The organism is Streptomyces sp. SudanB182_2057 (assembly GCF_964272715.1).
In the GTDB taxonomy this organism is placed as follows: domain Bacteria; phylum Actinomycetota; class Actinomycetes; order Streptomycetales; family Streptomycetaceae; genus Streptomyces; species Streptomyces rubradiris.
This window is the reverse complement of the sequence record NZ_OZ186798.1, coordinates 3,721,446-3,777,309: the sequence shown is the minus strand read 5'-3', so window position 1 is coordinate 3,777,309 and position 55,864 is coordinate 3,721,446. Positions and strand designations below refer to the sequence as shown.

52 protein-coding genes and 3 rRNA genes (2 of these 55 only partly in view) are annotated in these 55,864 nt (G+C 70.7%); 33 read left to right on the top strand and 22 right to left on the bottom strand.

The window, feature by feature from the left end:
- Positions 1-96: the beginning of a hypothetical protein gene (locus ACSURM_RS16330; protein ID WP_436961112.1), read on the bottom strand. Its footprint begins 678 nt before the window's first position; 96 of the gene's 774 nt are visible here — the first part of the coding sequence; it begins with the start codon at positions 94-96; its stop codon lies off the left edge, out of view.
- Between the two features lie 155 nt (positions 97-251).
- Between ACSURM_RS16330 and ACSURM_RS16325 the strand changes: the two genes are divergently transcribed.
- The 4 genes from ACSURM_RS16325 (at position 252) to ilvD (ending at position 4,825) form a co-directional block, all read left to right on the top strand.
- A complete protein-coding gene (locus tag ACSURM_RS16325) occupies positions 252-1,184 on the top strand; it encodes a Ppx/GppA phosphatase family protein (RefSeq protein ID WP_436955833.1) in 933 nt (310 codons plus the stop codon).
- A gap of 129 nt (positions 1,185-1,313) precedes the next feature.
- Positions 1,314-2,141, top strand: a complete 828-nt coding sequence (locus ACSURM_RS16320) for a sugar phosphate isomerase/epimerase family protein (protein ID WP_436955832.1) — start codon at positions 1,314-1,316, stop codon at positions 2,139-2,141.
- Complete coding sequence (locus ACSURM_RS16315; RefSeq protein WP_436955830.1) at positions 2,138-2,839, top strand: TetR family transcriptional regulator; 702 nt, start codon at positions 2,138-2,140, stop codon at positions 2,837-2,839. The genes ACSURM_RS16320 and ACSURM_RS16315 overlap by 4 nt, the downstream gene beginning before the upstream one ends.
- A 132-nt stretch (positions 2,840-2,971) precedes the next feature.
- Complete coding sequence (gene ilvD, locus ACSURM_RS16310; RefSeq protein WP_436955828.1) at positions 2,972-4,825, top strand: dihydroxy-acid dehydratase; 1,854 nt, start codon at positions 2,972-2,974, stop codon at positions 4,823-4,825.
- A 60-nt stretch (positions 4,826-4,885) separates the two neighbouring features.
- Here the strand turns inward: ilvD and ACSURM_RS16305 are convergent, their stop codons facing one another.
- On the bottom strand, positions 4,886-7,060 hold the full coding sequence (locus ACSURM_RS16305) for a serine/threonine-protein kinase (RefSeq protein ID WP_436955826.1): 2,175 nt from the start codon (positions 7,058-7,060) through the stop codon (positions 4,886-4,888).
- A gap of 158 nt (positions 7,061-7,218) precedes the next feature.
- Here ACSURM_RS16305 and ACSURM_RS16300 point away from each other — a divergent pair, with 158 nt between their 5' ends.
- The 4 genes from ACSURM_RS16300 (at position 7,219) to proC (ending at position 9,855) form a co-directional block, all read left to right on the top strand.
- Complete coding sequence (locus tag ACSURM_RS16300) at positions 7,219-7,542, top strand: SH3 domain-containing protein (protein WP_436955824.1); 324 nt, start codon at positions 7,219-7,221, stop codon at positions 7,540-7,542.
- Between the two features lie 61 nt (positions 7,543-7,603).
- The gene (locus ACSURM_RS16295; protein ID WP_436955822.1) at positions 7,604-8,128 is read left to right on the top strand and encodes an EamA/RhaT family transporter; all 525 of its coding nucleotides are present in this window, start codon (positions 7,604-7,606) and stop codon (positions 8,126-8,128) included.
- A gap of 50 nt (positions 8,129-8,178) precedes the next feature.
- Complete coding sequence (locus ACSURM_RS16290) at positions 8,179-8,976, top strand: class I SAM-dependent methyltransferase (RefSeq protein WP_436955820.1); 798 nt, start codon at positions 8,179-8,181, stop codon at positions 8,974-8,976.
- Positions 8,977-9,042: 66 nt separating this feature from the next.
- A complete protein-coding gene (gene proC / locus ACSURM_RS16285) occupies positions 9,043-9,855 on the top strand; it encodes a pyrroline-5-carboxylate reductase (RefSeq protein ID WP_436955818.1) in 813 nt (270 codons plus the stop codon).
- 54 nt (positions 9,856-9,909) lie between these two features.
- On the opposite strand, the gene trpS is transcribed toward proC, so the two are convergent.
- Positions 9,910-10,935, bottom strand: coding sequence for a tryptophan--tRNA ligase (gene trpS / locus ACSURM_RS16280; protein ID WP_436955816.1), 1,026 nt, complete (start codon positions 10,933-10,935; stop codon positions 9,910-9,912).
- A gap of 828 nt (positions 10,936-11,763) precedes the next feature.
- Between trpS and ACSURM_RS16275 the strand changes: the two genes are divergently transcribed.
- The 12 genes from ACSURM_RS16275 (at position 11,764) to ACSURM_RS16220 (ending at position 24,735) form a co-directional block, all read left to right on the top strand.
- Positions 11,764-13,290 (top strand): 16S ribosomal RNA (locus tag ACSURM_RS16275).
- Positions 13,291-13,592: 302 nt separating this feature from the next.
- Positions 13,593-16,714 (top strand): 23S ribosomal RNA (locus ACSURM_RS16270).
- 91 nt (positions 16,715-16,805) lie between these two features.
- Positions 16,806-16,922: ribosomal RNA gene (rrf, locus tag ACSURM_RS16265) — 5S ribosomal RNA — on the top strand.
- The 16S, 23S and 5S rRNA genes sit together here, the layout of an rRNA operon.
- Positions 16,923-17,010: 88 nt before the next feature.
- A complete protein-coding gene (locus ACSURM_RS16260) occupies positions 17,011-17,655 on the top strand; it encodes an HAD family hydrolase (RefSeq protein ID WP_436955814.1) in 645 nt (214 codons plus the stop codon).
- A 92-nt stretch (positions 17,656-17,747) separates the two neighbouring features.
- Positions 17,748-18,491, top strand: coding sequence for a VC0807 family protein (locus tag ACSURM_RS16255; RefSeq protein WP_436955812.1), 744 nt, complete (start codon positions 17,748-17,750; stop codon positions 18,489-18,491).
- 23 nt (positions 18,492-18,514) lie between these two features.
- Positions 18,515-19,747 (top strand): MFS transporter, encoded by a 1,233-nt coding sequence (locus ACSURM_RS16250; RefSeq protein WP_436955810.1) that lies wholly within the window; start codon positions 18,515-18,517, stop codon positions 19,745-19,747.
- On the top strand, positions 19,698-20,870 hold the full coding sequence (locus tag ACSURM_RS16245; RefSeq protein ID WP_436955809.1) for an acetoin utilization protein AcuC: 1,173 nt from the start codon (positions 19,698-19,700) through the stop codon (positions 20,868-20,870). Before ACSURM_RS16250 ends, ACSURM_RS16245 begins: the two co-directional genes overlap by 50 nt.
- Before the next feature lie 114 nt (positions 20,871-20,984).
- Positions 20,985-21,800, top strand: coding sequence for a phosphatase (locus tag ACSURM_RS16240; protein ID WP_436955807.1), 816 nt, complete (start codon positions 20,985-20,987; stop codon positions 21,798-21,800).
- A gap of 129 nt (positions 21,801-21,929) precedes the next feature.
- On the top strand, positions 21,930-22,142 hold the full coding sequence (locus tag ACSURM_RS16235) for a helix-turn-helix domain-containing protein (RefSeq protein WP_121791081.1): 213 nt from the start codon (positions 21,930-21,932) through the stop codon (positions 22,140-22,142).
- A gap of 136 nt (positions 22,143-22,278) precedes the next feature.
- On the top strand, positions 22,279-22,377 hold the full coding sequence (locus tag ACSURM_RS16230; RefSeq protein WP_003948845.1) for a 30S ribosomal protein bS22: 99 nt from the start codon (positions 22,279-22,281) through the stop codon (positions 22,375-22,377).
- Between the two features lie 228 nt (positions 22,378-22,605).
- Positions 22,606-23,667: an NAD-dependent epimerase/dehydratase family protein gene (locus ACSURM_RS16225; protein WP_436955804.1), complete on the top strand. Its 1,062-nt coding sequence runs from the start codon at positions 22,606-22,608 to the stop codon at positions 23,665-23,667.
- A 12-nt stretch (positions 23,668-23,679) separates the two neighbouring features.
- The gene (locus ACSURM_RS16220; protein WP_436955802.1) at positions 23,680-24,735 is read left to right on the top strand and encodes a lysophospholipid acyltransferase family protein; all 1,056 of its coding nucleotides are present in this window, start codon (positions 23,680-23,682) and stop codon (positions 24,733-24,735) included.
- 91 nt (positions 24,736-24,826) lie between these two features.
- Here the strand turns inward: ACSURM_RS16220 and ACSURM_RS16215 are convergent, their stop codons facing one another.
- From ACSURM_RS16215 to ACSURM_RS16205, 3 genes are all read right to left on the bottom strand, one after another.
- Entirely contained in the window at positions 24,827-26,059 is a 1,233-nt protein-coding gene (locus ACSURM_RS16215) for a DUF5667 domain-containing protein (protein WP_436955800.1), read from the bottom strand.
- A gap of 294 nt (positions 26,060-26,353) precedes the next feature.
- A complete protein-coding gene (locus ACSURM_RS16210; protein WP_189994486.1) occupies positions 26,354-27,133 on the bottom strand; it encodes an ECF subfamily RNA polymerase sigma factor, BldN family in 780 nt (259 codons plus the stop codon).
- Positions 27,134-27,441: 308 nt separating this feature from the next.
- Positions 27,442-28,356 (bottom strand): HAD family hydrolase, encoded by a 915-nt coding sequence (locus ACSURM_RS16205; protein ID WP_436955798.1) that lies wholly within the window; start codon positions 28,354-28,356, stop codon positions 27,442-27,444.
- Between the two features lie 102 nt (positions 28,357-28,458).
- On the opposite strand from ACSURM_RS16205, the gene ACSURM_RS16200 reads away from it, so the two are divergent.
- The 6 genes from ACSURM_RS16200 (at position 28,459) to hemB (ending at position 35,228) form a co-directional block, all read left to right on the top strand.
- Positions 28,459-28,731, top strand: coding sequence for a glutaredoxin family protein (locus ACSURM_RS16200; protein WP_436955797.1), 273 nt, complete (start codon positions 28,459-28,461; stop codon positions 28,729-28,731).
- A gap of 280 nt (positions 28,732-29,011) precedes the next feature.
- Positions 29,012-29,776 (top strand): redox-sensing transcriptional repressor Rex, encoded by a 765-nt coding sequence (locus tag ACSURM_RS16195; RefSeq protein ID WP_392118716.1) that lies wholly within the window; start codon positions 29,012-29,014, stop codon positions 29,774-29,776.
- A complete protein-coding gene (locus ACSURM_RS16190; RefSeq protein WP_436955795.1) occupies positions 29,773-31,458 on the top strand; it encodes a glutamyl-tRNA reductase in 1,686 nt (561 codons plus the stop codon). Before ACSURM_RS16195 ends, ACSURM_RS16190 begins: the two co-directional genes overlap by 4 nt.
- Positions 31,455-32,414 carry a hydroxymethylbilane synthase gene (gene hemC, locus ACSURM_RS16185; protein WP_436955793.1) on the top strand — a complete coding sequence of 320 codons (960 nt, stop codon included), beginning with the start codon at positions 31,455-31,457 and terminating at the stop codon, positions 32,412-32,414. Before ACSURM_RS16190 ends, hemC begins: the two co-directional genes overlap by 4 nt.
- A complete protein-coding gene (locus ACSURM_RS16180) occupies positions 32,411-34,123 on the top strand; it encodes a uroporphyrinogen-III synthase (RefSeq protein WP_436955792.1) in 1,713 nt (570 codons plus the stop codon). Before hemC ends, ACSURM_RS16180 begins: the two co-directional genes overlap by 4 nt.
- Before the next feature lie 112 nt (positions 34,124-34,235).
- The gene (gene hemB / locus ACSURM_RS16175) at positions 34,236-35,228 is read left to right on the top strand and encodes a porphobilinogen synthase (RefSeq protein WP_436955790.1); all 993 of its coding nucleotides are present in this window, start codon (positions 34,236-34,238) and stop codon (positions 35,226-35,228) included.
- 64 nt (positions 35,229-35,292) lie between these two features.
- On the opposite strand, the gene ACSURM_RS16170 is transcribed toward hemB, so the two are convergent.
- Positions 35,293-35,760: an RICIN domain-containing protein gene (locus ACSURM_RS16170; protein ID WP_436955788.1), complete on the bottom strand. Its 468-nt coding sequence runs from the start codon at positions 35,758-35,760 to the stop codon at positions 35,293-35,295.
- Between the two features lie 169 nt (positions 35,761-35,929).
- On the bottom strand, positions 35,930-36,640 hold the full coding sequence (locus tag ACSURM_RS16165; RefSeq protein ID WP_436955786.1) for a DUF4232 domain-containing protein: 711 nt from the start codon (positions 36,638-36,640) through the stop codon (positions 35,930-35,932).
- A gap of 191 nt (positions 36,641-36,831) precedes the next feature.
- Here ACSURM_RS16165 and ACSURM_RS16160 point away from each other — a divergent pair, with 191 nt between their 5' ends.
- Complete coding sequence (locus tag ACSURM_RS16160; RefSeq protein ID WP_436955785.1) at positions 36,832-38,205, top strand: helix-turn-helix domain-containing protein; 1,374 nt, start codon at positions 36,832-36,834, stop codon at positions 38,203-38,205.
- A 2-nt stretch (positions 38,206-38,207) separates the two neighbouring features.
- Here the strand turns inward: ACSURM_RS16160 and ACSURM_RS16155 are convergent, their stop codons facing one another.
- The 4 genes from ACSURM_RS16155 to ACSURM_RS16140 all read right to left on the bottom strand — a co-directional run bounded on the left by ACSURM_RS16155 (position 38,208) and on the right by ACSURM_RS16140 (position 40,991).
- A complete protein-coding gene (locus ACSURM_RS16155) occupies positions 38,208-39,032 on the bottom strand; it encodes a DUF4253 domain-containing protein (protein ID WP_436955783.1) in 825 nt (274 codons plus the stop codon).
- 663 nt (positions 39,033-39,695) lie between these two features.
- Positions 39,696-39,941: a DUF397 domain-containing protein gene (locus ACSURM_RS16150; protein WP_436955781.1), complete on the bottom strand. Its 246-nt coding sequence runs from the start codon at positions 39,939-39,941 to the stop codon at positions 39,696-39,698.
- Positions 39,942-39,963: 22 nt separating this feature from the next.
- Entirely contained in the window at positions 39,964-40,209 is a 246-nt protein-coding gene (locus ACSURM_RS16145) for a DUF397 domain-containing protein (protein WP_436955779.1), read from the bottom strand.
- Entirely contained in the window at positions 40,206-40,991 is a 786-nt protein-coding gene (locus ACSURM_RS16140) for a helix-turn-helix domain-containing protein (RefSeq protein ID WP_436955778.1), read from the bottom strand. Before ACSURM_RS16140 ends, ACSURM_RS16145 begins: the two co-directional genes overlap by 4 nt.
- 146 nt (positions 40,992-41,137) lie before the next feature.
- Here ACSURM_RS16140 and ACSURM_RS16135 point away from each other — a divergent pair, with 146 nt between their 5' ends.
- Positions 41,138-41,551, top strand: a complete 414-nt coding sequence (locus tag ACSURM_RS16135; protein ID WP_436955776.1) for an ATP-binding protein — start codon at positions 41,138-41,140, stop codon at positions 41,549-41,551.
- Positions 41,552-41,564: 13 nt separating this feature from the next.
- On the opposite strand, the gene ACSURM_RS16130 is transcribed toward ACSURM_RS16135, so the two are convergent.
- On the bottom strand, positions 41,565-41,954 hold the full coding sequence (locus ACSURM_RS16130; protein ID WP_436955774.1) for a VOC family protein: 390 nt from the start codon (positions 41,952-41,954) through the stop codon (positions 41,565-41,567).
- Positions 41,955-42,027: 73 nt separating this feature from the next.
- On the opposite strand from ACSURM_RS16130, the gene ACSURM_RS16125 reads away from it, so the two are divergent.
- Positions 42,028-42,990, top strand: coding sequence for a helix-turn-helix transcriptional regulator (locus ACSURM_RS16125; protein WP_436955772.1), 963 nt, complete (start codon positions 42,028-42,030; stop codon positions 42,988-42,990).
- A gap of 50 nt (positions 42,991-43,040) precedes the next feature.
- Here the strand turns inward: ACSURM_RS16125 and ACSURM_RS16120 are convergent, their stop codons facing one another.
- The gene (locus ACSURM_RS16120) at positions 43,041-44,015 is read right to left on the bottom strand and encodes an LLM class flavin-dependent oxidoreductase (RefSeq protein WP_436955771.1); all 975 of its coding nucleotides are present in this window, start codon (positions 44,013-44,015) and stop codon (positions 43,041-43,043) included.
- Between the two features lie 86 nt (positions 44,016-44,101).
- On the opposite strand from ACSURM_RS16120, the gene ACSURM_RS16115 reads away from it, so the two are divergent.
- A complete protein-coding gene (locus ACSURM_RS16115) occupies positions 44,102-44,881 on the top strand; it encodes a helix-turn-helix domain-containing protein (protein WP_436955770.1) in 780 nt (259 codons plus the stop codon).
- A 132-nt stretch (positions 44,882-45,013) separates the two neighbouring features.
- On the opposite strand, the gene argS is transcribed toward ACSURM_RS16115, so the two are convergent.
- Positions 45,014-46,777 carry an arginine--tRNA ligase gene (gene argS / locus ACSURM_RS16110; protein ID WP_436955769.1) on the bottom strand — a complete coding sequence of 588 codons (1,764 nt, stop codon included), beginning with the start codon at positions 46,775-46,777 and terminating at the stop codon, positions 45,014-45,016.
- Between the two features lie 126 nt (positions 46,778-46,903).
- On the opposite strand from argS, the gene lysS reads away from it, so the two are divergent.
- On the top strand, positions 46,904-48,643 hold the full coding sequence (gene lysS, locus ACSURM_RS16105; protein ID WP_436955767.1) for a lysine--tRNA ligase: 1,740 nt from the start codon (positions 46,904-46,906) through the stop codon (positions 48,641-48,643).
- Between the two features lie 174 nt (positions 48,644-48,817).
- The gene (locus ACSURM_RS16100) at positions 48,818-49,459 is read left to right on the top strand and encodes a DUF998 domain-containing protein (RefSeq protein WP_436955765.1); all 642 of its coding nucleotides are present in this window, start codon (positions 48,818-48,820) and stop codon (positions 49,457-49,459) included.
- A gap of 9 nt (positions 49,460-49,468) precedes the next feature.
- Here the strand turns inward: ACSURM_RS16100 and ACSURM_RS16095 are convergent, their stop codons facing one another.
- The 3 genes from ACSURM_RS16095 to ACSURM_RS16085 form a co-directional block, all read right to left on the bottom strand.
- Positions 49,469-50,716, bottom strand: coding sequence for a DUF2637 domain-containing protein (locus tag ACSURM_RS16095; protein WP_436955763.1), 1,248 nt, complete (start codon positions 50,714-50,716; stop codon positions 49,469-49,471).
- A 120-nt stretch (positions 50,717-50,836) separates the two neighbouring features.
- Complete coding sequence (locus ACSURM_RS16090; protein ID WP_436955761.1) at positions 50,837-51,709, bottom strand: DUF3558 family protein; 873 nt, start codon at positions 51,707-51,709, stop codon at positions 50,837-50,839.
- Positions 51,710-51,824: 115 nt separating this feature from the next.
- Positions 51,825-52,703, bottom strand: a complete 879-nt coding sequence (locus tag ACSURM_RS16085; protein ID WP_436955759.1) for a DUF3558 domain-containing protein — start codon at positions 52,701-52,703, stop codon at positions 51,825-51,827.
- A 215-nt stretch (positions 52,704-52,918) separates the two neighbouring features.
- Between ACSURM_RS16085 and ACSURM_RS16080 the strand changes: the two genes are divergently transcribed.
- Positions 52,919-54,112, top strand: a complete 1,194-nt coding sequence (locus ACSURM_RS16080; RefSeq protein WP_436955758.1) for an RtcB family protein — start codon at positions 52,919-52,921, stop codon at positions 54,110-54,112.
- On the opposite strand, the gene ACSURM_RS16075 is transcribed toward ACSURM_RS16080, so the two are convergent.
- The 4 genes in view from ACSURM_RS16075 to ACSURM_RS16060 are tightly spaced (at most 51 nt apart) and all read right to left on the bottom strand, a layout consistent with a single transcriptional unit that may run on beyond the window.
- Entirely contained in the window at positions 54,102-54,707 is a 606-nt protein-coding gene (locus ACSURM_RS16075) for a TetR/AcrR family transcriptional regulator (RefSeq protein WP_436955757.1), read from the bottom strand. The two genes, ACSURM_RS16080 and ACSURM_RS16075, sit on opposite strands and share 11 nt — an antisense overlap.
- A 32-nt stretch (positions 54,708-54,739) precedes the next feature.
- Positions 54,740-54,910, bottom strand: a complete 171-nt coding sequence (locus ACSURM_RS16070; RefSeq protein ID WP_436955755.1) for a hypothetical protein — start codon at positions 54,908-54,910, stop codon at positions 54,740-54,742.
- Positions 54,907-55,686, bottom strand: coding sequence for an SDR family NAD(P)-dependent oxidoreductase (locus tag ACSURM_RS16065; protein ID WP_436955753.1), 780 nt, complete (start codon positions 55,684-55,686; stop codon positions 54,907-54,909). The genes ACSURM_RS16070 and ACSURM_RS16065 overlap by 4 nt, the downstream gene beginning before the upstream one ends.
- A gap of 51 nt (positions 55,687-55,737) precedes the next feature.
- Positions 55,738-55,864 carry the 3' portion of a YnfA family protein gene (locus ACSURM_RS16060; protein ID WP_436955752.1) on the bottom strand. Its footprint extends 212 nt past the window's final position, so 127 of the gene's 339 nt are visible here — the last part of the coding sequence; its start codon lies beyond the right edge, outside the window — the gene reads right to left on this strand; the stop codon is at positions 55,738-55,740.

Here is a 55,864-nt window from a genome sequence, read left to right as displayed (position 1 = left end):
GACCTGCTCGTCGTCCGCCGGGTCCGGGAACTCCACCCAGGCGCGGGCGAAGTCGAGACCCTTCTCGTCGCTCACCCTCGCCTCCTCGGGAGCCATGGCGGACTCGCGCTTCCTGTCCGCCTTGTCGACCTTGCCGGTCTTGTCAGCCTTGCCGGGCTTGGCCTTTTTCGTCTTTGGCACCCGTCCAGGGTAAGTGGCCGGGGACCACCGGGGACACCGAGGACGGTCACTCTGGCAGTAGCGTTCCGTACATGAGACTCGGTGTCCTGGACGTGGGTTCGAACACGGTGCATCTGCTGGTGGTGGACGCCCACCCCGGCGCGCGCCCGCTGCCCGCGCACTCCCACAAGGTCGAACTCCGGCTCGCCCAGCTCCTCGACGACAGCGGCGCCATCGGCGACGACGGCATAGACAAGCTGATCGACGTCATACAGGACGCGCTCCAGGCCGCCGAGGACAAGGGCGTCGAGGACCTGCTGCCGTTCGCGACCTCCGCCGTCCGCGAGGCCGGCAACGCCGACGACGTCCTGGGCCGCGTGGCCGACAAGACCGGCGTACGGCTCCAGGTCCTCAGCGGCGCCGAGGAGGCCCGGCTCACCTTCCTCGCCGTACGCCGCTGGTTCGGCTGGTCCGCCGGAAAGCTGCTGGTCCTCGACATCGGCGGCGGCTCCCTGGAGATCGCCTACGGCCTGGACGAGGAGCCGGACGCGGCGGTCTCCCTGCCGCTCGGCGCCGGCCGCCTCACCGCCGGCTGGCTGCCCGGCGATCCGCCCGCCCCGGAGGACGTCCGCGCGCTGCGCCGCCACGTCCGCGCCGAGATCGCCCGCACCGTCGGCGAGTTCGCCCGCTTCGGCGCCCCCGACCACGTGGTGGCCACCTCCAAGACCTTCAAGCAGCTCGCCCGCATCGCCGGTGCCGCCCGCAGCGGCGACGGCCTCTACGTCCAGCGGGAGCTCAAACGCCAGAGCCTGGAGGCATGGGTCCCGAAACTCGCGGCCATGACCGCCGAACAGCGCGCCGCACTCCCCGGGGTGTCGGTGGGCAGGGCCGGTCAGCTGCTCGCGGGCGCCCTGGTGGCCGAGGGCGCGATGGACCTCTTCGGCGTGGAGAGACTGGAGATCTGCCCCTGGGCCTTGCGGGAGGGCGTGATCCTGCGGCGCCTCGACCACATGGGCTCCGCATAGCGCCCCCGCATCCGCTCAGCACCCGGCGTCCGCGTAAACCCATCCGCACCCGCTCCCGCCCCCAGCCGGGCAAATGGCGAACGTCACAACGGTGAACGGGCGCACAGCACCCGAGCCGCCCGACGCCGTATGGTGACGAGCGTGGCTGAACCAACGGACGTGCGCATCGCGCTCTCGACCGCCTCCGTCTACCCGGAGTCCACGGCGACGGCCTTCGAGATCGCCGCGCGCCTCGGTTACGACGGTGTCGAGGTCATGGTGTGGACCGACCCGGTGAGCCAGGACATCGAGGCGCTGCGCCGCCTGTCGGACTACCACGGCGTCCCCATCCTGGCCGTCCACGCCCCCTGCCTGCTGATCACCCAGCGGGTGTGGACCACCGACCCCTGGACGAAGCTGACGCGGGCCCGGGCCGCGGCGGAGAAGCTCGGTGCCTCCACCGTCGTCGTCCACCCGCCGTTCCGCTGGCAGCGGCAGTACGCCCGGGGCTTCGTCGAGGGCGTCTGGCGGATGGCGGACGAGACGGACGTGCGGTTCGCCGTCGAGAACATGTACCCCTGGCGCTACCGCGACCGCGAGATGCTCGCCTACGCCCCCGACTGGGACGTCACCAACAACGACTACCGGCACTTCACGATCGACCTCAGCCACACGGCGACGGCCCGCACCGACGCCCTGGAGATGGTCGACCGCATGGGGGACCGGCTCGGGCACGTCCACCTCGCCGACGGCCGGGGCTCGGCCAAGGACGAGCACCTGGTGCCCGGCCGTGGCACCCAGCCCTGCGCCGAGCTGCTGGAACGCCTGGTGCGCACCGGCTTCGACGGGCATGTGGTGATCGAGGTCAACACCCGGCGCGCGATGTCCGGCGCCGAGCGCGAGGCCGACCTCGCCGAGGCCCTGGCCTTCACCCGGACCCACCTGAGCGCGGCAGCGGTACGGGTGCCCCGCCGATGACCCCGCCCCGCCCCCCGGCCACGGGCGGCACCGCTCCCCGCCCCCCGGCGACGGCCGGCAGTGCCCCGCGTCCTCCGGGGACGGACGACGGCTCCCCCCGTCCCCCCGCCCGCCGCCGGGGCCGCCCCCCGCGCACCGAGTCCGCCGGAACCCGGGACCGTATCCTCGCCGCCGCCCGCGAGGAGTTCTCCGCGCGCGGGTACGAGAAGACGTCCGTACGCGGCATCGCCAAGGCCGCCGGGGTGGACTCCGCGCTGGTGCACCACTACTTCGGCACCAAGGAGCAGGTCTTCGAGGCGGCGATCGAAGTCGCCTTCGCCCCCGCGCTCGCCGCGCCCGACGCCATCGCCGAGGGCCCGGCGGACGAGGTCGGCGAGCGGCTGACCCGGTTCGTGCTCGGCGTCTGGGAGGACCCCGCCACCCGGGCCCCGCTGCTCGCGGTCGTGCGCTCGGCCGTCGACAACGACACGGCCGCCGCCGTCCTGCGCCGCCTGGTCGCCGCCCAGCTGATGCGCCGCATCGCCGCCCGGCTGGAGTTGCCGGACGCGGAGCTGCGCGCCGAACTGGCCGCCGCCCAGCTGGTGGGCTGTGCCATGCTGCGCTACGTGATCAGGCTCGAGCCGCTGGCGTCGGCCGACCTGGAGCAGATCATCGCCCGCGTCGCACCCGTCGTACAGACCCATCTGACGGCGCCGTGAGGAGTGGGGCGGCAGAGTCGCCCGGCGCCTTTGGTGAAACAGGTGTCCCGGGATTCGGACACCTCGTCCCGCCAGCTGGATGAGCGGCGTACGCTCGACAGAAGGCACACCCGTCTGAAGGAGCGAGCGACGATGCCCGAGCTGAGGTCCCGCACAGTCACCCACGGTCGCAACATGGCGGGCGCCCGCGCCCTTATGCGCGCCTCCGGTGTACCCGGTGCGGACATCGGCCGGAAGCCGATCATCGCCGTGGCGAACTCCTTCACCGAGTTCGTGCCCGGCCACACCCACCTCCAGCCGGTCGGCCGGATCGTCAGCGAGGCGATCAAGGAGGCCGGCGGCATCCCGCGCGAGTTCAACACGATCGCGGTCGACGACGGCATCGCCATGGGCCACGGCGGCATGCTGTACTCCCTGCCGTCCCGCGACCTGATCGCGGACTCGGTCGAGTACATGGTCGAGGCCCACTGCGCCGACGCCCTGGTCTGCATCTCCAACTGCGACAAGATCACGCCGGGCATGCTGATGGCGGCCCTGCGCCTGAACATCCCGACGGTGTTCGTCTCCGGCGGCCCCATGGAGTCCGGCCGCGCCACCCTGGTCGACGGCACGGTCCGCACGCTCGACCTGGTCGACGCGATCTCCGACGCCGTCAACGACAAGATCTCCGACGAGGACATCCTCCGCATCGAGGAGAACGCCTGCCCGACCTGCGGCAGCTGTTCCGGCATGTTCACCGCCAACTCGATGAACTGCCTGACCGAGGCCATCGGCCTGTCCCTGCCGGGCAACGGCTCGGTCCTCGCCACCCACACCGCCCGCCGCGCCCTGTACGAGAACGCGGCCCGCACGGTCATGGACCTCACCCGCCGCTACTACGAGCAGGACGACGACACCGTCCTGCCCCGCAACATCGCCACCTTCCAGGCCTTCGAGAACGCCATGGCCCTGGACATCGCGATGGGCGGCTCCACCAACACGATCCTGCACCTGCTGGCCGCCGCCCAGGAGGCGGGCGTCCCGTTCGGCCTGGACGAGATCGACGCCGTCTCCCGCCGCGTGCCCTGCCTGGCGAAGGTCGCCCCGAACGTCGCCAAGGACCGCACGTACTACATGGAGGACGTGCACCGCGCCGGCGGCATCCCGGCCCTGCTGGGCGAGCTGCACCGGGCCGGCCTGCTCAACGAGGACGTGCACGCCGTGCACAGCCCCTCCCTGGCCGACTGGCTGAAGACCTGGGACGTCCGCGGCGGCTCGCCCTCGCCCGAGGCGGTCGAGCTGTGGCACGCGGCGCCCGGCTGCGTCCGCTCCGCCGAGGCCTTCTCCCAGTCCGAGCGCTGGGAGGCCCTCGACGAGGACGCGGAGAACGGCTGCATCCGCTCCGCCGAGCACGCGTACTCCCAGGACGGCGGCCTGGCCGTGCTGCGCGGCAACCTCGCGGTCGACGGCTGCGTGGTGAAGACGGCCGGCGTGGACGAGTCGATCTGGACCTTCGAGGGCCCGGCGGTCGTCTGCGAGTCCCAGGAGGAGGCCGTCCAGCGGATCCTCACCCAGGAGGTCAAGGACGGCGACGTCGTCGTCATCCGCTACGAGGGCCCCAAGGGCGGCCCCGGCATGCAGGAGATGCTGTACCCGACCTCGTACCTGAAGGGCCGCGGCCTGGGCAAGACCTGCGCCCTGGTCACCGACGGCCGCTTCTCCGGCGGCACCTCGGGCCTGTCCATCGGCCACGCCTCCCCCGAGGCGGCCTCCGGCGGCACCATCGCCCTGGTCCGGGACGGCGACCGCATCCGCATCGACATCCCGAACCGCACCATCGAGCTGCTGGTCGACGACGCCGAACTGGCCCGCCGCGAGCAGGCCCTGAACGGCGTCTACGCCCCGAGGAACCGCGACCGCAAGGTCTCCGCCGCCCTGCGCGCCTACGCCGCGATGGCCACGAGCGCCGACAAGGGCGCGGTGCGCGACGTGTCCCGCCTGGGCTGACCGCTCACCGACAAGGGCCGCCTCCACCGGGAGGCGGCCCTTTCGCCGTCGGTCACGGCCTCACCAAGCCCCCGGCGCGCGGCCGTCCACGGCGAACACCGTGCCGTCCGGCGCGGTCGCGCAGACCAGGGTGCCCACGGGCACCGGAGCGGGCGGTGTGCTCATGACCCGCGCCGAGCCGGCACCCAGCCGCGCGGGCGTCTGCCCCACCAGCCGCCCCTTCGCCGCGTCCACGGCGAGCAGCCGGCCGTCGCCCGAGGTCAGGTACACCCGACCGTCCCGCGCGACCGGCAGCGAACCACGGCTCACCGACGTCTCCAGATGCCACAGCCGCCTGCCCGCCGCCACGTCCACGGCGTCCAGGGAACCGCCGGTGGCCAGCACGTAGACGACGTCCCCGCGCACGGTGGCGTGCGCGCCGTCGAGCACGGCGGGCAGCGCGACCCGCCGGGTCGCGCCGGTGCCGGGGGTGTAGCGGACGACCTCCCGGGCGCCGTAGCCGCTGTCCATCGCCAGGAAGAACACCGACCCGTCGGCCGCCCGCGCGGCGACCGGCTTGAGCCAGCCGCGCAGCCGTACGTCCCACCGCACCCGGCCGCTCGCCGGATCCACGGCGGTCACCCGGGTGTGCCCGCCGTCGGCGGATGTACGGGTCGCGTAGGCCGCGGAGCCGCCGGGGAACGCGGCGAAGGACGGCGCGCCTTGCCCGGGCACGGCCCCGTGCCAGCGGGTACGGCCGGTCGCGCCGTCCACGCCGGTGACCGTGCCGTCGGCACCGGTGAGCAGCGCCGTGTCACCGGCGTACCGCACCGTCGTGCCCGCGGGCAGCCGGCGCCGCCACACCTCCTCGCCCGTGGCCGGGTCGAGCCCGGCGAGCCGGGAGCCGCCGTCGGTGTACGGCTGCACCAGGCCGCCCGAGACGACCGGCGGACCGCTCGTGGTCCGGGTGTCCACCGCCCGCCGCCACAGCGGCCGGCCGTCGGCGGCGCCGAGCGCGTAGACGACGCCCGGCCGCGCGCAGAACAGCTTCCCGGCGTCGTACGAGCACTGCGGCATGCCCTCGCCGCCGACCGCGGGCCGGGCCGTCCAGCCACCGGAAGCCGCCGTCAGGGCCGGCGCGCCCGGGGGAGCCTGATCGTTTCGCCCGGTCACCCACACCGCCGCGAGCCCTCCGGCCAGCGCCAGCCCGAGCACCCCGGCCAGCGCCGCCGTCCGCCCCCGGCCGAGCCGCCACCCCGGGCGCCGCCCGGCACCGGCGGCCACCGGCTCCGACGCGGGCCGCGCGACCGCCCGGCCGCGTCCCGGGCGCCACACCCGGCGCCGCCCGGCCGACGGGGAGTCGGTCGCCGTTGCGGAGGCGTCCCCACCGGTCCGCTGTGCCGGTATGAACGCCTGGGTGTCGTACGAGGCCGCCACCGAGCGCAGCTCCCGCATCAGCTCGTCCGGCGTGGGCCGGTCCTCGGGCTCCTTGGCCAGGCACCGCCGCACCAGCGACGCGAGCCCCAGCGGCACGCCGGTCAGATCGGGCTCGTCGTGGACGACCTGGTAGGCGACGACGTAGGGACTGTCGGAGTCGAACGGGCCGCGCCCGGTGGCCGCGTGCACGATCACCGACCCCAGCGCGAAGACATCGGCGGCCGGGCCCACCTCACGGGGCCGCCGGAACTGCTCCGGCGCCATGAACGGCGGGGTGCCGATCAGCTTGCCCGTCTCGGTGCGCAGCTCGCTGTCCTTGGGCCGGGAGATCCCGAAGTCGATGACCTTCGGCCCGTCCTCGGCGAGCAGCACGTTGCCGGGCTTCAGATCCCGGTGCACCACCCCGACCCGGTGGATGTCACGCAGCGCCTCGGCCAGCCCCGCCATCAGCCGGCGCACCTGCTCCGGAGCCATGGGGCCGTTCCGTTTCACGTGTTCCGAGAGGGTCGGCCCGGGGATGTACAGGGTGGCCATCCAGGGCCGCTCGGCCTCCGGATCGGCATCGACGACGGACGCGGTGAAGGCGCCGCTGACCCGGCGGGCGGCGGCCACCTCCTGCCGGAAACGGCCCCTGAACTCGGGATCCCGGGCGAACTCCGCGTGCACGACCTTCACCGCGAGCCGCATCCCCGAGGTGCTGCGGGCCAGGTGGACGACCCCCATGCCGCCGGAGCCCAGACGGGACTCCAGCCGGTAGTGGCCGGCGTATTCCGGAAGTTCCGCTTCCGCGTCCGCTCCGGCGTTGCGCTGTGGCGCCATGGACCACCCCCGTGCTGTTCGTCCGCGCGCGCGACGCACGGAGCCTAATCGATGACTCGTACGGGACTAAGGCGGCTTGCTAGCGTCTGGCCCGAGTCGCGCACACGTTTCGCGCCGGCTCTCACCGAGTTCGCGAATGACGGGGGAGGACCACTTTCATGTCTGTCGACACACAAGAGGCCGGGAGCGTGGACGAGGGCCGGGACGGCCTGACCACACAGGCCGCCGCGGCCGTCCGTACCTACGCCGTCGCCCCGGGCGTCCGGCTGAACGTCCGCAGCGGTCCCGGCACCCAGTACAACCTGGTCCGCGTGCTGCCGGTGGGCGTCCGCCTGCCGATCTACTGCCAGACCCCCGGCACCACGGTCTCCGGCCCCTACGGCACGACCAACATCTGGGACCTCATCGACAACGGCGAGTACGTCTCCGACGCCTACGTCCACACCGGCAGCGACGGCTACGTCGCCCCCCGCTGCGGCTGACGGCGCGCACCGGGCCGGGCCCCGGCCGGGATCCGTCCACGGCCGGGGCGATAATCGTCCCGTGAGCGACGAAACCGGCACCCCGGACAGCGCGGCGGGCCCCACCGGCGACACGGAGCGCGGCGACGGCCCCCGCCCCGAGCCCCTGCGCTTCTTCGGCACCTCCTGGGTCGGCCACGACCACGGCTACGCGGCCCGCCGCGTCGGCGTCGCCGTCGGCTCCCTCGCCGCCGCGGCCGCCTCCTGCCTGGTGCTCCGCCTCGCCTACCAGGGCATCCGGATCGCCGACACCGGCCCCTTCGTGACCGTCCTCGTCATCGTGATGTTCGCGATCTGCAGCGCCTTCGCCTTCCGCAACACCTGGGAGGGCTTCGGCAAGCGGCACGACCCGCAGCGCCAGGCCTCCCTGCGCGGACTCCTCACCATCGGCTTCGTCGGCTCCCTCCTCGCCTACTTCGTCCGCTCCCTCGTCGAGGCACCGGGCGAGAAACTGCACCGCGAGGAGTACGAGAAGGCCCGCGAGGCCCACGCCCGCCGCACCACCCGCCGCACCGGCAACCCGTCCCGCAAGAAGCGCCGCCGCTGAACCGCCGCCCGGATTCCCGCGCGTCCCCGGGATGCCGTAGACCTGAGCACATGACAGCCGCCCCGCCGCCGCCCGCCGACCCGCGGGCCCAGCACACCGCCCGCGCCGGGTCCTTCAACGCCGTCGCCGCCCGGTACGCCGCGAACCGGCCCTCCTATCCGCCCGCCCTCCTCGACGCCGTCGAGGAACTGACCGGCCGCCCCCTGTCCGGCGCCAGGACCGTCGACGTCGGCGCCGGCACCGGGATCGCCAGCACCCTGCTGCACGCCCGCGGCGCCGACGTCCTCGCCGTCGAACCCGGCGCGGGCATGGCCGCCGAGTTCCGCCGCGCCCTGCCGCACATCCCGCTCGTCCGGGGCGACGGCAACGCCCTGCCCGTCGCCGACGCCACCGCCGACCTGATCACCTACGCCCAGGCCTGGCACTGGACCGACCCGGCGCGCTCGGTGCCGGAGGCGCTGCGCGTCCTGCGCCCGGGCGGCGCGCTGGCCCTGTGGTGGAACACCGACGCCCTGGACGTCGACTGGATCGCCGAGGCCGTCGGCCGGGCCGGCCGCTTCCTCGGCATCGACGTCGCCGCCGAACAGCGCAAGGCCGGCGAACGCGTCGCCCGGGCCGACCCCAGCGGACGCCTGGACTTCACCCGCCGCACGGTCCGCTGGAGCCGCCGCGTGCCGCTCGACACCCACCTCGCCAACGTCGCCACCCACTCCGCCCTCCTCGTCATCCCCGAGGAACGGGCGGCCGCCTACCTGGAACACGAGCGCGCCCACCTCCTGGAGGTCTTCCCGGACGGCATGGTCGAGGAGACCTACGACGTCCGCCTCATCGTCGCCCGCACGCCCTGACCCGCCGCCGTTCCGCCCACCGGACAACCGGCCCGCACGGCGCAGGCCGATGCCAGACTGATCCGCATGAGCCAGAAAGTCGCAGTCCTCGGCACCGGCAAGATCGGCGAAGCCCTGCTCAGCGGAATGATCCGGGCCGGCTGGGCCCCGGCCGACCTCCTGGTCACCGCCCGCCGCCCCGAACGCGCCGAAGAACTCCGTGCCCGCCACGGCGTCAACCCGGTCACCAACACCGAGGCCGCCAAGACCGCCGACACCCTGATCCTCACGGTCAAGCCGCAGGACATGGGCACCCTCCTGGACGAACTCGCCCCGCACCTGCCCGCCGACCGCCTGGTCATCAGCGGGGCCGCCGGCATCCCCACCTCCTTCTTCGAGGAGCGCCTGGCGCCGGGCACCCCCGTCGTCCGGGTCATGACCAACACCCCCGCCCTCGTGGACGAGGCGATGTCGGTCATCTCCGCCGGCAGCCACGCCACCGAGCGGCACCTCGCGCACGCCGAGGAGATCTTCGGCGGTGTCGGCAAGACCCTGCGCGTCCCCGAGAGCCAGCAGGACGCCTGCACCGCGCTGTCCGGCTCCGGCCCGGCCTACTTCTTCTACCTGGTCGAAGCCATGACCGACGCCGGCATCCTGCTCGGCCTGCCCCGCGACAAGGCCCACGACCTCATCGTCCAGTCCGCGATCGGCGCCGCCGTGATGCTCCGCGACAGCGGCGAGCACCCCGTCCGGCTCCGGGAGAACGTCACCTCCCCGGCCGGCACCACCATCAACGCCATCCGCGAGCTGGAGAACCACGGCGTACGGGCCGCGCTCATCGCCGCCCTCGAGGCCGCCCGCGACCGCAGCCGCGAACTCGCCTCCGGCAAGAAGGACTGACGGTCCCCGGTCCGCGGGCGGCGGCCACCGCCGCCCGCGGACCGGGGAACCCGTTCACGGAGCGGCGCTCGGCGAGGGCTCTGCCACCGGCGCCAGCAGCCCGATCGCCCGGTAGGCCGCGTCGACCGTCGGCCGGGCCAGCGCCCGCGCCTTCTCCGCACCCTCGCGCAGCACCCCCTCCACGTACGCCGGATCGGCGCACAGCTCCCGGTGCCGGTCCCGCACCGGCCGCAGCACCTCCACCACGGCCTCCGCGGTGTCCTTCTTCAAGGCGCCGTACGAGTCGTAACCGGCCGCCAGTGACTCGGGACTCCCGCCCGTGCACGCGGCGAGAATGTCCAGCAGGTTGGCGAGGCCCGGCTGCGCCGCCCGGTCGTAGACGACCTCCCGGCCGCTGTCCGTCACCGCCCGCAGCACCTTCTTGCGCACCGTGTCCGGCTCGTCCAGCAGATAGACGACCCCGGTCCCCGACTCGTCCGACTTCCCCATCTTCCGCGTCGGGTCCTGGAGGTTCATCACCCGCGCGGCGACCGGGGGCAGCGTCGTCCGCGGCACGACGAACGTGTGCCCGTAGCGCTGGTTGAACCGCACCGCCACATCCCGGGCCAGTTCCACGTGCTGCGTCTGGTCCACACCGACCGGCACCTCGTCCGTGCCGTACGCCAGGATGTCCGCGGCCATCAGCACCGGGTACGTCAGCAGTGACAGCCGCAGGCTCCCGCCGCGCTCCCGCTGTTTCGCGGCCTTCTCCTTGTACTGGATCATCCGCCGCATCTCGCCGTCGGTCGCCACGCACTCCAGCAGGTACGACAGCCGGGTGTGCTCGTCCACGTGACTCTGCAGGAACAGGGTGCACACCTCGGGATCGAGCCCGGCCGCCAGCAACAGGGTCGCCGTCTGCCGGCTGAGCCTGCGCAACCGCGCCGGGTCGTGGTCCACGGTCAGCGCGTGCAGGTCCACCACGCAGAACAGCGAATCGGCCCGGTGCTGGTCGACCTCGGCCCAGCGCCGCATGGCCCCCAGGTAGTTGCCGAGGGTCAGGTGCCCGGTCGGCTGGATCCCGCTGAAAACCCGGGTCATGTCCACTCCACCTTCTGGTCTGGACCGCCGCCCCTGCGGCCGGCCCCCTCAGACCCGGAGGGAGAGACGAGAACGGCCGCCGAAGCGGCGGCCGTCGAGTGCGTACGTGAGCGCGGCCGCCGTCAGGCGGCCCACCAGAGCTGGGTACACGTACGCGTCATCACGGCGTCCACAGTACGCCTCGGGAGTGCTCCCCGGCAGTGGGTTGACACGACCCCTGCCGATCCGTAGTGTTCTCCGAGTTGTCCGACGTGAGCGCCGACTCCGGTCGGTCCCCGGACAGCCATTCCGCAAGCACCACCCACTCTTCGACGCTCCGGCGCCGACTGCTTTGGCGTGCGTATTTGCGAAATGAGGAATCCGCGTTCGAAAGGACGCCGGCCCCCGATTAGCTCGGGAGCCAGGAATCCGCTAAAGTCTCACTCGTCGGAACGGCCCAACAGTCGGGAAGACAAACCCCGCTGACCGGGGATCAGACGCCGAAAGGATCTGATAGAGTCGGAAGCGCCGGAAAGGGAAACGCGAGAGCGGGAACCTGGAAAGCACCGAGGAAATCGGATCGAGAAAAGATCTGATAGAGTCGGAAACGCAAGACCGAAGGGAAGCGCCCGGAGGAAAGCCCGAGAGGGTGAGTACAAAGGAAGCGACCGTTCCTTGAGAACTCAACAGCGTGCCAAAAGTCAACGCCAGATATGTTGATACCCCGTCTCCAGCATCCGCTGGGACGAGGTTCCTTTGAAAAAACACAGCGAGGACGCTGTGTGCGAGAGGACTATTCCTCCTCTCGCACCGCTCTCGTGATGTGTTCATCCCGATTACGGGAAAACATTCACGGAGAGTTTGATCCTGGCTCAGGACGAACGCTGGCGGCGTGCTTAACACATGCAAGTCGAACGATGAACCTCCTTCGGGAGGGGATTAGTGGCGAACGGGTGAGTAACACGTGGGCAATCTGCCCTGCACTCTGGGACAAGCCCTGGAAACGGGGTCTAATACCGGATACGAGTTTCACCGGCATCGGTGATTCTGGAAAGCTCCGGCGGTGCAGGATGAGCCCGCGGCCTATCAGCTTGTTGGTGAGGTAACGGCTCACCAAGGCGACGACGGGTAGCCGGCCTGAGAGGGCGACCGGCCACACTGGGACTGAGACACGGCCCAGACTCCTACGGGAGGCAGCAGTGGGGAATATTGCACAATGGGCGAAAGCCTGATGCAGCGACGCCGCGTGAGGGATGACGGCCTTCGGGTTGTAAACCTCTTTCAGCAGGGAAGAAGCGAAAGTGACGGTACCTGCAGAAGAAGCGCCGGCTAACTACGTGCCAGCAGCCGCGGTAATACGTAGGGCGCAAGCGTTGTCCGGAATTATTGGGCGTAAAGAGCTCGTAGGCGGCTTGTCACGTCGGTTGTGAAAGCCCGGGGCTTAACCCCGGGTCTGCAGTCGATACGGGCAGGCTAGAGTTCGGTAGGGGAGATCGGAATTCCTGGTGTAGCGGTGAAATGCGCAGATATCAGGAGGAACACCGGTGGCGAAGGCGGATCTCTGGGCCGATACTGACGCTGAGGAGCGAAAGCGTGGGGAGCGAACAGGATTAGATACCCTGGTAGTCCACGCCGTAAACGGTGGGCACTAGGTGTGGGCAACATTCCACGTTGTCCGTGCCGCAGCTAACGCATTAAGTGCCCCGCCTGGGGAGTACGGCCGCAAGGCTAAAACTCAAAGGAATTGACGGGGGCCCGCACAAGCGGCGGAGCATGTGGCTTAATTCGACGCAACGCGAAGAACCTTACCAAGGCTTGACATACACCGGAAAGCATTAGAGATAGTGCCCCCCTTGTGGTCGGTGTACAGGTGGTGCATGGCTGTCGTCAGCTCGTGTCGTGAGATGTTGGGTTAAGTCCCGCAACGAGCGCAACCCTTGTCCCGTGTTGCCAGCAGGCCCTTGTGGTGCTGGGGACTCACGGGAGACCGCCGGGGTCAACTCGGAGGAAGGTGGGGACGACGTCAAGTCATCATGCCCCTTATGTCTTGGGCTGCACACGTGCTACAATGGCCGGTACAAAGAGCTGCGATACCGTGAGGTGGAGCGAATCTCAAAAAGCCGGTCTCAGTTCGGATTGGGGTCTGCAACTCGACCCCATGAAGTCGGAGTCGCTAGTAATCGCAGATCAGCATTGCTGCGGTGAATACGTTCCCGGGCCTTGTACACACCGCCCGTCACGTCACGAAAGTCGGTAACACCCGAAGCCGGTGGCCCAACCCCTTGTGGGAGGGAGCTGTCGAAGGTGGGACTGGCGATTGGGACGAAGTCGTAACAAGGTAGCCGTACCGGAAGGTGCGGCTGGATCACCTCCTTTCTAAGGAGCATCTAGCTGCCGCAAGGCAGCCAGAGCCACTACGTCGGCGAATGTTCGACGGTGGTCAGCTCATGGGTGGAACGTTGACTACTCGGTCAGGATGCCGGGCTGGTGGCTGCTAGTACTGCTCTTCGGAGCGTGGAACGCATGATCACTGGACGGAGTCTGGTCGGGCACGCTGTTGGGTGTCTGAGGGAATGAACTTTCCTCAGTTGCCGGCCCCAGTGCACTCGAGCTTCTGGTTCGGGGTGATGGGTGGCTGGTCGTTGTTTGAGAACTGCACAGTGGACGCGAGCATCTGTGGCCAAGTTTTTAAGGGCGCACGGTGGATGCCTTGGCACCAGGAACCGATGAAGGACGTGGGAGGCCGCGATAGTCCCCGGGGAGTCGTCAACCAGGCTTTGATCCGGGGGTTTCCGAATGGGGAAACCCGGCAGTCGTCATGGGCTGTCACCCTTGCCTGAACACATAGGGCAAGTGGAGGGAACGCGGGGAAGTGAAACATCTCAGTACCCGCAGGAAGAGAAAACAACCGTGATTCCGGGAGTAGTGGCGAGCGAAACCGGATGAGGCCAAACCTACGACGTGTGAGACCCGGCAGGGGTTGCGTCGTGGGGGTTGTGGGATCTCTCTTCCACGGTCTGCCGGCCGTGGGACGAGTCAGAAACCGTTGATGTAGGCGAAGGACATGCGAAAGGTCCGGCGTAGAGGGTAAGACCCCCGTAGTCGAAACGTCAGCGGCTCGTTTGAGAGACACCCAAGTAGCACGGGGCCCGAGAAATCCCGTGTGAATCTGGCGGGACCACCCGCTAAGCCTAAATATTCCCTGGTGACCGATAGCGGATAGTACCGTGAGGGAATGGTGAAAAGTACCGCGGGAGCGGAGTGAAATAGTACCTGAAACCGTGTGCCTACAAGCCGTGGGAGCGTCGGACATCAGCTTGCTGGTGTCTCGTGACTGCGTGCCTTTTGAAGAATGAGCCTGCGAGTTTGCGGTGTGTTGCGAGGTTAACCCGGGTGGGGAAGCCGTAGCGAAAGCGAGTCCGAATAGGGCGATTCAGTAGCACGCTCAAGACCCGAAGCGGAGTGATCTAGCCATGGGCAGGTTGAAGCGGAGGTAAGACTTCGTGGAGGACCGAACCCACCAGGGTTGAAAACCTGGGGGATGACCTGTGGTTAGGGGTGAAAGGCCAATCAAACTCCGTGATAGCTGGTTCTCCCCGAAATGCATTTAGGTGCAGCGTCGTGTGTTTCTTGCCGGAGGTAGAGCACTGGATAGGCGATGGGCCCTACCGGGTTACTGACCTTAGCCAAACTCCGAATGCCGGTAAGTGAGAGCGCGGCAGTGAGACTGTGGGGGATAAGCTCCATGGTCGAGAGGGAAACAGCCCAGAGCATCGACTAAGGCCCCTAAGCGTACGCTAAGTGGGAAAGGATGTGGAGTCGCAGAGACAACCAGGAGGTTGGCTTAGAAGCAGCCACCCTTGAAAGAGTGCGTAATAGCTCACTGGTCTAGTGATTCCGCGCCGACAATGTAGCGGGGCTCAAGCGTACCGCCGAAGTCGTGTCATTGCAGCATGTACTCCCAACGGAGGCTGTGATGGGTAGGGGAGCGTCGTCTGCCGGGTGAAGCGGCACTGGAAGGTAGTCGTGGACGGTTGACGAGTGAGAATGCAGGCATGAGTAGCGATACAAACGTGAGAAACGTTTGCGCCGATTGACTAAGGGTTCCTGGGTCAAGCTGATCTGCCCAGGGTAAGTCGGGACCTAAGGCGAGGCCGACAGGCGTAGTCGATGGATAACCGGTTGATATTCCGGTACCCGCTGTGAAGCGTCAAACATCGAATCCAGTGATGCTAAGGCCGTGAAGCCGTTCCGGACCCTTCGGGGAATGGAAAGTGGTGGAGCCGCTGACCCAAGTTGGTAGTAGGTGAGTGATGGGGTGACGCAGGAAGGTAGTCCATCCCGGGCGGTGGTTGTCCCGGGGTAAGGGTGTAGCCCGAGTGGTAGGTAAATCCGCCGCTCATGCAGGGTGAGACCTGATGCCGAGCCGATTGTGGTGAAGTGGATGATCCTATGCTGTCGAGAAAAGCCTCTAGCGAGTTTCATGGCGGCCCGTACCCTAAACCGACTCAGGTGGTCAGGTAGAGAATACCGAGGCGTTCGGGTGAACTATGGTTAAGGAACTCGGCAAAATGCCCCCGTAACTTCGGGAGAAGGGGGGCCACACCTGGTGAGAACACTTGCTGTTCGAGCTGGGGGTGGCCGCAGAGACCAGCGAGAAGCGACTGTTTACTAAAAACACAGGTCCGTGCGAAGCCGTAAGGCGATGTATACGGACTGACGCCTGCCCGGTGCTGGAACGTTAAGGGGACCGGTTAGCTCACTTTCGGGTGGGCGAAGCTGAGAACTTAAGCGCCAGTAAACGGCGGTGGTAACTATAACCATCCTAAGGTAGCGAAATTCCTTGTCGGGTAAGTTCCGACCTGCACGAATGGCGTAACGACTTCTCGACTGTCTCAACCATAGGCCCGGTGAAATTGCACTACGAGTAAAGATGCTCGTTTCGCGCAGCAGGACGGAAAGACCCCGGGACCTTTACTACAGTTTGATATTGGTGTTCGGTTCGGCTTGTGTAGGATAGCTGGGAGACTGTGAAGCTCGCACGCCAGTGTGGGTGGAGTCGTCGTTGAAATACCAGTCTGGTCGTGCTGGATGTCTAACCTGGGTCCGTGATCCGGATCAGGGACAGTGTCTGATGGGTAGTTTAACTGGGGCGGTTGCCTCCTAAAGGGTAACGGAGGCGCCCAAAGGTTCCCTCAGCCTGGTTGGCAATCAGGTGTTGAGTGTAAGTGCACAAGGGAGCTTGACTGTGAGACCGACGGGTCGAGCAGGGACGAAAGTCGGGACTAGTGATCCGGCGGTGGCTTGTGGAAGCGCCGTCGCTCAACGGATAAAAGGTACCCCGGGGATAACAGGCTGATCTTCCCCAAGAGTCCATATCGACGGGATGGTTTGGCACCTCGATGTCGGCTCGTCGCATCCTGGGGCTGGAGTCGGTCCCAAGGGTTGGGCTGTTCGCCCATTAAAGCGGTACGCGAGCTGGGTTTAGAACGTCGTGAGACAGTTCGGTCCCTATCCGCTGTGCGCGTAGGAGTCTTGAGAAGGGCTGTCCCTAGTACGAGAGGACCGGGACGGACGAACCTCTGGTGTGCCAGTTGTTCTGCCAAGGGCATGGCTGGTTGGCTACGTTCGGGAGGGATAACCGCTGAAAGCATCTAAGCGGGAAGCCTGCTTCGAGATGAGGACTCCCACCCACTTGATGGGGTAAGGCTCCCAGTAGACGACTGGGTTGATAGGCCGGATCTGGAAGCACGGTAACGTGTGGAGGTGACCGGTACTAATAGGCCGAGGGCTTGTCCTCAGTTGCTCGCGTCCACTGTGTTGGTTCTGAAACCACGAACGGCCCCGTATGGCCACATGCGGTGCGGCATTGTTCAACAGTTTCATAGTGTTTCGGTGGTCATAGCGTGAGGGAAACGCCCGGTTACATTCCGAACCCGGAAGCTAAGCCTCACAGCGCCGATGGTACTGCAGGGGGGACCCTGTGGGAGAGTAGGACGCCGCCGAACAAATATTGAGGGAAACCCCCGCACCTTACGGTGCGGGGGTTTTCCGCGTTATGGGTCCTTTATTCACGGGTCCATTAAGGTCGACGGCATGCGCTATGACCTCGTCATCTTCGACAACGACGGTGTCCTCGTGGACAGCGAGCCCCTTTCCAACCGGCTCCTGGCCGGCTATCTCACCGAGCTCGGACACCCGACGTCGTACGAGGACTCCATCCGCGACTACATGGGCTCGGCGATGCACCGCGTCCACGATCTGGTGCTCGAGCGCACGGGCCGGAGGCTGCCGGAGGACTTCGACGATGTCTTCCACGCGCGGGTGTTCGCCGCGTTCGAGCGGGAGTTGCGGCCCGTGCCCGGGGTGACGGACGTACTGGAGAAGCTGGCCGCGGACGGAGTGCCGTACTGCGTGGCCTCCTCCGGGAGCCACGAGCGGATACGGGTGGGGCACCGCACGACCGGGCTCGACCGGTGGTTCACCGACGAGCGGATCTTCAGCTCCGAGGACGTCGGACGGGGCAAGTCGGCGCCGGACCTGTTCCTGTACGCGGCCGAGCGGATGGGCGTGACCCCCGGGCGGTGCGTGGTCGTGGAGGACTCCCCGCTGGGCGTCCAGGCGGCCGTGGCGGCCGGGATGGACGTGTACGGGTTCACCGCGATGACCCCTGCGGAGCGGCTCGCGGATGCCGGGCAACTCTTCAACCGCATGCAGGAGTTGACCGGCCTGCTGATGTGATCCTCGTCGGCGGACCGGGCTGACATTTGTCACCCGGACCTCCGGACGATCGTTCCTACCGCCGGGCCCCGCCCGAAGGCGAGGCTGAGGGCATGACGAAGACCACGGGGAACCAGGACATGCGGCCGGGCGCGGCGGACCACGTCAAGCCGCTGCTCGTCGACATCGCCGCGCCGCTCGGCGCCTACTACCTCTGCAAGGACGCCCTCGGGACGAGCACCCTGACCGCGCTCGCCCTGAGCAGTGTCGTGCCCGCCGTGCGCACCGTGTCCGGCGTCGTCCGGGAGCGACGGATCAAGGCGCTCGCCGTCCTCATCCTCGCTGTCAACGCCGTCACGCTGGTGCTGAGCTTCGTCTCCGGCGACCCGCGGCTGATGCTCGCCAAGGACGGCGCGGTCAGCAGCACGGTCGCGGTCGGCATCCTGTGCTCCGTGGCCCTCGGCAAGCCCATGATGAGCACCGTCGTGAAACCGTTCCTGGTCAAGGGCGACCCGGCCCGCGAGGCAGCCTGGAGGCGGCTCGGGTCCGGCGCGGCGGCCGGCTCCGAGCGGTTCCGGCGCAAGGAACGGCTGTTCTCCGTGCTGTGGGGCGGCGGGCTGCTGCTGGAGTGCGCGGCCCGGGTCGCCGGCGCCTACACGGTCCCCGTGGACACCATGGTCTGGCTGGGCACGGTCGTCGTGGTGGTGGTGCTGACGGCCACCTTCCTGGTGAGCGGCGGACTGGCCGCGGAACCGATGGGCCGGCTGATCACCGCCGAGACCGAGGCCGCCGCGACCGCTATGCGGCAGACCGGAACTGAAGAGGATTCACCTTTGGCTGGATCTATCCAGAGGTAGCCCGGGGCCCTACCCTCGCCGCCATGACCGATGTGCTGCGGCGCGGCAGGGCCTCGCTGGCGTTCGCCTTCTTCGCGCAGGGTGCCGCCTTCGCCCTGCTGGTGACGCGCATCCCGGCCGTGCAGGACCGGTACGGGGTCTCCGACGCGCTGCTCCCCGTCTTCCTGGCCGCCGTGCCGGTCCTCGCCGGGGCGGGCAGCGTGGCCACCGAGCGGCTGGTGAAGCGGGTCCGGCCGAGCCGGGTGCTGCGCTGGTCCCAGCCGGTGGTGCTGCTGGCCCTGCTCGGGGCCGGGTCGGGCGGAGCCGGGCAGGTGGCCGTGCTGGCCGTCGCGCTGGGCGTCTTCGGCCTGGCGGTGGGCGCGCTGGACGCGTCCATGAACATTCTCGGGGTCAGCCTCCAGCGGTCGTACGGGCGCAGCATCATGCTGGGTTTCCACGCCGTCTACAGCCTGGGCGGGATCGTGGGGGCCTCGCTCGCCTGGGCCGGGGCGCACTGGCAGCTCGCGTTGTGGGTGTCGTACCTGCCGGTGGTGGCCGTGCTGCTGCCGGCGGCGCTGCTGGGGAGCCGGTGGTACGTCGACGGGGAGCCGGCGCCGGTGCGGGAGGCCCCGGGGGACGGCGGCGGGGCCGGCTTCAAGCTGCTGTTGCCGCTGTGTCTGGTGATGACCTTCGCCTACATCGGGGACTCCACCGTCTCCAACTGGAGCGCGAAGTACCTGAAGGACGTGCTGGGCGGCTCGGAGCAGCTCGCGACCGTGCCGTACAACGTGTACATGGTGACCACGCTGGCCGGGCGGGCCGTCGGGGACCTCGGGGTGCGGCGGTTCGGCGCGGTGGCGGTCGTCCGGCTCGGGGCGCTGGTCGCGGCCGGCGGGTTCGCGGTGGTGGCGCTGGCGCCCGGCCCGTGGGTGGGGATGCTCGGGTTCACGCTGCTGGGCCTGGGGCTGTGCGTGCTCGTGCCGCAGACCTTCGCGGCGGCCGGGCGGCGCGCTTTCGAGCAGCACGGTCCGGGGGCCTCGGACGCGGCGATCGCGCGGCTGAACATCTTCAACTACGTGGGTTTCCTGGTCGGTTCGCCGCTGGTGGGCGCCCTGGGGGACGCCTGGAGCTACCGGGGCGCGATGCTGGTGCCGATGGTGTTGGTGCTGGTGACCCTGGGATACGCCAGGTCGTTCGCGGCTCAACCGGACCGATACGGTGGCGGGCATGAGCGGCCGCGCACAGCTGATGTGGGACGAGGCAGTAACGGGCTATGACTTCGGTCCGAGCCATCCGATGGACCCGGTCCGGCTGGAGTTGACCCGCCGGCTGGTCGGTGCCCTCGGGCTCGACCGGGAACTGGCGGTCGTCGCTGCCAAGCCGGCCGGCGAGTCGACGCTGAAGCTGGTCCACCGGGAGGACTACATCGACGCGGTGAAGGCCGCGTCGGCGGACCCGGCGGGGGCCGACGGGTCGTACGGGCTCGGCACGCTCGACGATCCGGCGTTCGCCGGGATGCACGAGGTGTCCGCGCTGATCGCGGGCCAGTCGGTGGGGGCCGCCGAGGCGGTGTGGCGGGGGGACGCCGAGCACGCGGTGAACTTCGCGGGCGGGCTGCACCACGCGATGCCGGGCGGGGCGTCGGGCTTCTGCGTGTACAACGACGCGGCGCTCGCAATCGCGCGGCTGCTGGAGCTGGGCGCCGAGCGGGTCGCCTACGTGGACGTCGACGTGCACCACGGGGACGGGGTGCAGGCCGCGTTCTGGGAAGACCCGCGGGTGCTGACGATCTCGCTGCACGAGCACCCCGGCACGCTGTTCCCGGGGACCGGGTGGCCGCAGGAGACGGGCGCGGGCGCGGGGGAGGGCGCCGCGGCGAACGTGGCGCTGCCCGCCGGCACGGGGGACGCGGGGTGGCTGCGGGCGTTCCACGCCGTGGTGCCGGAGCTGCTCGCCGATTTCCGGCCGCAGGTCCTGGTCTCCCAGCACGGTGCCGACACCCACTTCGAGGACCCGCTCGCGCACCTCGCCGTCTCGCTGGACGCGCAGCGGGCGGTTCAGTTGGCGTGCCACGAGCTGGCGCACGCGTACGCGGACGGCAAGTGGGTCGCGCTCGGCGGGGGCGGATACGCGGTCGTCGACGTCGTACCGCGCTCGTGGACGCACCTGGTGGGGATCGTGGCGGGCCGGCCGGTCGAGCCCGGGACGGAGATCCCCGAGGGCTGGCGGCGGGAGGTGTTCGCCCGGACCCGGCAGCTCGGCCCGCGGCGGATGACGGACGGGCGGTGGCCGGTGGAGTACGGCGACTGGGAGACGGGGTACGACCCCGCCGACCGGATCGACCAGGCCGTACTGGCCACCCGCCGGGCGGTGTTCCCGCTGCGGGGCCTGCTGCCGTAGCGCCGCCCGCCCCGGGTGGCCGGCGGCGCTCCCACGGGGGCAGGGTTTAGGCCATCCGCGCGAATCCCGCTGTTTCCGCCCCGCCCCGGGCTCCGATGGGCCACCATCGCATCCGTGTCGTCTCGCGCCCGGCTCCGCGCCCACCTGGTGGCCGCCGGGCTGGCCGGGGTGGTGGCGACCTCGCGGGAGGAGAGCCTGCGCAGTTACCGGCTGTTCGCGGCCCGGGACCCGCGCGTGCTGATCGGGATCGATCCCGAGGGCGCCTGGGAGTTCCCCGAGCTGCTCGCGCTGATGGCGCGCAGGTGCGGGGTCTCGGCCGACCCGCGCCACACGAGCGGGCCGGACGTCATCGATCCGGAGCGGACGCTCGCCGCGCTGGACGCCTTCGCCGGGCGGATCCGGGCGGCGGCCCGGCGCGGCGCGCCCGTGCTGCTGGGCACCGGGCACCCCCGGCGGCTGCTCGGTTTCTACGCCGCTCTGGCGGACGCGCTGTCAACGGCGGGATGTGAGGTCCTCACCCCTGCGCAGGGTCGTTGTGTCGACATATTGACCCGGTTCGGTCTACGTCCTCATCGCCTCGACTACGTACGGGGGGTTGCCCTGATGCGGGAACCGGCGAGCGGGCGCCCCGGTTGTGAGCCGGGTGCCCACAGCCACTCACCGCTGCCGGTTCGGGTCGCGCTGGAGGCCGCCGCAGAGGCCGGCGGGCCGCTGCCGGAGCTTGTGGTCGGTGATCACGGATGGGTCTGCGGCGCAGGTCAGCTGGGGTTCGAGGCCATCGGGCTGGCCGACACCGACGACCCGGCGCCGTTCGTCGGCGAGGCCGAGGGACGGGTGGCCGTCGTCGTTCCGGTTGATGACGCAGTCCGGTCTGGTCACTACCGGCCGCTGACCCGCTACGTGCTCAATCGGGCCTGTCTGTCACAGTAGGCCGCCGATGGGTGCACCTCTTCCCCACTCGCATCACCCGCCCCTAGTCTGGGGAGTGAGCACGCAACGACGAAGAGTCACCGGAAGGGGAAGCCGGTGGCCGTCGAGTGCGGAAGGTTCAGGTGTGTCATGGCTGCAGCTGGCGAGAGGCCTCTGAACGAGGTTCAGTTCCTTACCGTGGCGGAAGTCGCCTCGGTGATGCGAGTGTCCAAGATGACCGTGTACCGCCTGGTGCACAGCGGTCATCTGCCCGCGATCCGGGTGGGGCGGTCCTTCCGCGTCCCCGAGCAAGCGGTGCACGAATACCTCCGCGACAGCTATGTGGGGGTGGAGACGGCCTGACGGTGACCCCCGGGTGACCGGGGGAAACCCCCTCGATTACGACCTCGGCGCTCGGTTGGGTAGGCTAGCCCCTCGTAGGTCGTGTGGGCCCATGGCGCCCAAACAACCGAGTCATGAGAAGTGAGCGAGGGTAGTCGTGGGCTCTGTTATCAAGAAGCGGCGCAAGCGGATGGCCAAGAAGAAGCACCGCAAGCTGCTCAAGCGCACGCGCGTTCAGCGTCGCAACAAGAAGTAAGCGGTCCCCCGCGCAAGCGGGTGTCCGTGAGCGACGCCGCGAGAGCGTGTCACCTGTGGCCCCCCACCCGCTGTGGTGGGGGGCCACAGGCATGTTCCGGGCATGTGCCGACGGGGGAAATTCCGTCCCCCCGCGCACCTCGGGTCCTCCCCCCGCACCGCCGACCGGCTAGGTTGGCCGCACACGGGGAACGCGGGATACCGGATACGCGGGAGGGAGGCGCCGATCGTGGGAAGGGTCGTGCTCGTCACCGGGGTGGCCCGGCAGCTCGGCGGCCGGTTCGTGCGGCGGATCCAGCGGGACCCGGAGGTGGACCGGGTGATCGCCGTGGACGCCGTACCGCCCGAGCACCATCTGGGCGGCGCCGACTTCGTCCAGACCGACATCCGGCAGCCGACGATCGCCCGTGTGCTCGCCGAGACGGGCGCCGACACGGTCGTCCACCTGGACGTGACCGGCACCGCGCTGGGCGGCGGCAGCCGGGCCACGGTCAAGGAGACCAATGTCATCGGCACCATGCAGCTGCTCGGCGCCTGCCAGAAGTCGCCGGCCGTGCGCCGGCTGGTGGTGAAGTCCAGCACGAACGTCTACGGCTCGGCGCCGCGCGACCCGGCCGTGTTCACCGAGACGACCCCGCCCAAGTCGCTGCCCAGCGGCGGCTTCGCCAAGGACGCCGTCGAGGTGGAGGGGTACGTGCGCGGGTTCGCGCGGCGGCGGCCGGACGTCGCCGTGTGCGTGCTGCGGTTCGCCAACATCCTCGGCCCCACCGTGGAGACCCCGCTCGCCTCCTACTTCGCGCTGCCCGTCCTGCCGACCGTGTTCGGCTACGACCCGCGGTTGCAGTTCGTGCACGAGGACGACGTCATCGAGGTGCTGCGGATCGCCTCGCACGAGCCGCGCCGGTCCACCCTGAACAGCGGCACCTTCAACATCGCCGGGGACGGCGTGCTGCTGCTGTCGCAGTGCTCCCGGCGGCTGGGCCGGCCCACCGTGCCGCTGCTGCTGCCCGCGGTCACCTGGGCCGGGTCCCTGGTGCGTACGCTCGGTATGACGGACTTCTCACCGGAGCAGATCCGGCTGCTCACCCACGGGCGGGTGGTGGACACCGGCCAGATGCGCGAGACGCTGGGCTTCACCCCCCGCTACACGACGGCCGAGACGTTCGCGGACTTCGCGCACGCGCTGGGCCCGGGGCTGCTGCCGCCTCAGACCCTCGCCGGGGCCGTCGACCGGGTCGCCGAGCTGTCCGCGAGGACGGCCGGCCGGCCCCAGACGCACAGCGCCAACTGAGGAGCGGCAACGATGGCGGACGCCAAGGTCATTCCGTTCGACGACGACCGGTCCCGGGGGAGCGCCGCACAGCGCCAAGCGCGCCGCCGCGGCGGGGGCGGCCGGCGCGGCGCGCTCGGGGAGCCGGGCGAGATGGGCGCGGTCCAGCCGCTGCCGGGCCGCGAATGGGCAGGGGAGGAGGAGCCGGTGGAGTCGCCGGGGACCGACGGGCAGGACGACGGCCGGGGCGGCGGTCTGGAGCGGCGGGTGGCGTCCGGGCTGGCCTTCCTGCGGCGCCGGCTCACCGGGGACTACGAGGTCGACGACTTCGGCTACGACGAGGAGCTGACCGACCAGGTCCTGATGTCGCTGCTGCGGCCGGTGTACGAGAAGTACTTCCGGGTCGAGGTGAAGGGCGTCGAGAACATCCCGGCCGAGGGCGGCGCGCTGATCGTCGCCAACCACTCCGGGACGCTGCCGCTGGACGGCCTGATGATGCAGGTGGCGGTGCACGACCACCATCCGGCCGGCCGGCACCTGCGGCTGCTGGCGGCCGACCTGGTCTTCGTGCTGCCGGTGGTCAACGAACTGGCCCGCAAGCTGGGCCACACCCTCGCCTGCGCGGAGGACGCGGAACGGCTGCTGGGCCAGGGCGAGCTGGTCGGGGTGATGCCGGAGGGCTTCAAGGGCATCGGGAAACCTTTCGGCGAGCGCTACAAGCTCCAGCGGTTCGGCCGGGGCGGCTTCGTCTCCACGGCGCTGCGCCAGGGCGTGCCGATCGTCCCGTGCTCGATCGTCGGGGCGGAGGAGATCTACCCGATGATCGGCAACGCCAAGACGCTGGCCCGGGTGCTGGGCATCCCGTACTTCCCGCTGACGCCGACGTTTCCCTGGCTGGGCCCGCTGGGCGCGATCCCGCTGCCGACGAAGTGGACGATCCAGTTCGGCGAGCCGATCCCGACGGACGGCTATCCGCCGGAGGCCGCCGAGGATCCGATGCTGATGTTCAACCTGACCGACCAGGTGCGCGAGCAGATCCAGCACACGCTGTACAAGCTGCTGGTGCAGCGGCGGTCGGTGTTCTTCTGAGCGTTCGTCCGCGCGTTCCGCGGGAGGGCGTACGGCAGCGGGGGCGCCCCTGCTCGGAAAGGGGCGCCCCCGCTGCCGTGGCCGTGCCGGGCTAGTCCGCGTCCTGGCCGTCGATGCCGAGGTCGGGGAGCAGGTCCGGGATGAGCGGCGGGATGGTGACGTCCGGCTGGGCCGAAGGCGACTTGCCGGCGGACGGGGAGCCGCCGGTGGTATCGCTCTTCGGCGGGTCGAGCAGGCCGCCGGTGTCGCCGCCGAGGAGTCCCTCGCCGCTGCCGGTGGCCGGGTCGCTCGGCGCGTCGGTGCCGGGGTGCCGGCCGGGGGACGGGGTGTGGCCGGTGGCGCCCGGCGGGGCCGACCGGTCGGTGCCGGAGGAGCCGGGGGACGCCGGTCTGGAGCCGCTCCGGTGCCCGTCCTCGCCGGGCCGGGCCGGCTGCTGCGGGAGCAGCGACTGCAGCGGGGCGACCTCTTCGTCTATGGCGTCGAAGACCGAGGACACCTCCTGTTTGACGTCGCCGAGCTGGACGGGGAGCTTGTCGCTGAGCGTGCTCCACGCCTGGCGGTGGGACCGGGAGAAGGCGTCCAGCGCCTGGATGGGGCCCAGGGAGTCCGGGTCGGCCTGATAGGCGGCGTGCAGCAGCCGGTGGCCCTCGGTGACGTCGTGCCGCATCCCGGACAGGGTGCGGCGGATCTCGCCGATGGACTCGTGGTCCAGGTGGCCGCCCCGGCCGCGCTCCAGCAGCCGGCGGACCTCGCCGAGCCGGGTGGCGGCCTGGTCGAGGTAGGTCTGGCCGCGCTGGTCGTCGCCGTCGGCCAGGTAGTTGAGCTTGAAGTCCTCGATGCCGCGCTTCAGGCCGTACAGCGAGTCGCCGGGCAGGGCGTCGGAGCTGGCGGCGGCGACCCCGCCGAAGGCCCCGGCGGCCACGCCGACGCTGAGCCCGCCGGCCGCGAGCCCCTTGGTCAGCCTGGTGCGCGGGCGGAACTTGCCGAGCGCGCCCGCCCGGTGCTCGCCCCTCGCCCGGTGGGAACGCTGTTCCGGTACCGACGTGTCCGCCGCCCCGGTCCCCTCCTGGAGCATGGCCTCCATCGCGGCCACCAGCTGGGCCCGCTGGACGGCCTTGACCTCCGGGTCGAGCTGCGGCCTGGGCAGCGCGCCGAGTCCCGCCGCCAGGGCCAGCAGCTCGCCCTGCCCGGTCGGTTCCTCGGCGGTCGGCGGGGAACCCGCCGGGTCTTCGGACTGCTCGGCCGCCGTGTCCCGGTCGGACTGCTCCTCCAGGGCCTGGGCGAAGGCGTTCGCCCGCCGGTGCGCCGATACGTTCGCGATCACTGGCGGCACCTCCTCTCGTCATGACGGTCGACTCCCCAGGGGGTCCTGAGGGTTGCACGCCCACGGCCGGGTCCCCGGATCGGGTGATCAGGGAGGGCCGGGACGTGACCACAGGGAGCCTGTATCCCGCACAACGACTGGCGCGGCACTTGGGTTACGGACGGCGGACGGGCGGTTCGGAAAGGCAACACGCCTTGACGGAGCGTGAGTTGAGCGTCGCCCACCGTTGCCCTCCGACGCCCTCCGCCACCCGCCGTCGCCACCGCCACCCGCTGCCGCCCGCTGACGTCCCGCTCAGCGGGCGTCGTCGGGCAGCAGCCGGGCGAGGGTGCGCACGGCGCGGTACTGGAGGGTCTTGATGGCGCCCTCGTTCTTGCCCATGACGCGGGCGGTCTCGGCGACCGAGAGGCCCTGGAGGAAGCGGAGCGTCACGCACTCCTGCTGCTGCGGGTTGAGCCGCCGCACGGCGTCCAGCAGGGCGGCGTTGGACAGGGACTCCAGGACGGAGTCCTCCGGGGAGCGCTCGACCTCGTTGGCGTCGAGCATCTCGCCGGTGGTGACCTCCAGGCGGAAGCGGCTGGACTTGAAGTGGTCGGCGACCAGGTTCCGGGCGATGGTGACCAGCCAGGCGCCGAAGTCGCGGCCCTGCCAGGTGAACGTGCCGATCCGGCGCAGCGCCCGCAGGAAGGTCTCGCTGGTGAGGTCCTCGGCGGTGGCCCGGCCGCCGACGCGGTAGTAGATGTACCGGTAGACGGTGTCGCTGTACTGGTCGTAGAGGCGCCCGAAGGCCTCGGCCTCGCCGGACTGGGCGCGTTCGACGAGGTCCATCATGCGGGCGCTGTCGCTGTCGGCGGCCGGCCGGCGGGCGGTGGCCGCGCCGGTGGCACGCCCCCGTCTGCCGACGGCGGCGCTGCCGTCGGCCAGTGCGTAGCACGGGCCCGCGGGCGCGGCGGCTGCGAAGGCGGGGACGGCGTACGCGGTGGGGACGAAGCCGCGCAGTGTTTCCTTGACCGTCGCGACCGTTGCGCGCAGCGTAGCCAGGCCCGAGGCGTCAACCCCGACGTGTGGGTACACGGGACTCCCAGAGGCAGAGCTTCCATCACGTGCAGTGCGGGACCGTTCACCCGTCGTGGCGACGGAGGGGTTCCGGTTTGCGTCTGAGGAGAATAACGCTTCGTACAGGTGCTGCTACGCCGAGTTGCTCAAATCGTCGATTGCGTCGCTTCTGTTGCCGTTTGATGCCAGATCACGTTCATGAACCTGATCGGTTGTTGAACGAAAAGAGGCATGTTTCGGTGAAGTACGCGACGTGTTGAAATGGCCGCGGCACAATCGTGCGCGCGGACGTGAGTACGTACGGGGGTTTCGCGGCCGGTCCGCGGCTACCGGCGCCGGCGGCTCAGGGCGATCGCGGCCGCGGTGCCGCCGGCGACCGCGCCGACGCCCGCGGCGGCCGGGATGCCGACCTTCGCCGCCTTGCGCCCCGTGCGGTAGTCCCGCAGCCGCCAGTCCTGATCGCGGGCGTGGCGGCGCAGTTTGGCGTCCGGGTTGATGGCGTAGGGGTGGCCGACCAGGGACAGCATCGGGATGTCGTTGTGGCTGTCGCTGTAGGCCGCGCAGCGGGAGAGGTCCAGCCCCTCGGCGGCGGCCAGCGCGCGCACCGCCTCCGCCTTGGCAGGCCCGTGCAGCGGCTCGCCGACCAGCCGTCCGGTGTAGACGCCGTCGACCGACTCGGCCACCGTGCCGAGGGCGCCGGTCAGGCCGAGGCGGCGCGCGATCACCTGGGCGATTTCCACCGGGGCCGCCGTGACCAGCCACACCTTCTGGCCCGCGTCCAGGTGGGCCTGGGCCAGGGCGCGGGTGCCGGGCCAGATGCGGTCGGCCATGTACTCGTCGTAGATCTCCTCGCCGATCGACTCCAGCTCGGCGACCCGGTGGCCCTTGACGATCGACAACGCCGAGTCGCGGGCGTCCTGCATGTGCTCGGGGTCCTCGACGCCGGCCAGCCGGAACCAGGCCTGCTGCCAGGCGAACCGGGCGAGGTCGCGGGTCTCGAAGAACTTCCGCTTGTACAGCCCGCGGCCGAAGTGGAAGAGCGCGGCGCCCTGCATCACCGTGTTGTCCAGGTCGAAGAAGGCGGCGGCCCTGTCGTCGCCGATGACCGGAAACTCCGGTTCCGCGGGCGTGGCGGTCTCCTGCGAGGACTTGCGGGCGGCCTCCGCCGAAGCCTCGCCTGCCAACACGCTCCGCGCCGTGGCGGAGCGCCTACGGGGAGTGAGCCATCCGAGAGCGGCCATGACGCGAGCATAGCCACTGTGTCCGAAGGTTCCGGAGTCGAGAGGTTGGCGTGGTGTGAACGCCGGGCGAAGGGGGCGTCGGGGCGCGCGAGAATGGCCGGTATGAGTCCGCTCTTCCGACGCAAGGCAGAGCCGCGAGCGCGGCTGGTGACCCTGATCCGCAAGCCCGGCTGCCATCTGTGCGACGACGCCCAGGTGGTGGTCGAGAAGGTGTGCGACGACCTCGGAGTGCCGTGGGAGGCGAAGGACATCACGGAGGACCGGGAACTCCACGACCGCTACTGGGAGCAGATCCCCGTGGTCCTGGTCGACGGCGAGCAGCACACCTTCTGGCGCGTGAACGAGGAGCGGCTGCGCCGGGCACTGACCGACTAGTCCAAACCGGCCGGAAAGTCGCTTAGGATCGACGGCGGTTTGGTCTCGGGGGCGGGATTCGTGAGGAGTGTGTGCGGTTTTGCCCCCAGTAACGAAGGAACGGCGGCGCGTGTGCGCCGGTTCCCGCTCCGGGCGTGAAAATGGCGTGACCCCGGTCACTTCTGCGGGGCAAATCGGACACCATCTTTGTGCACGCGTTCACAAAGACATAGCCTGCTGTCGACGGGGCGGTCTGGGGACGTGTGACCGCCTACAGCCCCGCTCTACCCGCAGGAGCACCGTGGCAACTGGCCGAACACACCGACCGGCGACCCGTAGCCGAGGGATTCCCGAGGCCACCGTCGCCCGGCTTCCGCTGTACCTCCGAGCGCTGACCGCACTGTCGGAGCGCTCGGTACCCACGGTCTCCTCCGAGGAGCTGGCCGCGGCGGCGGGGGTCAACTCCGCCAAGCTGCGCAAGGACTTCTCGTACCTGGGCTCCTACGGGACGCGCGGCGTCGGCTACGACGTGGAGTATCTCGTCTACCAGATCTCCCGCGAACTCGGCCTGACCCAGGACTGGCCGGTTGTGATCGTCGGCATCGGCAACCTCGGCGCCGCCCTGGCCAACTACGGCGGTTTCGCCTCCCGCGGCTTCCGGGTCGCCGCGCTGATCGACGCCGACCCGGCGATGGCCGGCAAGCCGGTCGCGGGCATCCCGGTGCGGCACACCGACGACCTCGAGAAGATCATCAAGGACAACGGGGTCTCCATCGGCGTGATCGCCACCCCGGCGGGCGCCGCCCAGCAGGTCTGCGACCGGCTCGTGGCCGCCGGCGTGACCTCCATCCTGAACTTCGCGCCGACCGTGCTGTCCGTCCCGGACGGTGTGGACGTGCGCAAGGTCGACCTCTCCATCGAGCTGCAGATCCTCGCCTTCCACGAGCAGCGCAAGGCCGGCGAGGAGACCCCCGCGGGCGACGGCGCCCTGCCCGCCGCCACCCCCCGCGCGACCTCCGCCGACCAGGGGCCCGACGGGGACGTCCCCGCCGTGATGCCGGCATGAGCCTCCTCGTCGTAGGCCTCAGCCACCGCAGTGCCCCGGTCAGCGTGCTGGAGCGGGCCGCGCTGAGCGCGGACGCCCAGGTCAAGCTGGTCCAGGACACGGTCGCCGCCGAGCCCGCCACCGAGGCCGCGGTGCTCGCCACCTGCAACCGCATCGAGCTGTACGCCGACGTGGACAAGTTCCACGCCGGTGTCGCCGAGCTGTCCACGCTGCTCGCCCAGCACAGCGGGGTCGGCCTGGAGGAACTGACGCCGTACCTCTACGTGCACTACGAGGACCGTGCCGTCCACCACCTGTTCTCGGTGGCCTGTGGGCTGGACTCGATGGTCGTCGGCGAGGGCCAGATCCTCGGCCAGATCAAGGACTCCCTGGCCCGCGCCCAGGAGCTGCACACCGCCGGCAAGCTGCTGAACGACCTGTTCCAGCAGGCCCTGCGGGTCGGCAAGCGCGCCCACTCCGAGACCGGCATCGACCGGGCCGGCCAGTCCCTGGTCACCTTCGGCCTGGAGCAGCTGGCCGTGGGCGCGGCCGTGCCCGACTGGGCCCGCGGCAAGAAGGCGCTGGTCATCGGCGCCGGATCGATGTCGTCCCTGGCCGCCGCCACGCTGGCGCGCGCCGGTGTCGCCGAGGTCGTCGTCGCCAACCGCACCTTCGAGCGCGCCGAGCGGCTCGCCCGGATCCTGCTGGAGGCCGACGACAACACGGTCACCGCCCGCGCGGTGCCGATGGACGCGGTCGCCGACGAGCTGACGCGCGCCGACGTCGTCGTCTCCTGTACCGGGGCGACGGGTCTGGTACTCACCGCGGAGGCGGTCGCGCACGCGGTCGAGGGCCGCACCGGGCACCCCGCCGCGGAGACCGGTTTCACGGCCGTGAAGCCGACGGCCCCGCAGCGCCACACCGGCCTCGGCGCCGACGACAACTGCCCGCTGGACCTGGCCGCCGTACAGCCCGGCTTCTCCGTCATGGGCGAGGCCGCCGTGGCCGGCATGGACGCGGCCACCCTGGAGCAGCACGCGGCCTGGGTCGCCGGCGGCAGCACGGCCGACCGCCGGGAGCGGCGCAGCCCCGAGGCGGACGCCGAGCTGATCACCGCGCTCGCCGCGACCGCCGCCACCGTCGGCCGGGTCCCCGAGCGGCGCAGGCCGGAGCCGCTGGCCGAGCGCCCCGCGCCCTTCTTCTTCCTGCTCGACCTGGCCATGCCCCGCGACATCGACGCGGCCGTGCACCGGCTGGCCGGGGTCCGCCTGGTGGACATCGAGTCGCTGGCGGAGGCCTCCGCCGACGCGCCGATGGCCGCCGACGTGGACCAGGTCCGGCGCATTGTCGCCGACGAGGTGGCGGCCTTCGGCGCCGCCCTGCGGGCGGCGCACATCACCCCGACCGTGGTCGCGCTGCGCACCATGGCCGCCGACGTGGTCGCCAGCGAGCTGGCCCGCCTCCACGGCCGCCTGCCCGACCTGGACGAGCGCCAGCGCGGCGAGATCCGGCAGACCGTGCACCGGGTCGTCGACAAGCTGCTGCACGCGCCGATCGTACGGGTGAAGCAGCTCGCGGCCGAGCCCGGCGGCGCCGGGTACGCGGACGCGCTGCGCACCCTGTTCGACCTCGACTCCGAGCCGGCCGCAGCCGTCTTTGGGGCCGGGGACAGCACGCGGAACAAGAACCGAGGGCCAGCATGAGTGAGAAGGCACTGCGGCTGGGGACCAGGCGGAGCAAGCTCGCCATGGCCCAGTCCGGGCAGGTGGCCGAGACCGTCCGCGAGGTGACCGGCCGGCCCGTCGAGCTGGTCGAGATCACCACGTACGGCGATGTGTCCCGGGAGGCGCTGGCGCAGATCGGCGGCACCGGTGTGTTCGTCACCGCGCTGCGGGACGCGCTGCTGAAGGGCGAGGTCGACTTCGCGGTTCATTCGCTCAAGGACCTCCCGACCGCGCAGCCCGCGGAACTGGTCCTGGCGGCCGTACCGGAGCGCGAGGACCCGCGGGACGTGATCGTGGCGCGCGACGCGCTGAAGTTCACCGACCTGCCGCGCGGCGCCCGCATAGGCACCGGCGCGCCGCGCCGCATGGCGCAGCTGAACGCGTACGCCCGCGCGCACGGACTGGACATCGAGACGGTCCCGATCCGCGGCAACGTCGACACCCGCATCGGGTACGTCCGCGACGGCGAGCTGGACGCGGTCGTACTGGCCGCCGCCGGCCTCAACCGGATCGGCCGCGTCGACGAGGTGACCGACTTCCTGTCGGTCGACACGGTTCTGCCCGCCCCCGGCCAGGGGGCCCTGGCGATCGAGTGCGCCGCGGACAACGCGGAACTGATCGCCGCGCTCGGTGAGCTGGACGACCCGTTCACGCGGGCCGCCGTCACCGCCGAGCGGTCACTGCTCGCCGCCCTGGAGGCCGGTTGCAGCGCACCCGTGGGAGCGCTGGCCGACCTTCTGGTCGACGGGCAGATCGTCAAGGAAATGCGCCTGCGCGGCGTCGTCGGCACGACCGACGGCACCCGCATGGTGCAGCTGTCCACCACCGGTCCCGTGCCCCAGACGCACGACCAGGCGTGGGCACTCGGTCGCGAACTCGCCACCGAGATGCTCGCCCAGGGCGCGGCCGGTCTGATGGGGGAGCGAGCACATTGAGCCCCACCGCCCTTCCTGCCGCCGGTCCGGAACACGGGCACGTCACCTTCCTAGGTGCCGGACCCGGGGATCCGGGACTGCTGACTCTGCGCGCCGTGGAGGCGCTGTCGAACGCGGACGTCCTGGTCGCCGAGCACGAGGTGCTCGACGTCATCCGGACGCACGCCCGACAGGGCGTCTCCGTCGTGCAGACGGACGCCGATCCCTCTTCGGTCTCGCCGCCGGGCACGGGCACGCCCCAGCTGACGGTAGTTGACGGCACGTCAACACCCGCCGCTGTCCCGGGCGGTGCCCCGGATGCCGCTCATCTTGTCATGGAGGCCGCGCGGGGCGGCAGGCGGGTCGTCCGTGCGGTGTCCGGGGACCCGGGGCTGGACACGTGCGCTGCGGAGGAGATGCTCGCGTGCGCCGCGGCCGGGGTGCCCTTCGAGGTCGTCCCCGGGGTCGCGGCGGCGGTCGGCGTGCCCGCGTACGCCGGTGTGCCGCTGCGGGACGCCGACGGCGCGGACGTCCGCTTCGTGGACGCCCGGGCCGCCTCCGAGCGGTGCTGGTCGGAGGTCGGCACGTCGGACGGCACGGTGGTCGTCTCCACGACGCTGGACTCGGTGGCCGCCGCGGCGGCCGAGCTGGTCTCGGCGGGCCGCAAGCCGGACACCCCGCTGTCGGTGACGATCGCCGGTACGACGACCCGCCAGCGCACCTGGACGGCGACGCTCGGCACGATCGCGCAGACGCTGAAGCAGGCCAAGGTGCTGCCGTCGCCGGACGGCGGCCGGCCGGTGATAGCCGTGGTCGGCGAGCGGTCCGCCGCGGCCCGGCGCGACCAGCTGTCGTGGTTCGAGTCCAAGCCGCTGTTCGGCTGGAAGGTGCTCGTGCCGCGGACCAAGGAGCAGGCGGCCTCGCTCTCCGACCAGCTGCGCTCCTACGGCGCGGTGCCGCACGAGGTCCCGACCATCGCGGTGGAGCCGCCGCGCACCCCGCAGCAGATGGAGCGGGCGGTCAAGGGCCTGGTCACCGGCCGGTACGAGTGGATCGCGTTCACGTCGGTCAACGCGGTCAAGGCGGTCCGGGAGAAGTTCGAGGAGTACGGCCTCGACGCGCGTGCCTTCGCGGGCATCAAGGTGGCCGCGGTGGGCGAGCAGACCGCCAAGGCGCTGATCGCCTTCGGCGTGAAGCCGGACCTGGTGCCGAGCGGCGAGCAGTCGGCGGCCGGCCTCCTGGAGGACTGGCCTCCCTACGACCCGGTGTTCGACCCGATCGACCGCGTCTTCCTGCCGCGCGCCGACATCGCCACCGAGACCCTGGTGGCCGGGCTGATCGACCTGGGCTGGGAGGTGGACGACGTCACGGCCTACCGCACCGTGCGCGCCTCGCCGCCGCCGGCGGAGACCCGTGAGGCGATCAAGGGCGGCGGCTTCGACGCGGTCCTGTTCACCTCCTCCTCCACGGTCCGCAATCTGGTCGGCATCGCGGGCAAGCCGCACAACGTGACGGTGATCGCCTGTATCGGCCCGGCCACGGCCAAGACGGCCGAGGAGCACGGGCTCCGGGTGGACGTGATGGCTCCGGAGCCGTCGGTGCACAAACTGGCCGAGGCGCTGGCCGACTTCGGCATGAAGCGCCGCGCCGCCGCGCTGGAGGCGGGCGACCCGGTGACCCGCCCGAGCGAACGCCGCCCGGGGGCACGCAGGCGCCGCTCGACCACCTGAGACAGCACGGCCGGGGGCCGGCGGGCACGTCCCGCCGGCCCCCGGCCGTCTCGTCTCCGGGCCGACTCGGCGTCGGCAAAGGCACGGGTGGGGCGGGCGTAGCGTAGAAGGCATGACGAAGTACGGATCCTTTCCCGGTACGCGTCCCCGGCGGCTGCGGACCTCGCCCGTCATGCGGCGGATGGTCGCCGAGACACGGCTGCACCCCGCCGACCTCATCCTCCCGGCGTTCGTCCGGGAGGGCGTGAGCGAGCCGGTGCCGATCGGCTCCATGCCCGGGGTCGTGCAGCACACCCGGGACAGCCTGAAGAAGGCCGCGCTGGAGGCGGTGGAGGCCGGGATCTCCGGGATCATGCTGTTCGGCGTGCCGGAGGAGTCCAAGAAGGACGCCCGGGGCACGGTCGGCACCGACCCGGACGGGATCCTCCAGGTCGCCCTCAGGGACGTGCGCGCCGAGGTCGGCGACGACCTGCTCGTGATGTCCGACCTGTGCCTGGACGAGTTCACCGACCACGGGCACTGCGGGGTGCTGGACGCCGAGGGCCGGGTCGACAACGACGCCACCCTGGAGCGGTACGCCGAGATGGCGCAGGTCCAGGCCGACGCCGGCGCCCATGTCGTGGGCCCCAGCGGGATGATGGACGGCCAGATCGGCGTCATCCGTGACGCGCTGGACCAGATCGGCCGCGAGGACGTGGCGATCCTCGCCTACACCGCCAAGTACTCCTCGGCGTTCTACGGACCCTTCCGCGAGGCCGTCGCCTCGTCGCTGCAGGGCGACCGCAAGACCTACCAGCAGGACCCGGCCAACTGGCGCGAGTCCCTGCGCGAGCTGGAGCTTGACCTCGCCGAGGGCGCCGACATGGTGATGGTCAAGCCGGCCGGCCCCTACCTCGACATCCTCGCCCGGGTCGCGGACGCCGTGGACGTGCCGGTGGCCGCGTACCAGATCTCCGGCGAGTACGCGATGATCGAGGCCGCCGCCGAGAAGGGCTGGGTGGAACGGGATCGGGCCATCCTCGAGACCCTGACCGGCATCAAGCGGGCGGGCGCCCGGAACATCCTCACCTACTGGGCCACCGAGGTGGCGCAGAAGCTCCGCTAGTCACGCGACCCCTGGGTTCGCCGGGCCGGCGGGCCGGCGAACCCACGGGAGCCGCGTCGCGGTCTCAGGCGTCGGTCAGGGTGATGCGGTCACCCAGCACGGCCCACCGCTGGCCGGGTTCGTTGGCGCACACCCTGGTGCGGACCTGGGGCGTGCCCCAGGTGTTCGACAGGCAGTAGTGCGGGTCGGCGGCCAGGACGAAGTGGTCGCCGACGACCCTCCAGCGCTGGCCGGGTTCGTCGGCGCAGAGCCTGGTGCGGACCTCGGGCGTGCCCCACGTGTTGGACAGACAGTAGTGCGGGTCGGCGGCCAGTACGACGTGGTCGCCGGCGATCCTCCAGCGCTGGCCGGGTTCGTTGGCGCACACCCTGGTGCGGACCTCGGGCGTACCCCAGGTGTTGGACAGGCAGTAGTTGCCGATCTTGGAGGCTCCGGCCTCCGGCGCGGCGGCCGTGGCGGCGGCCGACGGTAGGGCGGCCGCCGCCAGTGCGAGAGCGAGGACGCCGAGGGACTTGCGGAACGCGAGGGCCATGAAGTGGTCGCCTTTCATCCAGCGGGTTGCGGAGACCGGGGCCGTGACGCCGAGCGACGCCGGCGGCCGAGGCGCTCCGGAGGGCATGCGCCGGGAGCCTTTCCCCGACGCATGCCCTGAATGCGGCAAACCGCCCTTAGAGGTGATATGTGGATGAAGGCGTTGCCGTTCACCAGTTGGAGATGGCGTCCAGGTCCTTCTGCCAGTACGTCACCTTGAGCGTGCTGTCGTAGTAGACGCCCTTGGCGGGCAGGGCCGGCGTCGCGGACGGGCCGCCGTCGCTGTTCGGGGTCATCCCCTGGAAGCCCACCGTCAGCTTGTGCGCGGTCATCCCGCCGCTGCCGCTGCCGTCGGCGGCCGACAGCAGCACACTCGCGTACCCCGACGCGCCGGGCGCCAGCGACACCACGGACTGCGGCTGGGTGCCCTCGTCGGCCTGCGGCACCCACTGCATCTCGTCGAAGCGCAGGACCGGGTAGTACGGCAGGTCGCAGGTCTTGCCGCCGGTGTTCTTCACCGTCAGCAGCATGTGGTTCAGGGGCCGGTTCAGCAGCTGGGCGGTGACGGACGTGTTCGTGCCGTTGCACAGCACCACGGAGCGTCCGGCGCTCTGCCCCTTGCGGGTGGTGGGGGCGGCCGGCTTGGCGCTGGGCGCGTCGGTACGGGACACGGGGGAGGCGTCGGTGGTGCCGCCGCCGGTGGCTTCCTTCGCCGGGGTGCCGCTCTCGGGCGACTTCGAGACGTCCGTCTCCGCCGCCGCCACCGTCGCATTCGGGCGGGCGGCACCCTCGTCCTCGGTGCCCGTGCCGCCGCCGCACGCGGTGAGGGCGAGGGCGGCCGCGGCGGTTCCGGTAGCGGCGATCAGACGAATGTGGCGCATACGCATGGCAAGTCCTCTTTCGGGCTGGGCCGGTTGTCGTGCTTGGATGACCAACAGCCTGTGGGCGGACTCGTCCCGGCGGCCAGCGTTGGCCGCCAATCCGGGACGCTGGAACGCTGGAACCGGCTTTGACCTGCGGAAACAACACCTCCCTGGAACGCCGGGGTGGGACGAGGGGGACTGGAGGAACGGTGTCTGAGAGCATCCCTGAAAGCGGTTTCGCCGAGCTGCTGCGGGAGTTGAAGAACCGCTCCGGGCACAGCTACGGCACGCTCGCCAAGCGGCTCCACATGAGTACGTCGACACTCCACCGCTACTGCAACGGGGACGCCGTACCGACGGACTACGCCCCCGTGGAGCGGCTCGCCCGGCTCTGCAAGGCCACGCCCGGGGAACTGGTGGAACTGCACCGCCGGTGGGTCCTGGCGGACGCGGGGCGGGGGCGGAAGGGGGCGGAGCCTGCCGTAATGCCGGAGGCGGCCCCGGAGCCGGAGGTGGCGGCCGGGCCGGAACCGGAGCCGATGGCGGCACCCGTGCCCGTACCTGTATCCGTACCCGAACCCGTACCCGAACCCGAATCCACACCCGCGACCCGGTGGCGTCGGAGCCGGTCCCTGATCGCGGGTGGCCGCCGTACCGCCCTCCTGGCGGCCGTCACGGTCACCGCGCTGGTCGTCGGAGGCACGGTGTTCGCGCTCAACCGGCCGTCGGACGAGGGCGAGCGGCGGAACGACGCGAAGGCCGTGACAGCCACCGTGGGCTCCGCGCTCGTCCAGGACAGCGCCACCCCCCGGCCGTCGAAGTCCGGGAGCCCGAGCCCGTCGGCCACTCGTTCGGCCTCCCCTTCCGCCTCCGCCTCCGCGTCCGCCGAGGCGCGGGACCTGGCCCCCGACACCACGGACGGGAAGCGCACGGGGAAGCCGTCGGCGACCGCGCGCCAGGAAGCGTCCGGAGCGGCGCCGTTGACGGTCAACACCAACCCCTACAGCTGGCTGAGTCCCTGTTCGCAGCACTACCTGATCGACCGGCCGCCGACCGCCGTGGGCCCGCCGCCGACGGAGCAGCAGGCGCCCGCGTGGGTGGCCGTCAACAAGGCGGTGTCGGCGGGGGAGCAGTTCATCACGTTCACCGTCCAGGGCACCGGGAACCAGACGGTGGTCCTGGAGCGGCTGTCGGTCCACATGGCGGGCAAGCGTTCGCCGCTCCCCTGGAACGACTACGCCATGGGTTACCCGGGCGTCGGCTGCGGCGGTGGCGTGCCGACGCATTCCTTCACGGTCTCCCTGGACGCGATGCGCCCGTCACCCGTCCCGGAGGCCGGGAGCGACAACTTCCCCTTCAAGGTGAGCCAGTCGGACCCGGAGGTCTTCTACGTCATGGCGGACGCGTCGGCGTACGACGTCAGCTGGTTCCTGGAGCTGACGTGGTCCAGTGGCGGCCGCCACGGCACGCTGGTGATCGACGACGCCGGCCACCCGTTCCGCACCAGCGGGAACAACAGCCGGCCGGCGTACGCGTTCCCGCTGGGCGGTCAGAAGTGGAAGCCGGCGTCGGAGTTCGAGTGACCTCAGTCCCACCAGAACGACCAGCTGGTGGCGTCGAGCAGCGTCTCGGCGTACGCCCGCACGCTCCCCGGACCACTCTGTACGACGGCGTGCGGGCACAGGGCGTAGTGCTCGGCGGCGAGGACCTCGGCGTCGGCGAGGGTGCGGGGCGGGGCGGCGACGGACACCACGAGGGCGTCGAGCCCGAGCGCCACGATCCGGATGCCGAACCGGTCTTCCCAGGACCGCAGGACGGCGCAGACGCGGGCCACGTCGTGGTCGTAGTTCAGGGCGCCGGTCCAGCCGATGGCCGCGGGTATGTCGGCGGACCGGCGCGCCGGGACGAGGGCCAGGTGCGGTTCCTCTATCCACTCCGCCCATCGCGCCGGATCGCGGTGGAGGGCGTCGGCGACCGTGGCGGCGCGGGTGTCGGGATCGGCGTTCGGCAGGCCGGGGGAGGCGAGCCCCGGCCACTCGATGCCGAACGGCTCGATCTCATCGCTGAGGTGCCCCTCGGTCTCCTCCTCCCAGTACTCCGCGAGCACGTCGTCGACCAGGTGATCCCCCGGGTACGAGGCGTCGCCCGGCAGCAGCCCCCAGTCGTCCACGCCGACCCGGCAGCCGGCCAGGTCCACGAGCACGGGCAACAGCCCCGTACGGGCCGCCGGCGCGCCCAGGGCCTTCCAGGTGCCGGGCGAGGAGGGCTTCTCCGCGTGCCACAGGAGGGGTTGGTGCCAGGGCCCGTCTTCCGTCGCGTCGACCAGCCTGCCGGGCGGCAGTTGAAGCCCCAGGGAACGACCGCTGGGGTCGGTGGCCAGTTTGGGCAGCGGGTTGGGAAGAGTCGCCATGCCGCCGACTGTAGGGGCAGGCACTGACAACGGCGTTGAGCTGGGCCGGGGTTGTCCGGTTGCCGTGGGGCCGCCCGCTTCTCTGCGAGTGTCGTGCTTCCGCGAGCTGAGTCAAGGGCGCGTTCCGCGTCGCCTTCGGCGATGGGCCTCCGGCCCACCCTTGACACACCTCACTCCAGCACGGGGAAGAAGCGAGCGGGCAGCCCGGAGAAAGTGGCCGGCTCAGGTCCCTTGGCCCCTGCGGTGGGCTGCGTTCGCATCGTGGGTCGGGGACGCGCGCCCGCGCCTCGCCTGCACGCCGGGCCGGTCAAGCGGCTTGCGGGTGGGTGGTCGGGCGGTGGGTCCGGTCGGTGGGTGGGTAGTTTTGGAATGGGTGTCCATAACTAGGTCCCCCGCGTCCTCGCCCGCAGGCCGCCGCTGTGCCGACCCGGCGTGCTGGCGAGGTGCGGGTGCGTCCCCTCGGCGACGGCGCCTGGTCGGCTCGCTGGGGGCCCGGCGCCGGGCTGGGCCACTGTCCTTCCGGGCCGCTCGCTCGCTTCTACCTCGTGCTGGAGCGGGCCGGGTCAAGGGTGGGCCGCAGGCCCATCGGCGCAGCCGACGCGCAGCGCCCTTGACGCGGCCCGTGGAAGCACGACACTGCCCGAGAAGCGAGCGGCCCAACGGTCACTTGAGGGAAGAGGTGAACACGTCCCACGTGACGGGGCTGATGCGTAGGGTCCGGTCCTGGGAGGGGGCTTCCTTCGAGTCCCGGATGTGCACGGCGCCGGGAGACACAGCCACTTCAAGGCACTCGCCGCCGTTGCTGCCGCTGTAGCTCGACTTCCGCCACGTGACGGCTGCTTCGAGGCACTGGCCGCCCTCGTCGCCGCTGTAGGTCGACTTGAACCACTGAAGGGCTTCGGCGCTCATGGCTCTCCTAGCGGACGGTCGGTCACTTGAGAGAAGAGGTGAAGGTGTCCCATGCGGAGGGGCTGATGCGCAGGGTGCGGTCCTGGGAGGGTGCTTCCTTCGAGTCCCGGATGTGTACGGTGCCAGGAGAAACGGCTACTTCGAGGCACTCGCCGCCCTCGCTGCCGCTGTAGCTCGACTTGCGCCAAGTGAGGGCCACTTCGAGGCACTGACCGCCCTCGCTGCTGCTGTAGGTCGACTTGTACCACTGAAGCGCTTCCGTGCTCATTGCTCTCCTAGCAGGCCGTCGAGCAGGCCCATCGAGTAATCAGTGTTCAGGGCCTGTGTCCGCAGCATCGCATACTTGCGCGCCAAGATGGACACCTCATCTGCGTCGGAAACCCATTGGCTTCCGCGTTGGCCTTCGATGTACGCCAGGTGCTGGTGATCTGGCGTTTCCAGGAGGACGAAGGGGCCATCGAGACCTGCGTGCGAGACGCTGTCCAGAGTCAGAAACTGCACCGAGATGCAAGGGTGTTCGGCTACCCGGCGGAGGTGCTGCAACTGCTCGGTCTTGACGTCCGGTCCGCCGACAGCCAGATGCAGGACGGGTTCCCAGATGACGAAGCTGAGCGTAGGCGGAGACTTGCGTTGCAGAATCTCCTGACGTCCGATGCGTCCGGCTAGCTTGGTCTGGATCTCCTCTTCGTCATACGCGGGAACGCGTTCGCGTAGAACCGCACGCGCGTACGCCTCCGTCTGAAGCAGTCCGGGCAGAGTCTGGTTGGCGTACAAGGACAGTGCGATGGCCTCCCTCTCCTGCTCGATGTACTCCTCCGCCCACAACGGAAACTGGTCCACCTCAGGCAGGTTGGCCACCCCCGCCGCCAGCATCCCCTTGGACTCGAGGAACTCGTCGAACAGCTCGGCCATGTCCAGCTTCAGCACCCGTCGGCCTTGCTCGATGCTGGCGACCGTCTCCTCGTGGATGTTGAGCGCCGCGGCCAGGCCGGGCTGACTCAACCCTTTCGCGCGGCGGGCCGCGGCCAGTTGACGGCCCAGCATCTTCATGGCCGACTGGTTCTTCCTCCGTGTAGGCGTCATGCCTGCTGAACTCCCCACGCCGGTAGGCGGACCACCCCGCAGCAACCCGTACAAACACCTTGTACGGGATCACGTACTGAACCAGACTAGTTACGCTGCGCCACATTCGCCCCGTGAACGAGCACATGGAACTCCCCTGCCACCGCGACCGGTTCTACGCCCGCAGCCGCCGCTCGATCCCCGCGGCCAGGCAGCTCACCGAGGGGTCGCTGAAGGACTGGGGGCTGGAGGCGTGGGGCCGGTCTCACGACCTGTCGCTCTGCGTGAGCGAGTTGGCCACGAATGCCCTGCTGCACGGCGTGCCGAGGGGCCGGGGCTTTCTGCTCCGCCTGCGGTACGACGGCGAGCTGGTCCGTGTGGAGGTGCACGACAGCGGCCCCGGCACCCCTCGTGTCCCGGACGAGCCGGGCGGTCCGGAGAACGAGGGAGGCAGGGGCCTGCTGCTGGTGGCGGCGCTCAGCGACAAGTGGGGCGTCGGGGAGCGCACGCCGGGGAAGATCGTGTGGTGCGAGTTCGCCGTGCCGTGAGAAGGGCTCGGCGTCAGGTCAGGGTCGTGATGCAGAACGGGTGCCCGGCGGGGTCCAGCAGCACCCGCCACCGTTCCGGCTGAGGCTGGGGCTCCGGCTTGACCGCACCCCGGGCGAGGAGGTGCGCCTCGGCGGTGTCCAGGTCGTCGACGCCCACCTCGATGTGGGCCTGCTTCTCCTGGGCGGGGTCGGGCCAGGTGGGGCGGCGGTAGTCGGGGAGGCGGGTGAAGCCGAGGCCGGCCGTGCCGTCGGCGCCGCCGAGGAGGACGAAGTCGTCGGAGGAGTAGGTGGTGGCGAGGCCGAACATGTCGCCGTAGAAACGGGCGAGTTCGGCGGGGTCGGCGCAGTCGAAGGTGACGGCGGCGTAGCGGAAGGCGGGTGCGGACGTGGTTTCCGTGCTCATGGGGAGGACGGTAGGACGCGACCCGGACAGCTTCGGTCCTGGTTGGGGCGGGCGGTATGAAAAACTTCCGCCCGTGCTGAGCGCGTCCGCCCGTCTGCTGCGTCTGCTGTCGTTCCTCGCCGCCCGGCCCTCGTGGACGTGCGGCGAACTGGCCGAGCGGATGGGGGTCACGGACCGTACGGTGCGGCGCGACGTCGCGAAGCTGCGGGAGCTGGGGTACAGCGTCGATTCCGAGGCCGGGCCGTGGGGTGGGTACCGGCTGCGGGCCGGTTCGCGGGTGCCGCCGCTGATCCTGGACGACGAGGAGGCGCTGGCCGTGGCGGTCGGCCTGCGGGAGGTGGCGTTCGGCGGGATCCTCGGCGGGGACCAGGCCGCGCTGTCGGCGCTGCTGAAGCTGCGGCAGGTGCTGCCGGCGGGGGTGGCCGGGCGGCTGGGGGAGTGGGACGAGGCGTTCGTACGGCTGCCGTGGCCGGAGGAGGGGCGGTTGCGGCCGGGGATGCTGCTGGAGCTGGCGACGGCGTGCCGGCGCGGGGAGCGGGTGCGGTTGTCGTACTGCGACGGGAAGGGCCGGAACACGGTCCGGGACGTGGACCCGTACCGGCTGGTGCACACCGGCAGGCGTTGGTACTTCGTGGCGCGGGACGTGGTCCGGGGGTGGCGGACGTTCCGGGCGGACCGGGTGGAGCACGTGAACCCAACGGGGCAGAAGGTCGAGATCACCGACCCGCCGGACGCGGCCCAGCTGGTGTCCCACAACACGGCGAACGGTCCGTACCCGCTGTCGGCGACGATCCGCCTCCCGCTCCCCCTGCGAGAGGCCCAACGCCTGATCCCCCCGACCATCGGCACCCACCGGCCCGACGGCCCGGAGGCAACCGTGGTCGAGATAGGGGGCCCGACCCCGGAGGGCCTGGCCCACTACCTCCTGGGCCTGGCCACTCCCCTACAGGTCCTGTCCCCCGACTCGGTCCGCGAGTCCCTGCTCCACCGGACCCGGGAAATCCTGAGAAGCGTTGACCGGGACACTCGGACTTGAGTGCCTGAGCGCTGTCCCGTCATCGTCGCTTCGTGTCGGCTGGGCCAGACTCAGAAGCTTTCCGAGGTGGAGGCGCGCTCCGCTGCCGCTTGGACGGCGGGGATCAGGTCAGCGACCCTTTCGAGTTGGTCGCGCTGGGAGCGCAGGTCCAGGGCACCGAGGCGAGCGACGATGTGCCGAGCACCGGCGGCGACGTACCGTCCTAGGCGTTCAAGCACCTGGTCCGCGGAGCCGGTGACAACTGCCTGGTTCTTTTCCAGCTCCTCCAGTGGCATGCCGTACGTGGCCCGCGCGTAGTCGTCCAGTGCCCGACGGCCGCTCTCGATGTCGTTGTCGATCCGTACCGAGACGAAGAGTGCGGGGGTGATGTCCTCGGCCTTACGTCCTGCGTCGGTTGCCGCTTTGTGGACGCTGCGGAGGCCGGACGCGTAGTCGGCGGGGTCGGGCGGGTAGGGCAGCCATCCGTCGTACAGTCGGCCGGTGCGGGCCAGCGCTGTGGGGGTCGCACCGCCGAGCCAGATGGGCGGGCCGCCGGCTCGGGGCGGCCTGGTCGTGGGCGGGATGTCGTCGAACCGGAGGATCTCGCCGTGGAAGGCGTCGGCGCCGTCCCACAGGGCCCGCCACAGTGCGACAGTCTCGTCCAGGCGGGCGAAGCGCCTTTCCCACGGCAGCTCGGACAGTGTGTAGAGGGGCCGTCCGAAGCGGCCGGGGAAGCCGGCGCCGACGGTCACGGTGAGCCGGCCACCGGACAGCAGGTCGATCGACGCGAGTGCCTGCGCGGCCTGGATCGGCCGACGCAGGAACGGCATCAGTGCAGCTGTGCCCAGCGTCACGGCCTCGGTCACCGGAGCGAGTGCGGCCAGCATCGTGAGCGCTTCGACGCGCGGGCTGATCAGAGAATCGTTGGCGAAGAGCGAGGAGAAGCCCGAGCGTTCGGCGTAGCGGCCGAAAGCAACCAGCTCGCGAGGGTCGTCGGCGGGGCCCCACTGGGCGGTTCCGGTCGGAAGCAGTACACCGATGTCCATGCCGGCACTGTTCACGACCGGTACGAGTGGCGACAATTCCCTGCGGGGAATGGCCTGGGACCCTCCGCCGCCGTTACAACGGGCTCGTGGACTTCCCTCGTGCGCTTCGTGAACGTCGTACCCGCCGTCATGTCAGCCAGCTCGATCTGGCGCTGCGAGCGGGCACCACCCAGCGCTACCTCAGCTTCATCGAGTCCGGCAGGTCGGTCCCGGGCCGGAACATGGTCGTACGCCTGGCCGAGTCGCTGGAGCTGCCGCTGCGGGAGCGCAACGAGTTGCTGCTGGCCGCCGGATACGCACCCGCCTACTCGGAGAGCTCACTGGACGATCCGGTGCTGGCCCCCGTGCGCACGGCGATCGACCACATCCTCCGCGGGCATCTGCCGTATCCGGCGCTGGTTGTGGACCGGGGCGGTGACCTGGTCGCCGCGAATACCGCATTCGACTTGATCACCGAGGGGGCGGCTGAGGAGCTGGTGGGTCCGGGCACGAATATCTACCGCCTGGCGCTGCATCCCGGCGGGCTGGCTCCCCGTATTCTCAACCTCGCCGAGTGGGCGCGCCACATCATGGTGCGCCTTGGCCATCTGGACGAGTTGCGTGCCGAGCTCACCGGGTACGTTCCCGAGCTGGAGCCGTCCGCCGGGCAACTCGGTTTCGCGGTGCCGCTCCGCCTGCGGTCCTCGTACGGTGACCTCCGCCTGATGACTACGGTGACGACCTTCGCCACCGCCGTCGACGTGACGCTTGCCGAGTTGAAGCTGGAGGCGTTCCTTCCGGCCGACCCGGCGACGGCCGAGGCTCTCTCAGCAGCCGCCGGGGCAATGGCTTGTGCTGCGGCCGCTCAGGAGCCCGGGAACAGGTAATCGGTCTCGATGCGGCCGTTGTCGACGAGTACGAGGGTGTTCGAACCATCACCCTCCTTGCCGCCGGTATCCCGTGAGCGATGTCGAAGAACGTACCCTCAGAGTCTCTCCAGATCCCGAGGGCTGCCCGCGTCAGAGCTTCTCGGGGGTGCGGATGCCCAGGAGGGTCATGCCCTGGTGGAGGGTGCGGGCCGTGAGGTCGGAGAGGAAGAGGCGGTTCTCCACCTGCTCCGGCGTCTCGGCGCGCAGCACCGGGCACTTGTCGTAGAACGTCGTGAACAGCGAGGCCACCTGGTACAGGTACGCCGCCAGCTTGTGCGGGGCGTACTCCGCGGCCGCCTCGCGGACCGTCTCCGCGAAGGAGTCCAGGTGCAGGCCGAGGGCGCGTTCGGCGTCCGCCAGGGGCAGTTCGGGGTGGGCCGCCGGGCGGACCTCGCCGGCCTTGCGGAGGATGGACTGGATGCGGGCGTAGGCGTACTGGAGGTAGACGGACGTGTCGCCGTTGAGCGAGACCATCTGGTCCAGGTCGAACTTGTAGTCCCGGTTCGCCGACGTCGACAGGTCCGCGTACTTCACCGCGCCGATGCCCACCTGGGTGCCGCGCTCGGCGATCTCCTCCTCGGACAGGTCCTGTGCCTTCTCCCGGACCACGGCCGACGCCCGCTCGATCGCCTCGTCCAGCAGGTCGACCAGGCGGACCGTCTCGCCCTCACGGGTCTTGAACGGCTTGCCGTCCTTGCCGAGGACCGTGCCGAAGGCGAGCTGGACCGCCGTGACGTCGTCGCCCAGCCAGCCGGCCCGGCGCGCGGTCTCGAAGACCATCCGGAAGTGCAGGGCCTGCCGGGCGTCCACCACGTACAGCAGGGTGTTCGCCTTCAGGTTGAAGACGCGGTCGCGGATCGCGGACAGGTCGGTCGCCGCGTAGCCGTAGCCGCCGTCCGACTTCTGCACGATCAGCGGGACCGGCTTGCCGTCCGGGCCCTTGATGTCGTCGAAGAACACGCAGAGCGCGCCCTCGGAGCGGACCGCGACGCCCGACTCCTCCAGCAGGCGGCAGGTCTCCGCGAGCATGTCGTTGTAACCGGACTCGCCGACGATGTCCGCGTCCCGGATCTCCATGTCCAGCTTCTCGAAGACGGAGAAGAAGTAGATCTTCGACTCGTCCACGAACTTCTGCCACATGGCGAGCGTGTGCGGGTCGCCGGCCTGGAGGTCCACCACCCGGCGGCGGGCCCGCGTCTTGAACTCCTCGTCGGAGTCGAATTTCTTCCGCGCGGCCTTGTAGAGGCGGTCGAGGTTCGACATCGCCTCCTCGCCCGTCACCCGGTCGGCCTTGTGGTCCAGCTCGTGCGGGTGCTCGTCCAGGTACTGGATGAGCATGCCGAACTGGGTGCCCCAGTCGCCGATGTGGTGGCGGCGGATCACGTTCTCGCCGGTGAACTCCAGCAGCTGGACGACCGAGTCGCCGATCACCGCCGAGCGCAGGTGGCCGACGTGCATCTCCTTCGCCACGTTCGGCTGGGCGTAGTCGATCACCGTCGTGCCGGGGTCGGCGGCGGTGGGCACGCCGAGGCGGCCGGTGTCGTCCGCGTACCGCGCGGCCAGGTTCTCGGTGATCGCCTTGTCCGCGAGCGTGATGTTCAGGAAGCCGGGGCCGGACACCTCGATGTCCTTGATCACGTCACCCGTCACCACCCGGTCGACGACCTGGGTCGCCAGCTCCCGGGGGTTCGCCTTCGCCTTCTTGGCCAGGGCCAGGATGCCGTTGGCCTGGAAGTCGGCCCGGTCGCTTCGTCGCAGCAGCGGGTCCGCGCCGGCGGCCTCGGGCAGGGTGGCCGTGAGGGCGGACGCGAGGTGCTGCTGGACGTTGTCGCTGAGGGACGTGACCGAGGCCATGGGTGTGGGTGCCGTTCTCCTCGTGGATGGATAGACCCACCCAGTATCCCATGGGGGGTAAAGCCGTTTTCCCGGTCGACGGGCGGTCTGTGAGAATGGAGGCTCACCCCGTTCAGAAAGAAGGACGTGCCGATCGTGGCTCAGAGCACCGAGACCACCGACTGGGTCTCCCGTTTCGCGGATGAGGTCATCGAGGAGTCGGAGCGTCGGGCCCCGGGCAAACCGGTCGTCGTCGCGTCCGGACTCTCCCCCTCCGGTCCGATCCACCTCGGCAACCTCCGCGAGGTCATGACCCCGCACCTGGTCGCCGACGAGATCCGCCGCCGCGGCCGCGAGGTCCGGCACCTGATCTCCTGGGACGACTACGACCGCTACCGCAAGGTCCCGGCCGGCGTCCCCGGTGTGGACGAGACCTGGGCCGAGCACATCGGCAAGCCGCTGACCTCGGTCCCGGCGCCGAAGGGGTCGGCGTACCCGAACTGGGCCGAGCACTTCAAGGCCGCCATGGTCGAGGCGCTGGCGCAGCTCGGCGTGGAGTTCGACGGGATCAGCCAGACCGCGCAGTACACCTCCGGCGCCTACCGCGAGCAGATCCTGCACGCCATGCGGCACCGGCACGACATCGACGCGATCCTCGCCCAGTACCGGACGAAGAAGGCGCCGAAGAAGCAGCAGCAGAAGCCGGTGGACGAGGCCGAGCGGGAGGCCGAGGAGGGCTCCGGCGCCGCGTCCGAGGACGACGGCAGCTCCGGCTCCGCCGGGTACTTCCCGTACAAGCCGTACTGCGGCGGCTGCGGCAAGGACCTGACGACGGTCACCTCCTACGACGACGACACCACCGAGCTGTCGTACACCTGCACCGCCTGCGGCTTCGCCGAGACCGTCCGGCTCAGCGAGTTCGACCGGGGCAAGCTGGTGTGGAAGGTCGACTGGCCGATGCGCTGGGCGTACGAGGGCGTGGTCTTCGAGCCCAGCGGTGTGGACCACTCCTCGCCCGGCTCCAGCTTCCAGGTCGGCGGGCAGATCGCGCCGATCTTCGGCGGCGAGCAGCCGATCGGGCCCATGTACGCGTTCGTGGGCATCTCCGGCATGGCGAAGATGTCGTCCTCGCGCGGTGGCGTGCCCACCCCGTCGGACGCGCTGAAGATCATGGAGCCGCAGCTGCTGCGCTGGCTGTACGCCCGCCGCAAGCCCAACCAGTCCTTCAAGATCGCCTTCGACCAGGAGATCCAGCGGCTCTACGACGAGTGGGACAAGCTGGCCGCGAAGGTCGCCGACGGCTCCGCGCTGCCGGCCGACGTCGCCGCCCACACCCGCGCCGTCGGCACCGCCGCCGGTGAGCTGCCGAAGACGCCCCGCCCGCTGCCGTACCGCACGCTGGCGTCCGTCGCCGACATCACCGCCGGTCACGAGGACCAGGCGCTGCGCATCCTGTCCGAGCTGGATCCGGAGCAGCCGCTGGCCGCGCTGGACGAGGTGCGCCCGCGCTACGACCGGGCGGAGGCGTGGATCAACACGTACGTGCCCGCCGACCAGCGGACCATCGTGCGCGAGGAGCCCGACGCCGAGCTGCTGAAGTCCCTGGACGAGCCGTCCCGGCAGTCCGTGCGGCTGCTGCTGGACGGGCTCGCCGACCACTGGTCGCTCGACGGGCTGACCCACCTGGTGTACGGCGTGCCGAAGGTCCAGGCCGGGTTCTCCGCCGACGCCACGCCGAAGGAGCTGCCGCCGGAGATCAAGACGGCCCAGCGGACGTTCTTCGCCCTGCTGTACCACCTGCTCGTCGGCCGCGACACCGGCCCCCGCCTGCCCACCCTGCTGCTGGCTGTGGGTCAGGAGCGGGTACGGACGCTGCTCGGGGAGTAAGCCGTACGGAGACAGGGGTCCTCTTCCTTCCGGGAGAGGGCCCCTTTTTCCGTGCCCGCGCGCCTCTTCGTACGGCCCTCCCCACCTTCGTTCCGGGGGCCTGCCGCAGTGCCCGGGCCCCGTTGCGCGTGATCGGCTGGGCGGTACGGGAATCGTGTGACGGCAGGGGGAGAAGTGAGGGTTCGGATCGCCGGTGCCGCGTGGCTCGCCGGGGTGGCGCAGTTCTTCGCGGTGCACGGGATCGCGCAGTCGGCCTGGGACCGGCCGTACAGCTGGGCCCGGAACAACATCAGCGACCTGGGCAACGCCCGGTGCGCCGTCCAGCCCGATCCCACGCCCCGGTACGTGTGCTCGCCCGAGCACGGCCTGATGAACGGCTCGTTCGTCGTCCTGGGCGCGCTGCTCGTCGTCGGTGTCGTGCTGTCCGGGCCGCTGTGGCGGCGCGGGGCCACCGCCCGGGTGGCCCGGGTCCTGCTGGCCGGCGCGGGCGCGGGCTTCGTGCTCGCCGGGCTGGCACCGGCGGACACCAGCGAGAACGTACACGTCCTGGGCGCCCTGCTCATCATGGGCACGGGCAACGCCGGCCTGCTGCTGGCGGGGGCCGGCCTGACGCCCCACGGCCCGGCCCTGTCGCGCCGGGCCGCCGGACCGCTGGGAGTCGTGGCGCTCGCCGCGTGCGGGCTCTTCCTCTCCGGCCACTACCTGGGGCTGGGCATGGGCGGCATGGAGCGGGTCGCGGTCTTCCCCGTGCTGGTGTGGGCGCTGCTCACCGGCGCGTACGGCCTGCTGCGTCCGCCGGCGCCCGCGGTCCGGTGAGCGCGGCCGTCACGCGATGTGGTCCTCCTCCAGCTCCGCGTTGAAGCGGTTGGTGAAGCGGTTGACCATGCGCTCGGCGTCGCGCGGGGCCAGCGTGATGCGGTACGTCGCCTCGACCGCCTCGCCGAACTGGTGCGGGGTGGGGAAGCTGCCGTCGATCGACTTGCGGAAGACCTGGTAGTAGTCCTCCTCCGTCGGGTCCGGTTCCGGGCTGCCGCCGCCCTCGCCGAGTTCGCGGGTGCGGGACGGGCTCACCGGGATCGGGAAGCTGCCCGTCTCCTCCGGGGAGGGCTGCTGGAAGTCCTCCGGGGCCTGCTCCTCGTACCAGCCCTCGTACTGCTCCTCGGGGGCGTACTGGGGTTCCTGGAGCATCGGGTCGTAGGTGGGGTCGTAGCCGCCGTGGTACTCGACCTCGCGCGGGGCCTGGAACCAGGGGCTCTGCTCGTCGGCCGGGGGTGCCTCGGCGGGCCGCCGCGCGGCGGCGGGGTCCGGCCGGTGCGGGGCCGCCTCGACCGGGCGGTCGGCCGCGGCGGCGCGGTCGGCCGTGGCGGGGGCGAGGGCCTGCGGGCGCGGGGCCGGGGGGAGCAGGGCCGGGTCGATGCCCGCCGCGGCCAGGCCCGCCGGGGCCGTGTCCGCGAGCGGGACGCCGTAGCGCGCCAGGCGCAGCGGCATCAGGGACTCCACCGGGGCCTTGCGGCGCCAGGCGCGGCCGAACCGGGAGCGCAGCCGGGCCTGGTAGACGAGACGTTCCTGCTCCAGCTTGATGACCTGGTCGTAGGAGCGCAGCTCCCACAGCTTCATGCGGCGCCACAGCAGGAACGTCGGCAGCGGGGAGAGCAGCCAGCGGGTGAGGCGGACGCCCTCCATGTGCTTGTCCGCCGTGATGTCGGCGATGCGGCCGACCGCGTGCCGGGCCGCCTCGACCGCCACCACGAACAGCACCGGGATCACCGCGTGCATGCCCACGCCCAGCGGGTCCGGCCAGGCGGCGGCGCCGTTGAACGCGATCGTCGCCGCCGTCAGCAGCCACGCCGTCTGGCGCAGCAGCGGGAAGGGGATCCGGGTCCAGGTCAGCAGCAGGTCGAGGGCGAGCAGGACGCAGATGCCCGCGTCGATGCCGATCGGGAACACATAGGAGAAGTTCCCGAAGCCCTTCTTGACGGCCAGCTCACGGACGGCCGCGTACGAACCGGCGAAGCCGATACCGGCGATGATCAGCGCACCGGTCACGACCACGCCGATGAGAACGCGGTGCATCCGAGTCAGCTGCGGTGGCCCGGCCACTCGTACTCCCCTCCCGTTGCCTGTTGTTGCGCGCAACAGGGTGGCACACGTGTACGAGGAACGCGGTACCGGTCACCCGCTGCGCCCGTACGGTCAGGCCTTCTTCTGGGCCGGCTCGGAGGCGGACGCGCTCGGCGAGGACGACTGAGAGGGCTTCCCGGACGCGGAGTCCGACGGCTGCGAACTCGCGTCGCCCGCCGCGCCGTTGGCCTTCGATACCGACGCCACGGCCTCCTTCAGCGCCTGCTGCGCGTCCTTCATGAGGTCGTCGGCGTCCGGCGTCTTCTCGCCCGCGAGACCGGCGCCGTTGTAGTCCAGGGTGACCACGACGTTCTCCACCCGGGCGACGACCGTCTGCTGCTTGAAGAGGCCCTCCTTCTTCTTCAGGTCGTAGCGCACCGCCGCCGCCTCCGCGCCGGTCCCGGACAGCGGCACCATCTTGGTGTCCTTCGCGCCGTCCACCGACTGGGCGTCCTGCACCTGCCGGCTGAAGTACGCGTGCGCCTGCTCGTCGGCGGCGCCCCGCGTGACGTCCGAGTCGAAGCGCAGCAGGGAGACGTTCAGCCAGCGGAACTGCGAGCCCTTCACGCCGTTGTTGGCCAGGCTGTCCCAGGCGCAGGAGGCGCGCGACGACGGCTCGTCGGAGCCGCCCTTCTTGCCCGACTTGGAGGCCTTGGGGACCAGGTCGCCGAGGGTCTTCTGCGCCAGCACGGTGCACGGGTCGGGCAGCTTGGCGTACGCGGCGGGCCGCACGGTCGGCGACGCGCTCGCGGACGGCTTGGTGCTGCCGCTCGCCGTCTCCCCGGCGCTCTCGCCGGTCTTGGCCTTGGAGTCACCGGAGTCCGAGGAGCAGCCGGCGGTGATCAGGACCGCCGGAACGGCTGCCGCGCAGACCAGCGCGTGGCGCAGGCGCTTGGCTCGCTGGTGTCGCTGGGCACGGTCGTCTCGCTGGGCTGCTCGCTGCATGGTTCCTTCACTCATGACGCTCGGTGTTCGTGCGGGTTCCTGCGGGGCCACGGTACGCGGTGCGGAGGCCGTGCGGTGCCCGGCCGTGGGACGGGCGGCGGGGCCGGCCGGGCGGTCAGCCGCCGAGCGCGTCGTCCAGCCGGGCGGCCAGATCACGGGCCCTGTCCTGCATTTCCTTGCTGTCCGGGACCGTTCCGGTGGCCGTCGGCTGCTCCTCGTACTGGAGGGTGACGACGACGTTGGACGTGCGGAACACCACAGTCACCGTGCGCTGTTCGGCGGTCGGACCGGAGGTGCTCAGCCGGTCGTCCAAGTACGCCTCGTCCCCGAGGTCGGACAGGGTGCGCGGCTGGAGCTCGGCGGAGGCGTCGGCGGAGGCGTCGGTGGAGCCGGACGGCGTGGCCGGGGCGGAGCCCGAAGTGGCGGAGGCAGAGGGGGAGTTGCTGGACGGGTCCTTCGCCGACGCGGACGCGCCGCCGCTCGGGGTGCCCTTCGCGGACGCCGTCGGCGTGGGCGACGCGGGCGGTGCCGTGTCCCCGCTCGGCGCGGGCAGGTCGGCGGCGGCCTGCTTCTCCTGGAACAGCCGCTGCGCCTGGTCGTCGTCGCTGACCGCGTTGTCGTACGACACCACGCGCTCGAAGTCGACGGAGAGGCGGTCGGTGACGTCGGCCGAGTCGACCTTCCAGCGGCAGCCCACCTTGCGGTCGGTGTCGAAGGTCAGCTCGGCCGCGCCCTGGTAGGCCCGGTCCCGCTGGACGGGGTCGGTGATCCGCTGGATGCCGGGCAGCAGCGTGTCCAGGGCGTCGTGGCCGACCGCGCCGCAGGGCTCGGGGAGCGTGCGGTACTTGCCGGGCTGCGCGTCGACGGCCGTCCGGCCGGTGTCGCCCGGGTTGGCGTTGTCCGCCGGGCCGGTGTCCCCGGAGCCGCTCGTGCAGCCGGCCAGCAGCGCCGCGAGGAGGGCGGCGGTGCCGGTTGCGTAGGCCTTCCGCTGCACGGTCGGGCTCCTCTCGACGGTGGGTGCGCACTCGGTGCTCCAGTGTCCCCGCCGGTTATTCGCTTGCCGCGGCGGGGCGTCTCTTGCAGACAATGTGTATCGCACGCACTGCCGTGGCCGCCGGTCCCTCGTCGCTTTCGCCGACCTTGGCGCCTCTTTTGCGTTTTGCTGCTTTTAAGCCTTTTGTTGCCATTCCCCGGGGGAAAGAGGAAGACATGTCGTACGTGGAGATACCGGGCGCGAAGGTGCCGATCCGGATGTGGACGGACCCGGCGACGGTCGAGGACGTGGCCCTGCGCCAGCTCCAGAACGTGGCGACCCTGCCGTGGATCGAGGGCCTGGCCGTGATGCCGGACGTGCACTACGGCAAGGGCGCGACGGTCGGCTCGGTCATCGCGATGCGGGACGCGGTGTGCCCGGCGGCGGTGGGCGTGGACATCGGCTGCGGGATGTCGGCGGTCAAGACCTCCCTGACCGCGAACGACCTGCCCGGGGACCTGTCCCGGCTGCGGTCGAGGATCGAGCAGTCCATCCCGGTGGGCCGGGGGATGCACGACGACCCGGTCGAGCCCCGGGGCTTCCACGGACTGGCCACGGCCGGCTGGGAGGACTTCTGGGGGCGGTTCGACGGGGTCGCCGAAGCGGTCAGGTTCCGTCAGGAGCGTGCCTGGAAGCAGATGGGCACGCTCGGCGGCGGAAACCACTTCATCGAGGTGTGCACCGACACGGACGGTTCCGTGTGGCTGATGCTCCACTCCGGCTCCCGCAACATCGGCAAGGAACTCGCCGAGCACCACATCGGCGTCGCCCAGAAGCTCCCGCACAACCAGGGCCTGGTCGACCGCGACCTCGCCGTCTTCGTCGCGGACACCCCGCAGATGGCGGCCTACCGCAACGACCTGTTCTGGGCGCAGGAGTACGCCAAGTACAACCGCATGCTCATGATGGCGCTCCTGAAGGACGTGATCCGCAAGGAGTTCAAGAAGGCCAAGCCGGTCTTCGAGCAGGAGATCTCCTGCCACCACAATTACGTCGCGGAGGAGCGGTACGACGGCATGGACCTGCTCGTCACCCGCAAGGGCGCGATCCGGGCCGGCTCCGGGGACTACGGCATCATCCCCGGCTCGATGGGCACGGGCTCGTACATCGTGCGCGGCCTCGGCAACGAGCTGGCGTTCAACTCGGCCTCGCACGGCGCCGGCCGGCGGATGAGCCGGAACGCGGCCAAGCGGCGCTTCTCCACGAAGGACCTGGAGGAGCAGACCCGGGGCGTGGAGTGCCGCAAGGACTCCGGTGTCGTGGACGAGATCCCCGGCGCCTACAAGTCGATCGACCAGGTCATCGACCAGCAGCGGGACCTGGTGCGGGTGGTGGCCAAGCTGAGGCAGGTCGTCTGCGTCAAGGGCTGACGCCGGGACCGGGCCGCAGCGAGTCCAGCCAGCGCAGCAGGCGGGCGGCCTCGCGGGTCGTGACGGACGGGTCGCGCAGGGCGTGGGTCAGGACGGCCATGCCCTGGTGGGCGGAGACCAGGGTCAGGGCGTGGCCGTCGGGGTCGGGGACGCCCCAGGCGCGGAACTGGGCGCCGGTCCAGTCCAACAGGCGGCGCAGCACCGCGCCGGCCTCGGCGTGCAGCGTGCCGTCCGCGCGCTTGCCGAGTTCGGCGGCCAGGGTGCCGGTGGGGCAGCCGTGCCGGGCGGTGCTCTCGCGCTGGGACACCCAGGTCTCGACCAGGGCCCTGAGGCGGTCGGGCGGGGCCGGCAGCCGGTCCAGCCCGGCGGTGAGCTCGTCCAGCCGGTCGCGGTGCTCGCCCAGCGCCGCCCGGACCAGCTCGTCCTTGGTCTTGAAGTAGTAGTAGACGTTCCCGACCGGGACGCCGGCCTCCTGCGCGATGTCGGCGAGGGTGGTGCGCTCCACGCCCTGCTCGTGCAGGACCCGGGCCGCCGCCGCCGCGAGGCGCCGGCGCTTCTGTGCCGCCTGCGTCCGACGGTCGACCGAGTTCGTCATCCGACCGACTATAGGCCGTGATGTCCCGGATCCTACTTCGCGTGCCGTACCGCGTAGATCATGACGAACGCCAGGAAGTGGATGCCGAAGAGGAAGTAGGCGAGGAAGTACCAGACCTGGCGTTCGTCCTTCGTCTCCTGGGCCAGCCGGCGCCGCTCCAGGGACCGCGCCGGGTCGTCCGCCGGGGGCGTGCCGTCGGTCATCCCTGTTCCCGGTGCACCTTGGTGTTGGACGCCTGGGCGCGCGGGCGCACCACCAGCAGGTCGATGTTGACGTGGCTGGGGCGGGTCACCGCCCAGGTGATCGTCTCGGCCACGTCGTCGGCGGTCAGGGGCTCGGCCACGCCCTCGTACACCTTGGCCGCCTTGTCCGTGTCGCCGCCGAAGCGGGTCAGGGCGAACTCCTCCGTGCGGACCATGCCGGGCGCGATCTCGACGACCCGGACCGGCCGGCCGACGATCTCCAGGCGGAGGGTCTCGGCGAGCACGTGCTCGCCGTGCTTGGCGGCGACATAGCCGCCGCCGCCCTCGTAGGTGCCGTGGCCGGCGGTGGAGGAGACGACCACGACCACGCCGTCGCCGCTCGCCTCCAGCTTCGGCAGCAGCGCCTGCGTCACGTTCAGTGTGCCGATGACGTTCGTCTCGTACATCGCGCGCCAGTCCGCCGGGTCGCCGCTGGCCACCGGGTCCGCGCCGAGGGCGCCGCCCGCGTTGTTCACCAGGACGCCGATCGTCTTGAAGGCGGAGGCGAACTCGTCCACGGCCGCGCGGTCGGTCACGTCGAGCTGGTAGGCCACCGCCGAGTGCCCGGCCTTCGTCAGCTCCTCGGCGAGGGCCTCGATACGGTCCTTGCGGCGGGCGGTGAGGACGACGCGGTAGCCGGCCGCGGCGAGCTGCCGGGCCGTGGCGGCGCCGATGCCACTGCTCGCGCCGGTGACGACGGCGATGCGGGAGGCGGCGGACGGGGCGGCGGTGGCCATGGCTGCTCCTGGGCGGGCGTCGGGACGGTTCCGTCCAGCGTATGTGAGGCCTCAGCCGCCGTTCCGGGGCGCCCACATGATGATCGCCATCCCGGCGAGGCAGACCAGCGCGCCGGCGATGTCCCAGCGGTCGGGCCGGTAGCCGTCGGCGATCACGCCCCACAGGATCGAGCCGGCC

Bases quoted from the DNA above. Each gene is read 5' to 3' on its own strand.
- ACSURM_RS16315 (WP_436955830.1), top strand. From the start codon at position 2,138: ATGACCCCGCCCCGCCCCCCGGCCACGGGCGGCACCGCTCCCCGCCCC.
- ACSURM_RS16090 (WP_436955761.1), bottom strand. From the start codon at position 51,709: ATGCAGCGAGCAGCCCAGCGAGACGACCGTGCCCAGCGACACCAGCGA.
- ACSURM_RS16130 (WP_436955774.1), bottom strand. From the start codon at position 41,954: ATGAGCACGGAAACCACGTCCGCACCCGCCTTCCGCTACGCCGCCGTC.
- hemB (WP_436955790.1), top strand. From the start codon at position 34,236: ATGACGAAGTACGGATCCTTTCCCGGTACGCGTCCCCGGCGGCTGCGG.
- ACSURM_RS16170 (WP_436955788.1), bottom strand. From the start codon at position 35,760: ATGGCCCTCGCGTTCCGCAAGTCCCTCGGCGTCCTCGCTCTCGCACTG.
- ACSURM_RS16220 (WP_436955802.1), top strand. From the start codon at position 23,680: ATGGCGGACGCCAAGGTCATTCCGTTCGACGACGACCGGTCCCGGGGG.
- ACSURM_RS16305 (WP_436955826.1), bottom strand. From the start codon at position 7,060: ATGGCGCCACAGCGCAACGCCGGAGCGGACGCGGAAGCGGAACTTCCG.
- trpS (WP_436955816.1), bottom strand. From the start codon at position 10,935: ATGACCCGGGTTTTCAGCGGGATCCAGCCGACCGGGCACCTGACCCTC.
- proC (WP_436955818.1), top strand. From the start codon at position 9,043: ATGAGCCAGAAAGTCGCAGTCCTCGGCACCGGCAAGATCGGCGAAGCC.
- argS (WP_436955769.1), bottom strand. From the start codon at position 46,777: ATGGCCTCGGTCACGTCCCTCAGCGACAACGTCCAGCAGCACCTCGCG.
- hemC (WP_436955793.1), top strand. From the start codon at position 31,455: ATGAGTGAGAAGGCACTGCGGCTGGGGACCAGGCGGAGCAAGCTCGCC.
- ACSURM_RS16190 (WP_436955795.1), top strand. From the start codon at position 29,773: ATGAGCCTCCTCGTCGTAGGCCTCAGCCACCGCAGTGCCCCGGTCAGC.
- ACSURM_RS16065 (WP_436955753.1), bottom strand. From the start codon at position 55,686: ATGGCCACCGCCGCCCCGTCCGCCGCCTCCCGCATCGCCGTCGTCACC.
- ACSURM_RS16095 (WP_436955763.1), bottom strand. From the start codon at position 50,716: ATGCACCGCGTTCTCATCGGCGTGGTCGTGACCGGTGCGCTGATCATC.
- ACSURM_RS16325 (WP_436955833.1), top strand. From the start codon at position 252: ATGAGACTCGGTGTCCTGGACGTGGGTTCGAACACGGTGCATCTGCTG.
- ilvD (WP_436955828.1), top strand. From the start codon at position 2,972: ATGCCCGAGCTGAGGTCCCGCACAGTCACCCACGGTCGCAACATGGCG.
- ACSURM_RS16300 (WP_436955824.1), top strand. From the start codon at position 7,219: ATGTCTGTCGACACACAAGAGGCCGGGAGCGTGGACGAGGGCCGGGAC.
- ACSURM_RS16200 (WP_436955797.1), top strand. From the start codon at position 28,459: ATGAGTCCGCTCTTCCGACGCAAGGCAGAGCCGCGAGCGCGGCTGGTG.
- ACSURM_RS16235 (WP_121791081.1), top strand. From the start codon at position 21,930: ATGGCTGCAGCTGGCGAGAGGCCTCTGAACGAGGTTCAGTTCCTTACC.
- ACSURM_RS16260 (WP_436955814.1), top strand. From the start codon at position 17,011: ATGCGCTATGACCTCGTCATCTTCGACAACGACGGTGTCCTCGTGGAC.
- ACSURM_RS16320 (WP_436955832.1), top strand. From the start codon at position 1,314: ATGGTGACGAGCGTGGCTGAACCAACGGACGTGCGCATCGCGCTCTCG.
- ACSURM_RS16155 (WP_436955783.1), bottom strand. From the start codon at position 39,032: ATGGCGACTCTTCCCAACCCGCTGCCCAAACTGGCCACCGACCCCAGC.
- ACSURM_RS16120 (WP_436955771.1), bottom strand. From the start codon at position 44,015: ATGGACATCGGTGTACTGCTTCCGACCGGAACCGCCCAGTGGGGCCCC.
- ACSURM_RS16070 (WP_436955755.1), bottom strand. From the start codon at position 54,910: ATGACCGACGGCACGCCCCCGGCGGACGACCCGGCGCGGTCCCTGGAG.
- ACSURM_RS16145 (WP_436955779.1), bottom strand. From the start codon at position 40,209: ATGAGCACGGAAGCGCTTCAGTGGTACAAGTCGACCTACAGCAGCAGC.
- ACSURM_RS16205 (WP_436955798.1), bottom strand. From the start codon at position 28,356: ATGGCCGCTCTCGGATGGCTCACTCCCCGTAGGCGCTCCGCCACGGCG.
- ACSURM_RS16245 (WP_436955809.1), top strand. From the start codon at position 19,698: ATGAGCGGCCGCGCACAGCTGATGTGGGACGAGGCAGTAACGGGCTAT.
- ACSURM_RS16075 (WP_436955757.1), bottom strand. From the start codon at position 54,707: ATGACGAACTCGGTCGACCGTCGGACGCAGGCGGCACAGAAGCGCCGG.
- ACSURM_RS16255 (WP_436955812.1), top strand. From the start codon at position 17,748: ATGACGAAGACCACGGGGAACCAGGACATGCGGCCGGGCGCGGCGGAC.
- ACSURM_RS16165 (WP_436955786.1), bottom strand. From the start codon at position 36,640: ATGCGCCACATTCGTCTGATCGCCGCTACCGGAACCGCCGCGGCCGCC.
- ACSURM_RS16150 (WP_436955781.1), bottom strand. From the start codon at position 39,941: ATGAGCGCCGAAGCCCTTCAGTGGTTCAAGTCGACCTACAGCGGCGAC.
- ACSURM_RS16250 (WP_436955810.1), top strand. From the start codon at position 18,515: ATGACCGATGTGCTGCGGCGCGGCAGGGCCTCGCTGGCGTTCGCCTTC.
- ACSURM_RS16290 (WP_436955820.1), top strand. From the start codon at position 8,179: ATGACAGCCGCCCCGCCGCCGCCCGCCGACCCGCGGGCCCAGCACACC.
- ACSURM_RS16080 (WP_436955758.1), top strand. From the start codon at position 52,919: ATGTCGTACGTGGAGATACCGGGCGCGAAGGTGCCGATCCGGATGTGG.
- ACSURM_RS16140 (WP_436955778.1), bottom strand. From the start codon at position 40,991: ATGAAGATGCTGGGCCGTCAACTGGCCGCGGCCCGCCGCGCGAAAGGG.